We start from the raw sequence: 56935 nt of genomic DNA, 5'->3' as shown, positions 1-56935 counted from the left end.
CTTGCCTTGGCGTAGGGGGCAATGGTTGCTACGCAGCGGGTCCACGGGCTGGTAACTATCCGTTGTGGCTTCCACACTTCCAACAGGCGCTGGACGGCCGCCGCCTGGCGTTGCCCAGTGGCGGCCAGCGGACGCTCCCCCTCAGCCTTGGTCCATGAGGACCTGGGCTTTGCCTTTGCGTGGCGGATCAATACGAGCGGCCACGTATCCAATTCGCCCCGGATGTGGGCCTTCTCAAGGTACTCGAGGGGCTCCACATCGGTGGGGTTGCTGAGGAAGGACGCAGCCCTGTCCGGGCTGCACCACATGACGCTGTCTACTTCCTTGCCGTCGGGCCGCAGCTGTTCGCCGTTGACCCGCATGGCCCAGTAGTGCACAACTTTCAGGCCAGCACTGACATGGTAATGAATGGGTGGCAACGGCACGCCGAGCGAACTGTTGAGGCCGATCTCTTCATGCACTTCACGGACGGCGCACTGCGGAACTGTTTCGCCGTCGTCGAGCTTTCCTTTGGGCCAGGACCAATCATCGTAGCGGGGCCTGTGGATCAGGAGCACCTCAAGGGCGCCCTTCTGAACCCGCCAAGGAATGGCACCGGCCGCAACAACGGCCACCCGTTCACCGGGGTGGTCCGTCTGATCCGCCACGGGGGTATCGCTTTTCAACAGGTTCCCTTACCGCCGGGCCGCTGCACGCTGGCGTGACCGGGATGCAAGGAGCCAGGACTGCATGTCCAACAGAGGCTTTCCGTCCTCGTCAAGGTGGTGCCTGGTCCAATGACCTTGGTTGTCCAAGTGCCAACTCGCGGTTCCGTCGTCCACATAACGGTTCATGAGGTCCACGACCGTGGCGGTGTCTTCCTTGCTGGCCAACTGGACGAGTGCCTCAACACGCCGGTCCAGGTTGCGGTGCATCATGTCTGCGGATCCGATGTAAACCACAGGGTCCCCACCGTTCGCAAAAGCAAAGACGCGGGAGTGTTCCAGGAACCGGCCGAGGATGGAGCGGACCGTGATGTTTTCGCTCAGGCCCGGTACGCCCGGCCGGAGGGAGCAGATGCCACGGACCACCACGTCCACCATCACACCGGCCTGCGAGGCGCGGTAGAGGGCGTCGATGATGGCTTCGTCCACCATGGAATTGACCTTGATCTGGACGCGGGCAGGAACGCCGGCGCGGGCGTTGCGGATTTCCGCTTCGATCCTCTCGATGAGGCCGGCACGCACGGAACGCGGCGCCACGAGCAGCCGTTTGAACGTGGACTTCGGTGCGTATCCGGAGAGCTGGTTGAACAGCTTGGACAGGTCTTCGCCCACTTGCTCGTTCGCCGTGAGCAAGCCGAGGTCCTCGTAGTAGCGGGCGGTCCGAGGGTGGTAGTTGCCGGTACCGATATGGCAATAGCGGCGCAGGCCATCCACTTCCTGCCGGACCACCAAAGACAACTTGCAGTGGGTCTTCAGGCCCACAATGCCGTACACGACGTGTACGCCCGCCTGTTCCAGCTTCCGGGCCCAGGAGATGTTTGCCTGCTCGTCAAAGCGGGCCTTGATCTCCACCAGGGCAAGGACCTGCTTGCCGGCTTCTGCGGCATCGATCAACGCGTCAACGATGGGGGAGTCGCCGGACGTCCTGTACAGGGTCTGTTTGATGGCCTGGACTTTGGGGTCCGCGGCGGCCTGTTCAAGGAATGCCTGAACGGAAGTGGAGAACGAGTCGTACGGGTGGTGGAGCAGGATGTCCCGGCGGCGCATGGCAGCAAACACGTTGGCCGCCTTGGACGTTTCGGATTCATTGAGATACCGGGACGTGTGCGGGACATGCTTGGGGTAGTGGAGGTCGGGGCGGTCAATGGCGCTGATCGCAGAGAGGCCACGGAGGTCCAGGGGCGCCGGAACCGAGTAGACCTCGGACTCTTCAACGCCGAGTTCCCGGATGAGCAGAGCCTTGATGTTCGGGTTGATGTCCGTGGTGACTTCCAGGCGCACAGGAGGGCCGAAGCGGCGGCGAAGGAGTTCCTTCTCCAAGGCCTGGAGGAGGTTCTCGGCGTCGTCTTCCTCTACCTCAAGGTCCTCGTTGCGGGTGACGCGGAAGGTGTGGTGCTCCAGGACTTCCATGCCGGGGAAGAGCTTGTCCAGGTGGACTGCAATGACTTCTTCCAACGCAATGAAGCGGGCAACACGGCCAGGAATGGCACCTGCACGGGGGCCGTCCACGGAGATCAGGCGCGGCAGCTGGTCCGGAACCTTTACACGGGCGAAGAGTTCCTTGTCGCTGATGGGGTTGCTGACAATCACCGCAAGGTTCAGCGAGAGGCCGGAAATGTAGGGGAAGGGGTGTGCGGGATCCACGGCCAGGGGCGTCAGGATCGGGAAGACCTTCTCCTGGAACATGATGCTGATCCGGTGACGGGCATCTTCATCCAATTCATTCCAGTGCATGATGTGGATGTGCTCGTAAGCCAGGGCAGGACGGATCTGTTCGGCGAAGACACGCGCGTGGCGTTCCTGCAGCTTGTGCGCCTCCTGGCCGATCTGCTCCAGCACCTCGATGGGGCTCAGGCCGGCGGGGGAGGGAACAGCAAGTCCGGTGGCGATGCGCCGCTTCAAACCGGCAACGCGGACCATGAAGAACTCGTCGAGGTTGGAGGCAAAGATCGACAGGAAATTCACGCGTTCCAGGAGGAAGAGGTCCGGATCCTCCGCGAGCTCCAAAACGCGGGAGTTGAATGCAAGCCAGCTGAGTTCACGGTCCAGGAAACGGTCCGGCGTGATGTCGCCTTCGGGTTCCAGGCTCGGCGCAAATTCCGGGATGTCAATGCGGTCCTGGGTGGCTCGTGAAGCCGGCACTTCCGATGATCCGAAGCGTGGGGGCAGTGTGGCGCCCTTCGAAGTGGATCCGGCGGTGCCGACGGGGTCCGGCTGCATGGGGGTTCTCCTAAGCTCAGGACTGGGTTTCCTCCCACATTACAAGCAATTCCGGTGCCCGAATCCAAGAAGTCCCGGGCTTTCCTTGCAGCGGGATGCTGAGGTTAATTCTTGGTTAAAGGTCCATACATCACATCGGTGTCCCAACGGATGAAGCCAAGCTTCTGGTATAGGGATACCGCGGCCCGGTTGTCGGCATCGACGTAAAGCATGACGGCGTGCAGGCCCTTGTCCTGCAGGTACCTGATCCCGGCCACGGTGAGTGCCTTGCCCAACCCCAGGCCCTGCGCCCCGGGCGTGACACCCACTACGTACACCTCGCCGATCGCGGGATGGGGCCCCTGCCGCGGGTGAACCTTGGTCCAGTGGAATCCCAGCAGTTCGCCTGCGTCACTAACGGCCAGGAGGAAGCCGGCGGGATCAAACCAATCTTCGGCCTTGCGGGCCTCAAGATCGGCCCGCGTCATGGAGCCCTGCTCGGGATGGTGCGAGAAGGCCGCGCGGTTGGCTGCAAGCCAAGCGTCCTCGTCCTGGCCCGGCACGAAGGGACGTAATGAGACCCCGTCCGGGAGGCCGACGTCGGGCAGTGCGGACGTGGAGGACATCAGCCGCATCTTCCACAGTTCACGCACGGGACCGTAGCCAAAACGGGTGGCCAGCTCCGCCGCGGCCTCGTGGTTGCCGTGGGACCAGGCGCTCAAGCCCTCAAAACCGCGTTTGCCTTCCAGCGCCTCCAGCAGGCGGCCCGCTACACCTTGGTTGCGGTAGGTGGGGTGGACTGCCAATTCGAGGACACCCGTTGTTCCCGATGGGCCGGGCGCTTCAACGACGACGGCGATTCCCGCCAGGTCTTCTCCGGTCGCCGGATCTGAATCCTCATCCGGGGCATAAAGCGCAAGTGACAGGACGGAGTGATCGCCGGCATCGGCGCCACGCAACATGACCAATGTCTGTTCAGACAGGGGAGGGTTGCCGTCGGATTCCTCGGCGGCCGCTGCGAGTGTCCTGAAGTCCGTGAGGAGTTCGGGATCGAGGGCGCCGGTGACGAGCAGTACTGGCCAGTTCTCAGGGTGCGCTTGACTCATGATGCAAGGCTATACGTCCGGGGCAAGCACTGTAATTTGAAGTCCCCTTGAAACGGCTGTAGGCTCGTTATCTCGTTCGGCTTTGCGGCGGCTCTGTAGCCCACCGTGCAGTCAACACAGGGGGGATCCACCAGTGGGGTGGCCTCGATACGTTCGACCCGTATGTCCTCCACGGAAAAGGGAAGAGGCCAGGATTCATGTGAATCCTGGCCTCTTTTCGTTTCACAGTCGACGCGCGGTCTACGCTTCCGAGAGTTCGTCATCCGGGAGCCTGACCAAGGTCAGGCGATAACCGACGTTGCGGACCGTGCTGATGAGATTCTCGTGGTCAACACCGAGCTTGGCGCGGAGGCGTCGGATGTGCACGTCTACCGTCCGGGTGCCACCGTAGTAGTCGTAGCCCCAGACTTCGGTCAACAGCTGCTGGCGGGTAAACACGCGTCCGGGGTGCTGGGCGAGGTACTTGAGGAGCTCGAATTCCTTGAACGTCAGGTTCAGGGGTTGGCCGCTGACCCGGGCGGTGTAGCTCGCTTCATCGATAACGACGCCGGCGGCGCGGATCTCCGTCTGGGTCTCCTCTTCGCCTGGTACAGCACGGGCCATGGCCAGACGGATTCTCGCCTCGACCTCAGCAGGGCCTGCGGAGTCCAGCACGATGTCATCCACTGACCATGCAGAGGAAACGGCTGCCATGCCGCCCTCGGTAAGAATCAGCATGAGCGGGGCGCTGAGTCCGGTGGCCTTCAATAGTTGCGTCAGGGAGCGTGCCCCCACCAGGTCCTTGCGGGCATCCAGGAAGACGATGTCCGTGGGGTCGGTTTCGAGCAGCGCAGTCGGTTCTGCCGGGAGGATGTGAACACGGTGGTTGAGCAGCTCAAGGGCAGGCAGAATGTCCACCGAAGAGCCGGTGCTGTTCGTCAGGAGCAGGATGTGCGACATAGTTCCTCCAATGGGCTGTACGCGCATCATCGGGCGTCGAAACCGGAATTTCACCGGCCGGTCACGGCAGCTGGCAAGCCTTGGCCCGTTGTAACGGAATCAAGGCAAACAGTGTGGGCCGTTGAAGTCCGAGTATACCCACCCGAGCCCCGCCAGTCAGGGATTCGTGACGGGCTGCCACCGGAATTACGACATATTCGCCCGCCATAAGGCAGGATTGTCGGGAGGTCGTAAGGCGCATCGAATTGAGGTCGGGCACACAGTGAAGTCTTGGAGCATCGGGGTATTCGGACTCGTGGCGCTCGCAGCCATCGTGGCCAGCACCTTCGTTTCCCGGGAAGCCATGGTGGGCATTGGCATTGTGGCGTCCGCGGCTGTAGGGCTTGGTTGGCCGCATTTCCTTGCGGTCCCGGCCAAGAAAACCCTGGCCTCGGTCATTGCCCTGGCCGGTGCCGGGTCGGCCTTGACGGCTGCTTACATGCCGGCTCCTGGATTCCTGGATGGTACCCCCGCCTTCATTGCCTTGGGCGTCATGGCGGTGTTCATCATCCAGCTCGTGCGGGGAACGGGGCAGGCGCAGCGCCTGGAGTCCACGCTCGGCTGTTGTGCCGGGGTCCTGTTGAATTGCCTCGGTGCAGGATGGATTGCCGGCGCCCGGTTCAACGGCGTCAAGGAAATGGTCCTGGTGGCCGGGTTGAGCGCCGCAGTGGCACTGCTGGTGGGCGTCATTCGTTGGCCGGACCGGATTGTGGCTCCCCTGGGCATCGTTATGGCCGGACTCATGGGCCCCTTGGCCGGACTTGTTTTTTCCGATATCGCCGTGCTGCCTGCTGCCTTGGTGGGCGTCGTGGTCGGGTCGGTCCTCGTGTGCTTCCGGCGGATGACTACTCTCAGGCGCGGGCGGCTCAATATTCCGGCAGCATTGGGAATGGGCGTCGCACCGGTGTGGGCTGTGGGAGCCTTGGCCTACTTCATAGACAAACTACTCATCTACTAACGGTTAGGATTGCATCATGTCTGTACTCGCATTTGAAATCTTCTTCCTCGTTCTCCTTGGCCTGGCAAGCATTGCCATGGCGTGGTTTGCGGGTTTCGTTGTTTACCGCCTTTTCAAGGGCCAGAAGTAAAGCCTTCTGATCCTGCAGTCCAAAAGAGGTAGTCGTTGTGCCTATTGAGATTCCAACAGACCTGACGCCTGAACTCGTCCCGCTTTCCTGGCTCATTGGTGAGTGGGAAGGCCGCGGCCGGCTTGGCAGTGGTGATGAGGATTCGGAGCATTTCGTCCAACACGTTTCCTTCACCCATAACGGTTTGCCGTACCTGCAGTACAGGGCCGAGACCTGGATCAGCGACGACGCCGGTGCAAAGTTGCGCCCACTGACCGTTGAAACCGGCTTTTGGGCCTTGGAACGCAAGCTCCAGGAAGGCGACGGTGGTCCCGGGCTGATCCCTGCGGACATTGTGCCCGTGCTCAAGACCGCCGATGAGGTCGAAGAACGCCGGAACAAAGAAGGCGGCTTCGATATCTCGGTTTCAATTGCCCACCCTGGCGGAATCACCGAGCTCTACTACGGTCAGATCAAGGGACCACAGATCCAGCTCACCACGGATATGGTGATGCGCGGCAGCCACTCAAAGGAGTACACCGCCGCAACACGGATCTTTGGCCTGGTGGATGGCAATCTCCTCTGGCGCTGGGATGTTGCCGCCAACGGCAAGGCATTGGAACCACACGCCTCGGCGTTCCTTCACAGGGTTTCCTGACGCCCGGCGCGAGGTGTCACTGAACGTTCCACACGCAACCAGCAAAAGGAGCAGCTAGTGAATAACAACCTCAAACCGGGAGGCTACGAGGGACTCAAGGCCGTGTTCTTCAACGGCACGTTGAAACCTTCACCTCAGGTCAGCAACACCGATGGGCTGATCCGCATCAGCCGCGACATCATGGAAAAGCAGGGCGTCACCACCCGCCTCATCCGGACTGTCGACCACGATATCGCCAGCGGTGTCTATCCGGACATGCGGGAGCACGGCTGGAAAACCGATGAATGGCCGGAGATCTATCCGTTGGTCGCTGAGGCCGACATCGTGGTGGTGGCCGGTCCCATCTGGTTGGGCGATAACTCTTCCCAGACGAAGAAGCTCATTGAGCGTCTGTACGCCCACTCCGGCGAACTGACCGACAAGGGCCAGTGGGCGTTCTACCCGAAAGTGGGTGGATGCCTCATCACCGGAAATGAAGATGGCATCAAGCACTGTTCCATGAACGTGCTGTACAGCCTCCAGCACATAGGCTTCACTATTCCTCCGCAAGCTGATGCCGGCTGGATTGGCCCTGTAGGCCCAGGGCCAAGCTATCTGGATGAAGGGTCCGGTGGTCCGGAGAGTGATTTTACCAACAGGAACACCACCTTCATGTCCTGGAACCTGATGCACATGGCCCGCCTGCTCAGGGATGCAGGCGGCATCCCTGCCTATGGCAACCTTCCGGAAGAATGGAAAGCCGGCACGCGATTCGATTTCGAGAACCCGGAATACCGCTGATTCCGGAATACCACTGAGCCGCAAGGACTTCTACTACATATGACTTACAAGAGCCCCCTGTTGTCGCGCCCTGGCGCTGTCGAAGACACTGGTCTGGATGCCGGCGTCGCGGCCCACTATGGCGAGCCGCTGCGGGAGCAACGCGCTCTGGCAACCGGTACCGCCGTCGTGGATCTTTCACACCGGGGCGTGGTGACGGTGTCCGGTCCGGACCGCCTCAGCTGGCTCAACACGCTTTCATCCCAGCAGGTGACCAACCTCCAGCCCCGTGTTGGCAGCGAACTGTTGCTGCTCAGTGTCCAGGGCCGCATCGAGTTCGATGCGCGGGTTATTGACGACGGTGAAACCACCTGGCTGATCGTCGAGGCCGCGGAAGCGGAGCCGTTGGCCGAGTGGTTGAACAAGATGAAGTTCATGCTTCGCGTGGACGTCACGGATGTCTCCGGGGAGTGGGCTGTCCTTGGTTCCACGAAGCCCGTGGAGAAGCTCGGCGATTACTTGGTTTGGGAAGATCCGTGGCCGCATGTAGGCCCGGGCGGCTATTCCTACAGCACTGTCCCGGAGGAGTCGCACCCTGGCCTCGAACGCCCATGGTTCGAATACCTCGTCCCGGCGGCAGACCTGGAATCCGTGGTCGAAGGCCTGTCCCTGGCTGGTGCCATGGCGGCCGACGCCCTCCGGATTGCCGCGTGGCGCCCACGTCTCGGTGCGGAGACCGATGACAGGACCATCCCGCATGAGCTGGACCTCATTCGCACCTCCGTTCACCTGAGCAAGGGCTGCTACAAGGGCCAGGAGACCATCGCACGCGTTCACAATCTCGGCCATCCGCCGCGGCGCCTCGTCTTCCTGCAGCTGGACGGCTCGCAACACACTCTTCCGGCCGTTGGCAGTGTTGTATTTGCGGGGGAGCGCAAGGTGGGTACTCTGACATCTGTGGCGCAGCACTTCGAGATGGGCCCTGTGGCTTTGGCTGTCATCAAGCGCTCCGTTCCGGCGGATGAAACGTTGACAGTCATGGACGGCGAGGAGCCTTATATCGCAGCCCAGGAAGTGATCGTCGCCCCCGACGCCGGCCAGGTGGTCGGGCGCCAAACCGGATTCCTGAAGGGACCCCATCGATGAGCCAACCTAGTCACAGCACCGGATCCGAAGCCGACTCTGCCGCCACCGATACGGGCGCCGACGACGAAGCAGTCGCCTTGGCCCACTCCCTCTTCGATGCCGCCCGCGAAGGCAACACCGAGATGCTTCGGAGCTACCTGAATGCCGGTGCCCCGGCCACGCTCACCAACGCCTCCGGAGATTCGCTGCTGATGCTTGCTGCCTACCATGGGCACGAGGAAACCGTGCAGTTGATCCTGCACCACGGCGCCGATGTGAATACCCCCAATGACCGTGGTCAGACGCCGCTTGCCGGGGCGGTATTCAAGGGATACACGGGCGTCGCCCGGGCGCTGCTGGACGCAGGAGCAGACCCCGACGCCGGAACTCCCACCGCGCGCGAAGCGGCCAGGATGTTTGCCAGGGCCGAAATATTGGCCCTTCTGGGCTAAGGCGCGAGGGGTTTCGGGAAAGCCCGGCAGCTGCGACAACCGTACTGATGGGTGCGGGATCAGAGAACTTTCATACCAGCCGAAGGAATCCCTTGGAAAACGTAGCCAAGCCGTGGCCCGCGCTGTGGTCCCTCGTCATAGGCTTCTTCATGATCCTTATCGACACCACCATCGTGTCGGTCGCGAATCCGCGAATCATGGAAGGCCTCAAGACGGATATCAATGCCGTCATCTGGGTTACCAGCGCCTACCTCCTGGCATATGCGGTACCCCTCCTCATCACGGGCAGGCTGGGTGACCGTTTCGGGCCGAAGAATCTGTACTTGATCGGCCTGGTGGTCTTCACCCTGGCTTCGCTGTGGTGCGGACTCTCCAGTGATATCACCATGCTGATCGCCGCCCGCGCGGTCCAAGGGCTCGGCGCGGCCATGATGACGCCCCAGACCATGGCTGTCATCACGCGTATTTTTCCTCCGGACCGCCGGGGTGCCGCCATGGGGCTTTGGGGAGCGACAGCCGGCATGGCTGTCCTCGTGGGTCCCATTCTGGGCGGGGTCCTGGTGGACGGACTGGGTTGGGAGTGGATCTTCTTCGTCAACGTCCCGATTGGAATTGTCGCCTTCTTTATGGTCACCCGTTTCGTCCCGAAGCTGACGACACACAGCCATTCATTCGACGTCGCGGGCGTGGTGCTTTCCGCCGTCGGCATGTTTCTTTTGGTCTTCGGTCTCCAGGAAGGCCAAACCTATAAGTGGGGAACGGTCACCGGTGCCGTTACCGTGTGGGGCTTGATCATCGCAGGGCTCGTGGTCCTGGTTCTCTTTGTTCTCTGGCAGTGGCTGCTGGGCCGGCGCGGCGGGGAACCGCTGCTGCCGCTCGCTTTGTTCAAGGACCGCAATTTCTCGCTGGGCAACACCACCATCATGGTGGTCGGCTTCACAGTGACGGCGTTCCCGCTGCCCACCATCTTCTACTACCAGGTTGTGAGGGGCTTGACCCCCACCCAATCAGCGTTGCTCATGATTCCCATGGCGGTGATCTCCGGTGGCCTGGCACCCGTCGTGGGTAAGCTGATCGACCGTGCCAACCCGCGCTGGTTCGCATCCTTCGGCCTGGTTTGCCTGGCAGGAGCGCTCTTCTGGACAGCTTCACTTCTACGGCCGGATACTCCCATTTGGATGTTCCTGCTTCCCAGTGCCCTGCAGGGCGTTGCCAATGGCTTCATTTGGGGGCCGGTATCCAATGCGACAACACGGAACCTCGAGCCACGCCAAGCGGGCGCCGGATCGGGCGTGTTCAACACCACCCGCCAGATCGGCGCAGTCCTTGGATCGGCGGCCATTGCCGCGCTGATCCAGGCGCGGCTTGCGGCCGAGCTGCCCGCGGCGCCAGCAGGAGCTCCGGCGAACGAAGCGTCCATGAACGGCGCCCTTCCCGAGGCACTGCATGCAGGATTCTCGACGGCGATGAGCCAGTCGATCGTGCTGCCCGCCTGTGCGATCCTCGTCGGGGCAGTGGTGGCCGTGTTCTTTGCCAAACCGAAGTCCGTTGAAGGCTGGGGAGCTGCTGCTTCAAGTGGGGCTCCTCAGGAATCCGTCCGGAAGTAGCGTGGCAAACGGCGGGGGCCAGCCCACTTTTGGCTGGTCCTGACCCGGACGTAGGGGCAGGACCGGTGCCATCCCAGACCAAGGCTGGGCCGGTTCGGTCCTTGTCAGCCGAGCAGCACGCTCGCATGGAGTCCGCCAGTGGCGAATCCCAAGCTTCGCGCCATCGCGAGTGCGCTGCTGTTGCTGACATCGGCCTTCCACTGGAGCGTCAGACCAGCGGCCAGGGCTTCGTGGGCAGCAATCGATGCAGCGAGCGTTCCCAGGCCACGCCGACGCCAGGGCGGAGCTACCAGGACGCCCATGTTGGCCAGGATTCCCTCCCACTCGGAGTAGGCCCCGCACGCCACGGGGGTGGGCTGTTCTTCTTCGGGATGCATGATGGTGAAGCGGTGCTCAAGGGCTTGCAGGCCCACTTCGTTGACGTCATCCGGGGGGCACAGCCCTTCCAGCGCGATCGCCTCTGGATTGCCCCGTGAGACCGTGAGGTCTTCGGATGGTTGATTGAGTGGGAGGTCGTCGGCAAAGAACAAGGCGGAGGACCCCAGGCCGTGTCCACCGTGGGACCGGGTGAGGGTCAACAGCGTGACATGCTGGGCAAGCTCAGTGTCTGGAATTCCAGCGGCTGCGTCGAGGACCCACTGGGGTCCCACCAGCGCTGAGGCACCAAAAAGGCGGAGGAAAACGACTGCCTGCGCCGATTCGTCGGCGAGGGTGATGCGGTTTGAGGGGTCGCTTGGATCCACCTCCGAAGTGGTGACCCGGGCCGCGGCGGCGGCGAAAGCGTCGTCGTCGAACCCCAAATGCCGAGCCCACGCCAGCTGGATAATGGCAGCGGACGTGGGCTCAAGAGTCATGGATTCAGCCTAGCCGAACAACACACTCGCTTCGTCGTAGCGGTGCTGCGGAACGGTCTTGAGCTTGCCCAGTGCTTCTTCGAAACCAACGTGGGAGATGTCCGTCCCCTTCAGGGCGACCATGGTGCCCCAACGTCCCTCCACCACCGAATCGATAGCTGCCATGCCCAGGCGGGTTGCCAGAACGCGGTCATAGGCCGTTGGTACGCCGCCACGCTGGATGTGGCCAAGAATGGTGGCGCGGGTCTCTATGCCCGTGCGTGCTTCGATTTCCGGGGCGAGCTGGTCCGCGATTCCGCCCAGGCGGGGCCGGCCGAAAGTGTCCAGTCCGCGCTCGGAGTGGGGAGATTCCATGTGGTCCGGAACGAAGCCCTCAGCTACCACCACCAGGGGCGCGCGACCGCGGTCGTGGGCCTCCTGGACCCACTCGGTAATCTGCTCGATGCTGACCGTCTGTTCCGGGATAAGGATGGCGTGTGCACCAGCGGCCATTCCGGCGTGCAGCGCGATCCAGCCTACGTGGCGGCCCATGACCTCGGCGATCATGCAGCGGTGGTGGGACTCACCTGTGGTGCGGAGGCGGTCGATTGCTTCGGTGGCGATTTCAACCGCTGTATCGAAACCGAAGGTGTAGTCAGTCGCGTCGAGGTCATTGTCCACGGTCTTGGGAACACCAACGATTTTCAGTCCGGCGTCGGTGAGCCGTTTTGCCGCCGCCAGCGTGCCTTCTCCACCAATAGCGATGATGGCGTCAATGCCCAGGCGTTCCATGTGGGCCTTGATGACGTCCGGTCCACCACCGTTCTCGAAGGGGTTGGTGCGGGAGGTGCCCAGGATGGTGCCACCCTGCTTGGCGATACCGCGGACCAAGGTGCGGGGGATGTCGATGACATCACCTTCCACAACGCCGCGCCAGCCGTCCTTGAAACCCACGAACTCCTGGCCGTGGATTGCGATCCCCTTCAGGACCGCTCCCCGGATTACTGCGTTGAGTCCGGGGCAGTCGCCACCGCTGGTAAGAATGCCAATTTTCATGTTTGCTCACTCATGGCTTGGAGGAATACGTGTAGAGCGCCACGCTGAGCTCCCAACGATTGTAGACGTGGATGTGGGGTGGGACACAAATGGTTACTTTCGACCCCGGCCGTGCGGTATTGGAAATCTCCCTGAAAACAACGAAAGCGCCCCGCAGCGGCGGGGCGCTTTGTGTCGCTGGCGTCGAAGTCGTTGATCGTTGTGACCCTAACGGGAACGCTGGCTGATGAACGACTCCAGCACGATCCTGTTCTTCTGGTCCGGCAGGATGAGCCAAGCGAGGATATAGAACACTGCAGCCGGCCCGGGCAAGAGGCAGAAGAGCAGGAAAGCGACGCGAACGTATGCCACGTCCACCCTGAGCTTCGCAGCGATCCCACCGCAGACACCACCCAACCAGCGCTGGGGTCCACGCTTCAGGCCGAAGCCCCTGACGATGCTGAAGAACTTGTCCATGGCTACAGACTTCCTTGTTGTGGTTGCTTTGTCACGCTGGTTGCTTGTCACGTTGGTACCTGTCACGTTGGTACCTGTCACGATGGGGTGGCAGTTACCTTGCGGGGCTCTTGGTTTTACCAGCACTCTTGCGGGCGGCGAGGACTCCTCCGATGACCAAGGCTGCGCCTGCGCCGATCATGAGGCCGATCAGCACATACGTGCCGTCCAGCACCACCCAACCAAGGGTGGAGATTGCCAACAAAGCGGCCAGGGCAATCACAATCAATCCCCACACCACGGTGCCGATCCGCGCCTGCTGCGGTTCGTCGTCGTCGATGTTCGGTTCCACCCGATAGCTGGGCTCAAGCGGTGGCGTGAGCGGTATTGGCTGGAGCCGCGGTGCGGGTGCGGGCTCATTGGATTCCGCTGCTTCACGTGCGTTGCTTGACTCGTTCGTGCTCATGTCAGTTTCCTTCCTGGATGGTCACGTTGCTGAAAGTGCCATCGATCTCCACCACGAGGTTGGCTCCGGGCTTATCGGCGTTGTAGACCGAACGCTCGTCCTGGAGGCGGCCGCCGCGGTCCGAGCCGTGTTCGTTGAGGTTGCCGAAGGTCATATCGGCCCTGACCTCAACGGGTACGTCGTCCGGGATGATGACGGTGACGTTGCTGAACGTGGCGTCCACGGGGACCACGATTTCGGTGGTCAGCGGAGCCGTCAGGGCCAGGTCGTCCAGGTTCACTGTTCCCTTGCCGCCAGTGACGTCGACCCCCTGCCGGGCCTGCTCAATGCTCAGTGGTGCCCAGTCCACGTCATGGAAGGTGAAGCGATCGCCATTCCGTGGGACGACGTTGAAGATTCCACCGATGATCAAGGCCACCACCGCCAGGAAACCGAGGAAACCGGAGGTCCGTCCCCGCAACCCCGCAATGAGGATGCCCAAACCCAGGACCGCTGCGCCCGCGGCCCACACCACGGCGTTGGCTGAGTGGCCGAGCTCGATGATGTTGCCGGCGTCCAGCGCTTTCAAGGTACCCCCAACCAGCAGTGCCACACCCGCGGTGACGGCAACTATCGCTGGCCCGGGACCCCTGCGCCGGGCGCGGGGCGGCTTGGGTTCACCGTTGTGCGGCTGGCCGCCAAAAGGCTGTCCGCCCTGGGGCGGAGTGGGGCCGAAGGGCGGCCGGGGGCCTGATGGCTCGTAGGGGCCAGCCCCATAACCCTGCGGTTTGGTGCCTGGCTGGCCTTGGCCGTAGACCGGAACACCGCTGTTGGTGCCGGCAGCTGTGTTCATGCCGGTATCAGTGTTTGTCCCGGTTGCCGTTGGCGTTCCGTATGCCGTGGGCGCTCCGTAGGCAGTAGCCATTCCGTAAGAAGTGCTTGCAAAGTCCTGTTGGTTCATGGGCTGGCCCACCTTCGATCCCTTGTTGCGCTGCACCAGGTAGTAGATGAGGTAGATGACGCCGCCCACCCAGAACAGCGTCCACAACAGGCCGGGAAGGCCGTTCCAGCCCCAGCCCCAGAACCCGCGGCCCAGGCCAGGCAGGCCGATGATCGTGGTGATTAACGCTCCTGTCATGCCACCTGACCAGCGCCCGGCGGCTGCTTCCTGAACGTGGATGCGGCCGTCCGGTTCAGGCAGCAAGGCCCACGCCAGGCCGTAAAGGAGGACGCCAATGCCGGCAAAGAGGGCCAGGACGATGAATATTCCCCGGACAATCAGGGGGTCGATGCCGAACCGGTGCGCCACTCCGCTGGAGACGCCACCGATCCAGCGGTCCGGCCCACGGCGGACGCCCTGGCTGCGGATCCAGTCGAAGAAGTTCTGCTGGGGTGCAGTGCGCGGTTGGGGTTCGGTGCGGGGCTGTGGTGCAGTGCGGGGTGCACCGGGACCGGTTTCGGATGAAGGATAGGCGTGGGGGGACGGTTCCCCCGGGGCGCCGGCGGATGTGCCGGCGTTGGCGCCAGGATCGGGTGTGCCGGCGTCGCCAGGATCGGGTGTGCCGGCGTTGCCAGGCGTTCCGGATTCCTCTGGGTTCATGCTGTTCGCGTTCATACCTCGATCCTCCCGTCCCGGGTACCCTGCCCTCTACTGGGGGATACCCTGAATGATCCCTGAGGGACCCCCGAATCGGGCCGGTTTCAGGTCCGGGCAACCCCGATCCGTGCTTGGATTGGTACATGACAACCGCTGTACAACGCCCGCCGCTGGTCCGCAGCAGCGACCGCATGATCGCCGGCGTCTGCAGCGGACTGGCCGACCATTTGGGCTGGCCCGTGAAGTATGTCCGGCTGGGCATGATCCTTGCCTGCTTCGCCGGGGGAGCGGGGCTGGCCTTCTACGCCTGGCTGTGGACCATGGTTCCCACCGCTGATGAGGCCGCGCGCCGCAATGCCCGCCGCCCGGCGTCGCCTATTGCTCCCGCAGTCAGCCTTCCGCCTGCCACTGAGTCCATACCAAAAGCGCCCGACGCCGGACCCGCACCGCCGGTGGCCGGCTCTCCAGCGGTGGGTGGAAACCTGCCGGGACCCGACGCCGCGGGTGCCTTTGGTCCACAGTTTGCCAGCCCACTGCTCGGTAGCCCACCGCTTGGTAGCCCACCGCTTAGTAGCGCATCGCTTGGTGAACAACTGTCTGGTGGGGCAACCAGCGGCAGCACGGCGGCTCCTGCCGGCGGCTCGGCCGAATCCGGAAGCCCCGCATCACCGGTCTCCCGGTTCAACTTTCGAAGAATCCAGTATGGCAAGGAGATCCTGCTCGGAGCCGGCCTGCTTCTGGTCGCAGTGATCCTGATTGCCCGCCAGTTCGGCGTCGATGTGCCCTTGGGAACACTGATTCCGGCAGCTGCCATCCTGGGCGGCGCTGCGATCGCATGGATGCAACTCGACGAGACCCGCAGGGCCGGTTTGGTGGACAAAACCAAGGCCGACCAGGCTGGCGGGTGGGTCCGCTTGGCCGCCGGCCTTGCATTGGTAGTTGCCGGTGTCCTGGTCATGGTGTCCGGATCGGGATCCTGGGAGCAGACCTGGCTTGCGCTCCTGGCATCCGTTGCTGTGCTGGGCGGGGTTGCACTGGTCCTGCTGCCCTGGGGACTGAAGTTTTGGAAGGACCTCGAGACTGAACGGGCGGGGCGTGTACGGGAAACCGAGCGCGCGGAGATCGCGGCCCACCTCCACGATTCGGTGTTGCAGACCCTTGCCCTGATCCAGCGCAGGGCAAGCTCCGAGCAGGACGTTGTCCGGCTCGCGAGGGCCCAGGAACGTGAACTGCGGTCCTGGCTGTTCACTGATGCCGCCAAGAATGCCGGACTGCTGGCCGAGCGGATCAAAGCCGTAGCCGCCGAAGTGGAGGACGCCCACGGCCAAGCCGTGGAGGTGGTTACCGTAGGCGACGCCGATATGACTGACAGGCACGAAGCCCTGGTCCAGGCAGCCAGGGAAGCCATGCTCAATGCTGCCCGCCACGGCGGGGGAACGGTATCCGTCTACATGGAGAGCACAGCCGGAAACACCGAGGTCTTCATCAAGGACCGCGGTCCGGGATTTGACCTTGAGTCCGTCCCCGATGACAGGCTGGGAGTCAAGGAATCAATCATCGGCCGCATGAAGCGTCACGGAGGCACGGCCACGATCAACAGCAGCAGGGACGGAACCGAAGTCCGGCTGGCCCTCCCCTCGATAAACGCCGATGGTGGCGATACGCGCACTGGAGACGTGCGCACTGGAGACGTGCGCTCCGGAGATGTGCGCTCCGGAGATGTGCACAGCGGCGAAGTACGGAATGGAGAACCACGGTAATGAACAACACCTCCCAAAGCGGTGAGCCGCGCAGTGTACGGGTGGTGATCGTCGATGACCACACGATCTTCCGTTCCGGGCTGAAGGCGGATCTCGATCACCGCATGGACGTCGTGGGCGAGGCAGGCACGGTTGAGGAGGCCATTGCAGTCATTGCGGAAACCCGGCCTGAAGTCGTCCTGCTGGACGTGCACCTTCCCGGTGGCCTTGGCGGCGGAGGGCGCGAGGTCATCGCAGGGTCCGCCGCGCTCCTGGGCACCACCAGCTTCCTGGCACTGAGTGTTTCAGACGCAGCCGAGGACGTCGTGGCAGTGATCAGGGCCGGTGCCCGCGGCTATGTCACCAAGACGATTTCCGGTGCCGGTATTTCCGATGCCGTGATCCGCGTGGCGGACGGCGACGCCGTCTTCTCGCCGCGCCTCGCTGGCTTCGTCCTGGACGCCTTCGGTACGGCACCAGCAGACATCGCGGACGACGAATTGGATCGTCTCTCGGCGCGTGAGCTGGAAGTCATGCGGCTCATCGCGCGCGGATACAGCTACAAGGAAGTGGCCAAGGAGCTGTTCATTTCCATCAAGACCGTGGAGACGCACGTGTCCGCCGTGCTCCGGAAACTGCAGCTCTCCAGCCGCCACGAACTCACCAAGTGGGCCGCCGAGCGCCGCCTCCTCTGATCCTCTCCCACATCCGTCGCCCTTTTGACCGATCCTCTCTCAGATCCGTCGCCCTTTTGACGGATGCTCTCTCAGATCCGTTGCCCTTTTGACGGATGCTCTCTCAGATCCCGCCGCTTAAACGGAAATGCTCCCGCACCAACAAACATTGGTGCGGGAGCATTCAACCGGCAACGTCGAAGCGCTACCGGGCCATAAGCTATTTCGCCTTGCCCAGGAATTCCTGGATCCGGCGGACGCCCTCGGCGAGATCGTCGTCGCCAAGTGCGTAGGACAGGCGAACATAGCCGGACGGGCCGAATGCCTCGCCGGGAACGATGGCTACTTCAACCTCGTCGAGGATCAACGTGGCGAGTTCCGCGGATGTCGTAGGGCGGACCGGACCGTTGGAGGTTTCGAATTCCTTACCCAGCAGACCGCGGACGTCCGCGTACACGTAGAAGGCGCCGGTCGGCGTCGGGCATTCCACGCCGTCAATCGCGTTCAGGCCGGCCACGATCGCCTTGCGGCGGCGATCGAACGCGACCTTCATTTCGTCGACGGCGGTCAACGGACCCGTGAGGGCAGCGGCGGCCGCGACCTGCATGATGTTCGAAACGTTGGATGTCGCGTGCGACTGCAGGTTGGTTGCAGCCTTGATGACGTCGGCCGGGCCGATCATCCAGCCCACGCGCCATCCGGTCATGGCGTAGGTCTTGGCCACACCGTTGAGGATGACGACTTTGTCGCCAAGCTCCGGTGCTGCGGTGGCGATGGAGGTGAACTTCACGCCGTCATAGGTCAGGTGCTCGTAGATTTCGTCGGTGACAACCCACAGGCCCCTGGAAGCCGCCCACTTGCCGATCTCCGCAACCTGCTCCGGGCTGTATACAGCGCCGGTCGGGTTGGACGGGGACACGAACAGCAGGATCTTGGTTTTGTCCGTGACAGCGGCTTCAAGCTGCTCGATGGTCACGAGGTAGCCCTGCTCGGGTCCGGCGAATACCTCCACCGGAACGCCCCCCGCGAGACGGATGGCCTCCGGATAAGTGGTCCAGAAGGGCGTGGGGATGATGACTTCGTCGCCCGGGTCAACCAAGGTGGCGAAGGTGTTGTAGACAGCCTGCTTGCCGCCGTTGGTCACCAGGACCTGCGACGGGTCCACTTTGTAGCCGGAGTCCCGGAGGGTTTTATCGGCGATGGCCTTCTTCAGCTCGGGAAGCCCGGCAGCGGGGGAGTAGCGGTGGAACTTCGGCTGGGCAGCAGCCTCGATTGCTGCCTTGACGATGTAATCCGGGGTGGGGAAATCGGGTTCGCCGGCACCGAAACCGATCACGGGGCGCCCCGCGGCCTTCAGGGCCTTGGCCTTGGCGTCAACGGCAAGGGTGGCGGACTCGGCAATAGCGGAGATTCGTTGTGAAATGCGGGCGGCAGGTGTTCCGGCAGACATCTATGTACCGTTCTTCGCAGGCAGCTCGTGGGCTGGATGATGGGATTCGACGTAAACTACCTTATGCTGTTCTGCGGAGCTCCCGGGCGCCCGCTGGACAATGTGACTGATAATGCTGCTCACATTGATTCATAAGCGGCCGGAAGGCCCGGAATTAGTCCGGTTCGACTATCGCGAATTTCTTGCGTAGACTGGTTCACCGGTGTTGAAAAGCACCACAGGCTGAAGTGCGGCCTGAAACATGGATTCGATCCATAGGGTAGTGGCGCAATTGGTAGCGCAGCGGTCTCCAAAACCGCAGGTTGCAGGTTCGAGTCCTGTCTGCCCTGCGCAAGCTGTTCCGGCGGAAACGCCGGGGCAAGCGCAGCAACCATGGCTCTGATCAGAGCCGGGTCAACGACTTTGCAAGGTGAGTGAGGACCAGGTGACCGAAACGGCTGCTAGCAGCTCAAAGGGCCGTCCTGCCAAGAAAGCCGATGCCGGCTTCTTTGCCCGAATTGCACTCTTCATCCGCCAGGTTATCGGCGAACTGAAGAAGGTCGTTGCCCCGACCCGCAAGGAACTGATCAATTACACGGTCGTGGTGCTGGTGTTCGTAGCCATCATGATGCTCATCGTCACCCTGCTGGACCTTGCGTTCGGCACGGGAGTGAGCTGGGTCTTCGGTGGGTCAGGCGCTACGGACCGCTAAGCGGATCTGTCCGCAAACCGCGCGAAATTCCTTGGTAAGTCAGGAATTTTGTGGGGTTTGCGGAATTGAGCCATTTAAATAGGCATGTTAGGCAATGAGGAAGCAGGAGACCAAGTGTCTGAGCAGGAGCTTGAGGTAAACGAGGCTGAGCTGGATGGGCCCGCTGAAAGCACGGACGACGCCGCGGCTGAGGCTGCGGAAGAGTCGGAGGCTGACTCTGCTGCGCCCGAATCTGCCGACGTCGATGATTCCGAAGAGGATTTCGAGTCTGACGTAGACGCTGAGTCTGATGACGAGTCCGACTCTGACGACGAGTCCGACGTCGACGCTGCGGATGTCTCGCTGGAAGCCGCTGCTGCTGCAGCGCCCGCGGATCCGGCTGAGGAATTCAAGGCCAAGCTTCGCCGCCAGGAGGGTGACTGGTACGTCATCCACTCCTACGCCGGTTACGAAAACCGCGTGAAGGCCAACCTCGAGACCCGCATCCAGACGCTGGACATGGAAGATTACATCTTCGAAATCCAGGTCCCGATGGAAGAAGTCGTCGAGATCAAGAACGCGCAGCGCAAGGTAATCAACCGCGTCCGCATCCCCGGTTACGTCCTGGTCCGCATGGACCTGACCGACGCTTCCTGGGGCGCCGTTCGCCACACCCCCGGCGTCACTGGCTTCGTTGGCAACGCCCACAACCCGGTCCCGCTGCGCCTTGACGAGGTCTTCTCCATGCTCGCCCCGGTCTTCGAAGAAGAGCAGGCCGAGAAGGGCAAGCCGGTCAACAAGCAGAACCAGGCTCCCGTGGCTGTCGACTTCGAGGTCGGCGAGTCCGTCATCGTCAAGGAAGGCCCGTTCGAGACCCTTCCGGCAACGATCTCCGAGATCAAGCCCGAGTCCCAGACCCTCGTGGTCCTGGTCTCGATCTTCGAGCGCGAAACCCCGGTTACGCTCGCATTCAACCAGGTCACCAAGATCTAGCTGATTCCAAGATTTCGCTCCCGTTCCGCCTGCTTTGCGGTTCGGAAGCGGCCGGCCGCCTTGCCATGGCGGCCACAAACCTGGGACGCGCTCCTGTGTCCCAGGAAGCTATTGAGAGAAGGACCCTACATTGGCTCCCAAGAAGAAGGTCACCGGCCTCATCAAGCTGCAGATCCAGGCAGGTGCCGCTAACCCGGCTCCGCCGATCGGTCCTGCGCTTGGCCAGCACGGTGTCAACATCATGGAATTCTGCAAGGCGTACAACGCTGCAACGGAATCCCAGCGCGGAAACGTTATCCCGGTTGAAATCACGGTCTACGAAGACCGTTCCTTCACCTTCATCACCAAGACCCCGCCGGCTGCAGAGCTCATCAAGAAGGCTGCAGGCGTTGCCAAGGGTTCGGCTACCCCGCACACCGTCAAGGTTGCCAAGCTGACCCAGGCCCAGGTCGAAGAGATTGCTTCCACCAAGATGGAAGACCTGAACGCCAACGACATCGCGGCTGCTGCCAAGATCATCGCTGGTACCGCCCGTTCCATGGGTATCACCGTCGAATAGTCGAGGAATGCACGGACGGTGCGGGCTGAGGAACGAAGCACTCGCCGGAAGTGAGTCCCGGAGACTTTCGACAAATAGACGCAGCAGAGGGCTGATTTCAGCCTTCACCCGCCGGGCAACCGGCATCTGAAACATTAAAATGTCGCAGGATCCTTGCCGGATCCACGACTTGTGGCAGGGCCCAGCGCGGTCCGCAGACCACAACTGCACAAGGAGAAATAAGCAGCATGGCAAAGCGCAGCAAAGCATATGAGGCAGCCGTAGCCAAGATCGAGGCAGACAAGGTCTACGCCCCGTTCGAGGCAATCACCCTCGCGAAGGACACCAACCCTTCCAAGTTCGACGCAACCGTTGAGGTCGCTTTCCGTCTGGGCGTTGACCCGCGTAAGGCCGACCAGATGGTCCGTGGCACCGTCAACCTGCCGCACGGCACCGGTAAGACCGCCCGCGTCCTCGTTTTCGCAACCGGCGACAAGGCTGAGGCAGCAATCGCTGCCGGCGCCGACTTCGTTGGTTCCGATGACCTGATCGAAAAGATCGCAGCCGGCTGGACCGACTTCGACGCCGCCGTGGCAACCCCTGACCTCATGGGTAAGGTTGGCCGCCTCGGTAAGGTCCTGGGCCCGCGTAACCTCATGCCGAACCCGAAGACCGGTACGGTTACCCCGGATGTCACCAAGGCTGTCAACGACATCAAGGGCGGCAAGATCGACTTCCGCGTCGACAAGCACTCGAACCTGCACTTCATCATCGGCAAGGTGTCCTTCGACGCCCAGAAGCTGGCTGAGAACTACGCAGCTGCACTGGAAGAGGTGCTTCGTTTGAAGCCGTCCGCTTCCAAGGGCCGCTACATCCAGAAGGCTACGGTTGCAACCACGTTCGGTCCGGGCATCACCGTTGACCCGAACGTCACCAAGGTTCTCACCGAGGCATAAGCTTCGCGAGTTCAAACTCTGAGAGGGACCGTCCGGCATTGCCGGGCGGTCCCTTTTTCATGGGTTCGTGCAGGCTGGCCGCGACTTGTTTGCCACCCCAGGCGGTCGTAGGCTGTGGGGCGTGGCGTCGTCGTCGAACTTTTCTGCCAACCGAGGGCTCACCATAGAAAGGCTTCCTGTTCCGAACGGTCCGGAGGCCACTGCCTCGCCGGACTTCAAAGCCTTCCATGCGTTACGCATCGCCCATGAGCTGGCTTTGTGGGGCAACCTGGACCATTCGGCCACATTGGCCGAGTCGTTCATGTTCTGGCAGGGCAACGAATACGAGGAGCGGCACGTCTACCTGGCCCGTTTGGACGGCATTGTGGTGGGCAGCGGATCGCTGACCCTGCCGTTAAGCGAGAACACGACGACGGCGGGTGTGGACGTCGTCGTTGACACAGCTTTCCGGCGGCGCGGCATTGGGACGATGATCCTTGAAGTTCTCGAAAGGGCGGCAGTGGAGCGGAACCGACCTTCTCTTGACGGCTACTGCGGTGAGCCAATCGGGCCCGTCATTGCGGGCGAGGCGCTGCTGGAGGCAAAGTCCGGCACGGGTGGTGTGCCCCTGAACGCGGCATCGACCCGCTTTGCCCTGCACCATGGCTATTCCCTGGAACAGGTCGAAACCAGCAGCACCCTGACACTGCCGATTGATGAGGCGCACCTGATTGAACTCGAAGTCGAGGCGCTGCGCCGGGCAACGGAGTACGACATCATCGGTTGGATGAACGAATGCCCGGACGAACTCCTGGACAGTTTTGCCGGTCTCAAGAGCCTCATGAGCACGGAGGTGCCCATTGCCGGTCTGGGGTGGGAAGGCGAAGAGTGGGACGCCGTGCGGGTTCGGCGTGAGGAATCCACGTGGCGGGCAAGTGGCATGGACTCGGTTGTGGCTGCTGCCCGGCACCGCCCGAGCGGGGAGCTGGCGGCCTATACGGTCCTGACCCACCGTGAGGCGCTGCCGGCGGTCGTCAGCCAGGAAGACACGCTGGTGGCTCCCGGCCACCGGGGACACGGCCTTGGCATGCTGGTCAAAATCGCCAATCTTCGGAGGGCAGAAAGTCTTTGGCCGGACGCCACAGGCGTCATGACATGGAACGCCAATGAAAACCGGCATATGCTGGCCATAAATATCGCCCTTGGATTCAAGCCTTCCGGTTTTGAAGGCGAATGGCAGAAACGGCTGGGATGACTGTACACGAGGCGAAGACCGTTGTTGTCGAGCAGCTATGGGTGCCGGACAATCTGGACAGCCCCAAGGCAAGGGATTTCCTGGACGCCGTTGAAGTGGCGCGACGGGTCCGGATGCAGACCTGGGGGAGCGATGACCTGGCTTACACGCCCCTGGAGAAGCTGCTTGAGTTCTCTGACCCCTATGAGCGCCAGATCATCCTGGTAGCCAAGGTGGACGGGGTCATCGTGGGAACAGTGGACATTGCGCTGCCGCTCGCGGACAACATGGACCTGGCGGAGTTCACCCTCGATATTCTCCCGGAGTATCAGAGCCAGGGCGTGGGTCGTCAGCTCCTGGAGGCCGCAGAGCAGTTGGCACGTTCTGAGGGCCGCACGATGGTTTTGGTGGACACGAGCCATCCGGCGACCTCGCTCACAGAGGTACCTGAAGATCAATTGATTCCCGGCAGCGGCCCGGGCTTCGTGCCTGTCAGCAGCAGGGAAGTGGACTTTGCCCAGCGGGCCGGTTACACCCTTCAGCACATCGAGCAATTCAGTTCCTGCGTGCTGCCGCTGGATTCCAAGCTGGTTGCGGATCTTCAAGCAGAGGCCGAGGAAGCGAACGCTGGCCGCTACAGGCTGCACCATTGGACTGACCGGTGCCCTGAGGCTTGGTTGGAGGCCGTGGCTGAGCTGGAAAACGCCGCGGGGGAGGTTGTCCACGGTGAGGACGGCGAGGAAGAAGACTCCGCTGTCGAGGTTACCGGCATGGTCTTCGACGCCTCGGTTTTACGCGAAACCGAAGACGCCGCATTGGCGCAGGGCCGGCGCACGGTGGTTACCGCCGTCGAGCATATTGAGAGCGGGCGGCTGGCTGGCCTCACCACGATCAGCGTCCTCGCGCACCGTCAGGACGTCGTTTTCCAAGACGATACTTTGGTCCTGCAGGAACACCGCGGCAACAAGTTGGGCCTGCTGATCAAGGTGGCAAACATGGAAAGGCTCAGCGAGCAATTTCCTGATGCCCGGGTCATTTACACCTGGAACGCACCGGAAAACCGGTACCTCCTGACCGTGAACAAGCAATTGGGATTTACGACGGCGGGAGTCACCGGACTCTGGCAAAAGGAGCTTCCCGATCGGGGACCGAAGGTCACGTCGTCGGAGTAGCCAGCCAGGCATCCCACGGGGGAGCGCGACGTCGATTTGGTTTGCTGATCGCTCTCCCGTAACCTTGAAGTACCAAAGACCGTCGGTTGATGGGAATCCACTCTTTCGAGCGCAGCTCAATTCTGCAGCGACGCCCCTGAGAACAAAGTGCATTCCTTGACGAAGGACCCTGAACATAGGGCGGCCGGCGCAGGTGAACGAAGCAAGTCTCCGCAGTGCAAACTGTGTTGAGCCAAGCCCCGTGCATCTGCGCGGGGCGTTTTTAGTTTTAGCTCTCGTGAGCGGGGACCCGGAAGACCGGCTTTATTCCCCGGAAGGAGGGTTATGACAACGCCTAGCAAGGTCTCCGCAGTTGCAGAGATCACCAACGATTTCAAGGAATCGAACGCGGCTGTCCTGACCGAATACCGCGGGCTCACTGTTGCACAGCTCAAGGAACTGCGTGTTGCACTCGGCCAGGACACCAAGTTCTCGGTCGTCAAGAACACCCTGAGTGCCATTGCGGCCAAGGAAGCCGGAGTTGAAGCATTCAACGACCAGCTTGCAGGCCCCACTGCAATCGCCTTTATCAAGGGTGACGCTGTTGCTGCTGCCAAGAGCCTGACGGACTTTGCCAAGGCCAACAAGCAGCTGGTTATCAAGACCGGTTACTTCGAAGGCAAGGCATTGGATGCACAGGGTGTTGCCGCACTGGCAGCCCTCGAGTCCCGCGAACTGCAGCTTGCACGTGTTGCTGGTGTCCTTAAGGCTCCTGCTTCCGCTGCTGCCCGCATCATTGACGCTCTGCGCCTCAAGCTTGAAGAAGAGGGCGGCGCACCTGCACCGGCCGCTGAAGAAGCCCCGGCTGAAGAGGCTGCTGCTGAAGAGGTTGCGGCTCCGGCCGAAGCCGCTGAAGCCGCAACCGAAGAGAACTAAGTTCTCCCCCCAATCAAACTCAGGTGCATGGATCGGCTTTGCCCGGATCTGCACCAACTAATGGAAGGACGCCACCATGGCGAAGCTCAGCAACGAAGAGCTCATTGAAGCTTTCAAGGAACTGACCATCATCGAGCTCTCCGAGTTCGTCAAGCTCTTCGAAGAGACCTTCGAAGTTACGGCCGCTGCTGTTGCAGTTGCCGGCCCCGCCGCTGGCGGTGCTGCTGAAGCTGCTGAAGAGAAGACTGACTTCGACGTCATCCTCGAAGCTGCTGGCGACAAGAAGATCGCAGTGATCAAGGAAGTTCGCGCCATCACCTCCCTCGGCCTCAAGGAAGCCAAGGACCTGGTTGACAGCGCACCGAAGGCTGTTCTCGAAGGCGCCACCAAGGAAGCCGCAGAGAAGGCAAAGGCTCAGCTCGAAGAAGCTGGCGCAACGGTTACCCTCAAGTAACTCGTCTTGCTTGTGGAAGCCCCGTCCGGTTCGCCGGGCGGGGCTTCCTGCTTTAAACAAGCAACGCGGGGTCACTTACGGCCCATCCCATGGGGAATTACCGGCCGTAAGTGACCCCGCGTTGCCTTAAACGGGTTCGCTGATGTCCGCAACGATGGCATTGAGCGCGGACGTGAGGGCGTCCGCGTCCACGAATGCACTCCTGCCATGGGCTCCGGCACCCATCGAGATGCGGCGTCCGGTGATAGTGGCATCCGCATACACCGGCCAGGGCGTGGTGCTTCCAAGGGGAGTGATGGTCCCGCGCTCATAGCCGGTTGCGGCCAGGGCAACATCGGCGTGCGGCAGCGAGAGCTTGTTGACGCCCACCAATGCCCGCAACTTGGGCCAGGAGATCTGCCGGTCGCCGGGGATCAGCGCGAAGAGGAAGCTGCCGTCGCGATGCTTGACCACGAGCGACTTCACGATGTCCCCGGGACTGATCCCGAGGATGCCTGCGGCCTCCTCAAGGCTTTTGGCGGCAGGGCGCTCGACGACGTCCACGTCCAGTCCGCGCGCGGCGGCGTCGGACAGGAACCGTTCGGCCCCGTTCATGTGAGGTTCCACCACGTCCTGTGCCATTAATCGCGGTACAGCAGGAGAGCTTCGCCCTGGCCACCGCCGCCACAGAGGGATACAGCAGCCTTGCCGGTTCCCCTGCGCTTGAGTTCGTGGGCCGCGTGCAGGGCCAGCCGGGCGCCGGAAGCACCGATCGGGTGGCCGAGCGCGATTGCGCCACCGTGGATGTTGCACTTCTCCAGCGGGTAGCTCAAGTCCTTCAATGATTGGACCGCCACAGAGCCGAAGGCTTCGTTAATCTCGATGAAGTCCAGGTCCTCGGCAGTCCATCCGGCCCGCTTCAATGCTTGCGAAATAGCGTTGGACGGCTGGGAGTGCAGTGAGTTGTCCGGGCCGGCCACCTGGCCGGGTTTGCCTACGACCGCAAGGTATTCCAGCCCGTTGTCCGTGGCGAAGCGGCGACTTGTCAGCACGAGTGCGGAGGCGCCGTCCGACAGGGGAGAGGAGTTGCCGGCGGTAATGGTGCCGTCCGTAGCGAAGGCGGCCTTCAAAGGGGCAAGGGTTTCCAGGGTCGTGTTCGGGCGAACGCCCTCGTCCGAGGTGAGGGTTACCGGATCCCCCTTGCGCTGCTTCACGCTCACGGGAGCGATTTCGACGTCGAAAATTCCCTCAGCGATCGCGGCAGCAGCGCGCTGGTGGGAAGCCGCAGCAACTTCGTCCTGCGCGCGGCGGTCAATGCCGAGCGTTACGTTCTTGGTTTCGGTGGACAAGCCCATGGACTGGCCATCGAACGCATCGGTGAGTCCATCATGGGCGGCAACGTCCAGCGCCTGGATCGCGCCGTAGGTCCAACCCTGCCGGGAACCGGGGAGCAGGTGCGGGGCGCGCGTCATCGATTCCTGGCCGCCGGCGACAACTACGGTGGCGTCCCCGCTGCGGATCATCCGGGCGGCATCAATGACAGCCGTGAGGCCGGAGAGGCAAACCTTGTTGATGGTGACGGCAGGGATGTTCCAGCCAACGCCTGCCGCGATAGCGCTCTGCCGTGCAGGATTCTGGCCAGCGCCCGCTTGCAGCACCTGTCCCATGATGACGGCATCCACTTGTTCGGCTTTTACGCCGCTGGCCGCCAGTGCGGCGCTGATGGCGTGGGCGCCGAGGTCGACGGCGGTGAATCCGGCAAGCTGCCCATTCAGCCGACCCTGTGGGGTACGGGAAGCGGCAAGGATGACAACGTCATTGTCGTCAGCGGAGTTGTTCATGGTCTCTCTTCCGATCCGTGGTGGTGTAGCCAAGGCTATCGCGCTGCGTGCGCCAGCCTATCCTTTTCAACGCTCGTACCTGTCGCTGGATTCCATGCCGGGAGATTCCACAACGGGCCCGGTGCCTTGGTCCGCCAGATGCTCCGGGCAAGGTCCGTGGACCGCGCATAGGTGCCTGCGGCAACAGTGCTTGCATTCACGGACAATCTGGGGTAGACAGGAAGGCTACTTTGCCGTATCGTAGATATTTGCGTCTTCCCTGTTAACCTTCAGCCTTCATATAGCGGTGGGCTTTACCTCTCAGCTGCGACATTGACGTGCCGTTCACAACGTGCACTGCCATGTGCGGACTGGGTCCGGGTCATATAGCGGAACCGGAATAAGTATGCTGCGGAGCACTCTGCATCATGCAAACGGGGGAGATCTGAAAACGCCTGAAGGTCTGTGGAAGGATCCCTCTTGGTCGCCTCGAGCACCTCTAATAACGAAACCGCTAACACGGCAAGCACCGATGGTGCCACTCGCCGCCTCTCATTCGCAAAGATTCACGAACCCCTTGATGTTCCGAATCTTCTCGCCCTGCAGACGGACAGCTTTGACTGGCTCGTCGGAAACGAACGCTGGCAGGCGCGGGTAGCGAAGGCTGTCGAGGAGGGCGACCTCAGCGTCGCCACCACCTCCGGACTTGCCGACATCTTCGAAGAGATCTCCCCCATCGAGGACTTCCAGGGCACTATGTCCCTGAGCTTCTCCGAGCCGGAGTTCGCTGATCCGAAGTACACCATGGCCGAATGCAAAGACCGTGACGCCACTTACTCGGCACCGCTGTATGTCAAGGCCGAGTTCATGAACAACAACACGGGCGAAATCAAGCAGCAGACCGTGTTCATGGGCGACTTCCCCCTCATGACTGAAAAGGGAACGTTCGTCGTGAACGGCACCGAGCGTGTCGTTGTCTCCCAGCTGGTCCGCTCGCCGGGCGCCTACTTCGAGCGCACCGCGGACAAGACCAGTGACAAGGACATCTTCACTGCGAAGATCATCCCGTCCCGCGGTGCATGGTTCGAACTCGAAATCGACAAGCGCGACCAGGTCGGCGTCCGCCTCGACCGCAAGCGCAAGCAGTCGGTCACGGTTCTGCTGAAGGCCCTCGGTTGGACCGAAGGTCAGATCCTGGAAGAGTTCGGCCAGTACGACTCCATGCGTGCAACGCTGGAGAAGGACGCCACCGAAACCCGCGAAGACGCACTTCTGGACATCTACCGCAAGCTGCGTCCGGGCGAGCCGCCCACCGTCGAGGCTGCCCAGTCCCTGCTGGACAACCTGTACTTCAACGCCAAGCGTTATGACCTCGCCAAGGTTGGCCGTTACAAGATCAACCGCAAGCTCGGCATCGACCGCTCCCTTGGTGACAAGGAAGCTTCGGTACTGCACGTCGAAGACATCGTCGCCATGATCAAGTTCCTCGTTGCGCTGCACGCCGGCGAGAAGACCCTCATGGGCAAGCGCGATGGCGAAGACCACGAGCTCCGCGTCGAGATCGATGACATCGACCACTTCGGCAACCGTCGCATCCGCGCCGTTGGCGAACTGATCGAAAACCAGGTCCGCACCGGCCTTTCCCGCATGGAGCGTGTTGTTCGCGAACGCATGACCACGCAGGACGTCGAGGCCATCACGCCGCAGACGCTGATCAACATCCGCCCGGTTGTCGCTGCCATCAAGGAGTTCTTCGGAACCTCCCAGCTGTCGCAGTTCATGGACCAGAACAACCCGCTTTCGGGTCTGACCCACAAGCGCCGCCTGTCGGCTCTTGGCCCGGGTGGTCTTTCCCGTGACCGCGCAGGCATGGAAGTTCGAGACGTTCACCCGTCCCACTACGGACGTATGTGCCCCATCGAAACCCCTGAAGGCCCGAACATTGGTCTGATCGGTTCGCTGGCTTCCTACGGCCGCATCAACCCGTTCGGTTTCATCGAGACGCCTTACCGCCTCGTTTCCAACGGCGTGGTCTCGGACGAGGTCCAGTACCTCACCGCCGACGACGAAGCTGAAGTCCTGATCGCACAGGCCAACGCTCCGCTGGACGCTGACAAGAAGTTCTCGGAAGAGACCGTCCTTGTCCGTGCCCGTGGTGGTGGAGGCGAGCCGGTCCTGGTTCCCGCTGCCGAAGTTCAGTTCATGGACGTTTCCCCGCGCCAGATGGTGTCCGTGGCAACCGCCCTGATCCCGTTCCTCGAGCATGACGATGCCAACCGTGCACTCATGGGTGCCAACATGCAGCGCCAGGCTGTGCCGCTGGTTCGTTCCGAGGCTCCTTTCGTGGGTACCGGCATGGAGCGCGCAGCAGCAGTCGACGCCGGTGACGTTGTCATCGCGAAGAAGGCCGGTGTAGTCACCGAGGTTTCCGCTGAGCTCGTTGTCATGATCAACGACGACGGCACGGAGACCAACTACCGCATCAACAAGTTCGCCCGTTCCAACCAGGGCAACTGCTACAACCACCGTGTCCTGGTCAACGAAGGCCAGCGCCTGGAAGTCGGCGGCATCATCGCCGATGGTCCTGCAACGGACCAGGGTGAACTCGCCCTCGGTAAGAACCTGCTCGTGGCATTCATGTCATGGGAAGGCCACAACTTCGAGGACGCCATCATCCTGTCCCAGCGCATTGTTGCTGAGGACGTTCTTTCCTCCATCCACATCGAGGAGCACGAGATCGATGCCCGCGACACCAAGCTTGGTGCCGAGGAAATCACCCGTGACATCCCCAACGTGTCGGAGGAAGTCCTGGCAGGCCTGGACGAACGCGGCATCATCCACATCGGTGCAGAGGTTGAAGCAGGAGACATCCTGGTCGGAAAGGTCACACCCAAGGGTGAAACCGAACTGACTCCGGAAGAGCGTCTTCTCCGCGCCATCTTCGGTGAGAAGTCCCGCGAAGTCCGCGACACCTCCCTGAAGGTTCCCCACGGCGAGTCCGGTACGGTCATCGGCGTCCGCGTCTTCGACCGCGACAACGACGACGAACTGCCCCCGGGCGTGAACCAGCTGGTCCGCGTCTATGTTGCAGCCAAGCGCAAGATCACCGACGGCGACAAGCTCGCCGGCCGTCACGGCAACAAGGGTGTTATCTCCAAGATCCTTCCGATCGAGGACATGCCCTTCCTTGCAGACGGTACCCCGGTGGACATCGTCCTGAACCCGCTTGGTGTTCCGGGTCGTATGAACGTTGGCCAGGTCCTGGAAACCCACCTCGGTTGGGTTGCCAAGACCGGTTGGAAGATCGAAGGCGAGCCGGAGTGGGTCAAGAACCTGCCCAACCTGCCCCGTGAAACCGGCCAGACCACCGTTGCCACCCCGGTGTTCGATGGCGCCCGCGAAGAAGAAATCACGGGCCTGCTTGACTCCACCAACGTGACCCGCGATGGCGACCGCCTGATCGACTCCTCCGGCAAGACCCGTCTGTTCGATGGCCGCTCCGGCGAGCCGTTCCCGGACCCGATCTCCGTCGGTTACATGTACATCCTGAAGCTCCACCACCTGGTGGACGACAAGATCCACGCGCGTTCCACCGGCCCGTACTCCATGATCACGCAGCAGCCGCTGGGTGGTAAGGCACAGTTCGGTGGCCAGCGCTTCGGTGAAATGGAAGTGTGGGCGCTTGAAGCTTACGGCGCTGCCTACACGCTTCAGGAACTCCTCACGATCAAGTCCGATGACATCCATGGTCGTGTGAAGGTCTACGAAGCCATCGTCAAGGGCGAGAACATCCCTGAGCCTGGCGTTCCCGAGTCCTTCAAGGTCTTGATCAAGGAAATGCAGTCGTTGTGCCTGAACGTGGAAGTTCTTTCCACCGACGGAACCACGATCGAAATGCGTGACTCTGATGACGCAGTCTTCACGGCTGCGGAAGAACTGGGCATCGATCTGTCTCGTGCAGAGCCCAGTTCCGTAGAAGAGGTCTAGTAGCCGTTCCGGTGGGCAGCAGTAAATAGCTGCCCACCGGGACAGCTCCCTCTTCCCGTAACCAAGACTTCAGAATTTAGAGAACAAGAGAGAACAGGGACCATATGTCCAGCGAATCCTCCTTCGGCCTCATGCAGATCGGCCTCGCCACCGCGGAAGACATCCGTGGCTGGTCTTACGGTGAGGTCAAGAAGCCGGAAACCATCAACTACCGCACCCTCAAGCCTGAGAAGGACGGTCTTTTCTGCGAGAAGATCTTCGGTCCTTCCCGCGACTGGGAATGCTACTGCGGCAAGTACAAGCGCGTCCGCTTCAAGGGCATCATCTGTGAGCGTTGTGGCGTTGAAGTCACCCGCGCCAAGGTGCGCCGTGAGCGCATGGGCCACATCGAACTGGCTGCGCCTGTAACCCACATCTGGTACTTCAAGGGCGTTCCCTCGCGCTTGGGCTACCTGTTGGACCTGGCTCCGAAGGACCTTGAGAAGGTCATCTACTTCGCTGCCTACATGATCACCAGCGTTGACACGGAAAACCGCCACGCTGAACTGCCGAACCTCCAGGTCGAGCACGACCTCGAGAAGAAGCAGCTCGTGGACAACCGCGACAGCGACATCGCCACGATCGCCCGCGACCTTGAAGACGAGCTTGCCCGTCTTGAAGGTGAAGGTGCCAAGGCTGCCGACAAGAAGAAGGCCCGCGACTCCGCAGACCGCCAGATGGCGAACGTCCGCAAGCGTGCCGACGCCGATATCGAGCGCCTTGAGCAGGTCTGGGACCGCTTCAAGAACCTCAAGGTCGCTGACCTTGAGGGTGACGAGGGCCTGTACCGCGAACTGCGTGACCGCTACGGCATGTACTTCGAAGGCTCCATGGGTGCCGAGGCCATCAAGAAGCGTCTTGAGACCTTTGACATGCAGGCTGAAGCCGAGTCGCTGCGCGACACCATCCAGAACGGCAAGGGCCAGCGCAAGACGCGTGCCCTGAAGCGCCTGAAGGTTGTCAACGCATTCCTGACCACCAACAACAGCCCCCTCGGCATGGTTCTGGACGCCGTCCCGGTGATCCCGCCGGAACTGCGCCCGATGGTCCAGCTGGATGGTGGCCGCTTCGCGACCTCCGACCTCAACGACCTCTACCGCCGTGTGATCAACCGCAACAACCGACTCAAGCGACTGCTTGACCTCGGCGCTCCGGAGATCATCGTCAACAACGAGAAGCGCATGCTTCAGGAAGCTGTTGACAGCCTCTTCGACAACGGTCGTCGTGGCCGCCCCGTTACGGGTCCGGGCAACCGTCCGCTGAAGTCCCTGAGCGACATGCTCAAGGGCAAGCAGGGTCGTTTCCGCCAGAACCTGCTCGGCAAGCGCGTCGACTACTCCGGCCGTTCGGTCATCGTCGTTGGCCCGCAGCTGAAGCTGCACCAGTGTGGTCTGCCCAAGCAGATGGCGCTGGAGCTCTTCAAGCCGTTCGTGATGAAGCGCCTGGTTGACCTCAACCACGCACAGAACATCAAGTCGGCAAAGCGCATGGTCGAGCGTTACCGTCCGCAGGTTTGGGACGTGCTGGAAGAGATCATCACCGAACACCCGGTGCTGCTCAACCGTGCACCTACCCTTCACCGCCTCGGCATCCAGGCCTTCGAACCGCAGCTTGTGGAAGGCAAGGCAATCCAGCTTCACCCGCTGGTTTGTGGCGCCTTCAACGCTGACTTCGACGGCGACCAGATGGCAGTGCACCTGCCGCTGAGCCCGGAAGCCCAGGCCGAAGCCCGCATCCTGATGCTGTCCTCGAACAACATCCTGAAGCCGTCCGATGGCCGCCCGGTTACCCTGCCTTCGCAGGATATGATCATCGGCCTGTACCACCTGACCACCAAGCGCGTCGGCTCTGCCGGCGAAGGCCGCATCTTCTCCTCGGTTTCGGAAGCCATCATGGCGTACGACGCCCGTGATCTGCACCTGAACTCCCAGGTCAAGATCCGTCTGGACAACTTCGTGCCTTACGCCGGTTGGGAAGCTCCGGAAGGTTGGGAGCCGGGTCAGCCTGCTCTCGTCCAGACCTCCCTGGGCCAGGTCATCTTCAACCAGACGCTGCCTGAGGATTACCCGTGGGTTGAGGCTGTTGCCGACAAGGGCGAACTGTCCCGGATCGTCAACGACCTCGCTGAGCGCTACCCGAAGGTTGTCACGGCTGCCACGCTGGACAACCTGAAGGATGCCGGTTTCTACTGGGCAACCCGCTCGGGCGTTACTGTGGCTATCTCCGACATCGAGGTGCCGACCTCCAAGCCCGCCATCCTGGCTGGTTACGAGAACATGGCTGCCAAGATCCAGGGCCAGTACGACAAGGGCCTGATCGACGACGACGAGCGTCGCCAGGAACTGATCGAGATCTGGAACAAGGCCACCAACGAGATCGCCCAGGCGATGCGTGACAGTCTGTCCCCGATGAACACCATCAACCGCATGGTGTCCTCCGGTGCACGTGGTAACTGGATGCAGGTTCGCCAGATCGCGGGTATCCGTGGTCTTGTGGCCAACCCGAAGGGTGAGATCATCCCTCGCCCGATCAAGTCCTCCTACCGCGAGGGCCTGTCGGTGTTGGAATACTTCATCGCCACGCACGGTGCACGTAAGGGTCTGGCCGATACCGCTCTCCGTACCGCCAACTCGGGTTACCTGACCCGTCGTCTGGTGGACGTTTCGCAGGACGTCATCGTCCGTGAAGAGGACTGCGGTACCGAACGCGGTCTGCTCACGCCGATCGCCGTGCCGGATTCCAACGGTGAGCTCGTCCTGGACGAGAACGTCGAGAACAGCGCCTACGCACGTACGCTGGCCGTCGACGTCGTCGATGCCCAGGGCAACGTCCTGGCTGCCGGTGGAACCGACTGCGGCGACGTCGTTATCGACCAGCTGCTGGCTGCAGGCATCACTGAAGTCAAGGTCCGTTCCGTACTCACCTGTGAGTCCAAGGTCGGCACCTGTGCACTCTGCTACGGCCGTTCGCTGGCAACTGGCAAGACCGTGGACATCGGTGAGGCCGTGGGCATCATTGCCGCACAGTCCATCGGTGAGCCCGGTACCCAGCTGACCATGCGTACGTTCCACACCGGTGGTGCCGTTTCTGCCGGTGGTGGCGACGACATCACCCAGGGTCTGCCCCGTATCCAGGAGCTCTTCGAAGCCCGTACTCCGAAGGGTGTCGCACCGATTGCTGAAGCAGCCGGCCGCATCACCATCGAAGAGTCCGAGCGCCAGATGCGCCTGGTCATCACTCCGGACGATGGTTCCGAAGAGATTGCCTACCCGGTGCTGCGCCGTTCCCGTCTCCTCATCGAGGATGGCGAGCACGTCAGCGTCGGCCAGAAGCTGATCAACGGTCCTGTGGACCCGAAGCAGGTTCTGCGCATCATGGGTCCCCGTGCCGCACAGAAGTTCCTTGTGGACGAGGTTCAGGGCGTTTACCGCAGCCAGGGTATTGGTATCCACGACAAGCACGTCGAGGTTATCGTCCGCCAGATGCTGCGCCGCGTGACCGTCATCGAATCCGGCGACTCCGACCTGCTCCCTGGTGAGCTTGCAGAGCGCTCCCGCTTCGAAGACGAGAACCGCCGCGTCGTGTCCGAGGGCAAGTCCCCGGCTTCGGGTCGTCCGGAACTCATGGGTATCACCAAGGCGTCCCTGGCAACCGAGTCCTGGCTGTCGGCCGCTTCCTTCCAGGAAACCACCCGCGTCCTGACGCAGGCGGCCATGGAAGGCAAGAGCGATCCTCTGCTCGGCCTCAAGGAGAACGTCATCATCGGTAAGCTCATCCCGGCCGGTACGGGCCTGCCCCGTTACACGGAGGTCACGGTTGAGCCGACCGAGGAAGCCAAGGCAAGCCTGTTCACGGGCCCCAGCGCTTTCACGGACTTCTCCTATGACGCCCTGGGCGGCGACGGTGCTCCCGAGTTCCACGCCATCCCGCTGGATGACTACGATCTCGGCAACGACTTCCGCTGAAACCAGCAGTAGTTAATGGCTGAAGGATGGGCCCCGCACTCTTGAGTGCGGGGCCCATCCCGTTAACGGGACGCCATACACCCGATTAAGGCCTCAGATCAAGCCGTGCTAGAATTTTGGTAATTGTTCTGTGTGGCAGTGGATGAAGGCCGCCGCAGCATCATTTTGGTTTTGTTCTCATGGTGCTGGGTGGAGCCTGTTTCCGGGTTGCGGGCAACATGCGCAACGAATGCCGCACTTTTGCACGCCTACCGGATGTTTCGGCCGGCCGCATGAGCAACGCCAAAGTTCCCACGTTTACACTGGCTGGCGCCTATGTGTGGGGGCAGAGATCAAACAACGGAGAACACGAAAGTGCCTACGATTAACCAGCTGGTCCGCAAGGGCCGCACGCCTAAGGTCTCCAAGACCAAGGCTCCCGCGCTGAAGGGCAGCCCGATGCGCCGCGGTGTTTGCACCCGCGTCTACACCACCACCCCCAAGAAGCCGAACTCGGCTCTTCGTAAGGTGGCACGTGTGCGCCTCAACGGTGGCGTTGAAGTTACCGCTTACATCCCCGGCGTTGGCCACAACCTCCAGGAGCACTCCATCGTGCTCGTCCGTGGTGGTCGTGTGAAGGACCTTCCGGGTGTCCGCTACAAGATCGTCCGCGGCGCACTCGACACCCAGGGTGTCAAGAACCGCAAGCAGGCCCGCAGCCGTTACGGCGCAAAGATGGAGAAGAAGTAATATGCCTCGCAAGGGTCCGGCCCCGAAGCGGCCGCTAGTTTCCGATCCCGTTTACGGCTCCCCGTTGGTCACTCAGCTGATCAACAAGGTTCTGGTTGACGGCAAGAAGTCCACCGCAGAGCGCATCGTTTACGGCGCCCTCGAAGGTGCACGTGCCAAGTCCGGCGGCGACCCCGTTGCTGCCCTCAAGAAGGCCATGGACAACGTCAAGCCTTCCCTCGAGGTGCGTTCACGCCGTGTTGGTGGCGCCACCTACCAGGTTCCGGTTGAGGTCAAGCCGGGTCGCTCCACCGCCCTCGCCCTGCGTTGGCTCGTGGGCTACTCCAAGGCCCGCCGCGAGAAGACCATGACCGAGCGTCTCCAGAACGAAATCCTGGATGCCTCGAACGGTCTCGGTGCCGCTGTCAAGCGTCGCGAAGACACCCACAAGATGGCCGAGTCCAACAAGGCCTTCGCACACTACCGCTGGTAAATCCTCCCGGGCGCCGTCGGCTCAACCGAGCCGGCGGCGAACGTGTAGTCCATCCGAAAGGGAGACCCCGTGGCACAGGACGTGCTTACCGACCTTAACAAGGTCCGCAATATCGGCATCATGGCCCACATCGATGCCGGCAAGACCACCACTACCGAGCGCATCCTGTTCTACACGGGTGTGAACCACAAGATCGGCGAGACGCACGACGGCGCCTCGACGACCGACTGGATGGAACAGGAAAAGGAACGCGGCATCACCATCACGTCTGCCGCCGTGACTTGCTTCTGGAACCAGAACCAGATCAACATCATCGACACCCCGGGCCACGTGGACTTCACGGTTGAGGTTGAGCGCTCCCTGCGCGTCCTCGACGGTGCTGTCGCTGTGTTCGACGGCAAGGAAGGCGTGGAGCCGCAGTCCGAGACTGTTTGGCGCCAGGCTGACAAGTACAACGTTCCGCGTATCTGCTTCGTCAACAAGATGGACAAGCTGGGTGCGGACTTCTACTTCACCGTTGACACCATCATTTCCCGCCTTGGTGCCAAGCCGCTGGTCATGCAGCTCCCGATCGGCGCTGAGAACGACTTCATCGGCGTGGTTGACCTCCTCGAAATGCGTGCCCTGGTTTGGCCTGGCGACGCAAAGGGTGACGTCACCATGGGCGCTTCCTACGAAGTGCAGGAAATTCCGGCGGACCTCCAGGCCAAGGCTGAAGAGTACCGTGCACAGCTCGTAGAGACCGTTGCGGAAGCATCCGAAGAGCTCATGGAGAAGTACCTCGAAGGTGAAGAACTCACCCTTGAGGAACTGAAGGCCGGCATCCGCAAGATGACCATCAACTCCGAGCTCTACCCCGTGTTCTGTGGCTCTGCCTTCAAGAACCGCGGCGTACAGCCGATGCTTGACGCTGTTGTCGACTTCCTGCCGAACCCGCTCGACGTCCCCGCGATGATCGGTCACGATCCCCGCGACGAAGAGAAGGAACTCACCCGCAAGCCCTCTGCAGACGAGCCGTTCTCGGCCCTCGCCTTCAAGATTGCGGCGCACCCGTTCTTCGGTCAGCTGACCTTCATCCGCGTGTACTCCGGTCACGTCGAGGCCGGCGCCCAGGTGGTCAACTCCACCAAGGGCAAGAAGGAACGCATCGGCAAGCTGTTCCAGATGCACGCCAACAAGGAAATGCCCGTTGAGGGCGCTACCGCCGGCCACATCTACGCAGCCATCGGTCTGAAGGACACCACAACGGGCGATACCCTGTGTGATGCCAACCAGCAGATCGTCCTCGAGTCCATGAGCTTCCCGGAGCCCGTGATCTCGGTTGCCATCGAGCCCAACACCAAGGGTGACCAGGAGAAGCTCTCCACGGCCATCCAGAAGCTCTCCGCTGAGGACCCGACCTTCCAGGTCTCCCTCAACGAAGACACGGGCCAGACCATCATCGCCGGCATGGGCGAGCTCCACCTGGACATCCTGGTGGACCGCATGCGCCGCGAATTCAAGGTTGAGGCAAACGTTGGCAAGCCGCAGGTTGCTTACCGCGAAACCATCAAGCGCGCCGTAGAGCGTCACGACTACACGCACAAGAAGCAGACCGGTGGTTCGGGTCAGTTCGCAAAGATCCAGATCGCGATCGAGCCGATGGACACCTCTTCCGGCGAGCTGTACGAGTTCGAGAACAAGGTCACCGGTGGCCGCGTTCCGCGCGAATACATCCCGTCCGTTGACGCTGGTATCCAGGATGCACTGAACGACGGCGTCCTGGCCGGCTACCCGGTTGTCGGCATCAAGGCCACGCTGATTGATGGCGCGTCCCACGATGTTGACTCTTCGGAAATGGCGTTCAAGATCGCCGGCCGTATGGCTTTCAAGGAAGCTGCACGCAAGGCGAACCCTGTTCTGCTCGAACCGCTGATGGATGTTGAGGTCCGCACACCTGAGGAATACATGGGTGATGTTATTGGTGACCTGAACGCCCGCCGTGGCCAGATGCAGTCCATGGAGGACGCAGCAGGTGTGAAGGTTATCCGTGCACACGTTCCGCTGTCCGGCATGTTCGGTTACATTGGCGACCTCCGTTCCAAGACGCAGGGTCGTGCCGTGTACTCCATGACGTTCAACAGCTACGCGGAGGTCCCGAAGGCTGTAGCCGACGAGATCATCCAGAAAACCCGCGGAGAGTAATCTCCCGGCAACGGATGCTATTCCGATTCCGGGAGGGCATCTTAGCGTGTGAGGCGGGGCTGCGGCGAAAGCCGTGGCCCGGCCCCTGCGCGAACAGGCTCTAGGAACTAGTATTGGTTCCTGAATCTGCAATTTCACCAAAACCAAGCCCCCAAGTAGACTTGCTAAAGTTTCTGCCGCGAAAAGCGCGGCCGAGGAGCACTTCACTTGAAATCGTTCTAGGAGGAACCTGTGGCAAAGGCAAAGTTCGAGCGGACTAAGCCGCACGTCAACATCGGCACCATTGGTCACGTTGACCACGGTAAGACGACGCTGACTGCCGCCATTTCCAAGGTGCTGTACGACCAGTACCCGGACATCAACGAGCAGCGCGACTTCGCGTCCATCGACTCTGCTCCGGAAGAGCGCCAGCGCGGTATTACCATCAACATCTCCCACGTGGAGTACCAGACCGAGAAGCGTCACTACGCACACGTTGACGCCCCCGGTCACGCTGACTACATCAAGAACATGATCACCGGTGCTGCCCAGATGGACGGCGCAATCCTCGTGGTTGCCGCAACCGATGGTCCGATGGCCCAGACCCGCGAGCACGTTCTGCTCGCCCGCCAGGTTGGTGTTCCCTACCTGCTGGTCGCACTGAACAAGTCGGACATGGTTGATGACGAAGAACTCCTCGACCTCGTCGAAATGGAAGTTCGTGAGCTCCTGAGCTCGCAGGGCTTCGATGGCGATGAAGCTCCGGTTGTTCGCGTTTCCGGTCTGAAGGCTCTGGAAGGCGACCCGGTTTGGGTCAAGTCCGTCCAGGACCTGATGGCAGCTGTCGACGAGTCCGTTCCGGACCCCGTACGTGACCGCGACAAGCCGTTCCTGATGCCGATCGAAGACGTCTTCACCATCACCGGTCGTGGCACCGTTGTTACGGGCCGCGCCGAGCGTGGAACCCTCGCCATCAACTCCGAGGTCGAGATCGTCGGTATCCGCCCGGTCCAGAAGACCACGGTTACCGGTATCGAGATGTTCCACAAGCAGCTCGACGAAGCATGGGCCGGCGAGAACTGTGGCCTCCTGCTCCGCGGTCTCAAGCGCGACGACGTCGAGCGTGGCCAGGTTGTCGTCAAGCCGGGTTCCATCACCCCGCACACCGACTTCGAGGCCAACGTCTACATCCTTTCCAAGGACGAAGGCGGACGTCACAACCCGTTCTACTCGAACTACCGCCCGCAGTTCTACTTCCGTACCACGGACGTAACCGGCGTTATCACCCTGCCGGAAGGCACGGAAATGGTTATGCCTGGCGACAACACTGAGATGACCGTTGAGCTCATCCAGCCGATCGCTATGGAAGAGGGCCTCGGCTTCGCTATCCGCGAAGGCGGCCGCACCGTTGGTTCGGGACGTGTTACCAAGATCATCAAGTAGTTTCTACTTGTAGATCGGCAAACTTCCCGCCTGGTCGGTAGCAAGCCAAAGAAGAACCCCACCGCTTTTGCCGTGGGGTTCTTCTTTGCTATGATTAATCTATCGATTGGATTAATGCCGTGCAGGCCTTGCGCCCGGCTTCACCGTAGGAGCTTCCATGCTGGGATTCTTGACGACGGGCCTTGTACTGCTGCTTTTGGTCGTTATTGGTGTCATTGGTTATGCGCTGGGTTTGGTGCGGGGCCGACGGGAGGCCGCCCGTTCGACGCCGGCTGTCAGAGCCGACGACGCCGCCACTTACCGTGCGGGGTATCTCGCCGGCCATTTGGCAGGTTGGGAGGACGCGCGGGGGCAAAGCCAGCGGCCTGCAGTGCGGGAGCAACCGGCGGCACCGCAGCAACCAGCGACAGTACAGCAGCCGGCGACAGTCCAACAACCGAGGACGGTGCTGCAACCGCCTGCAATATTGCAGCCGACGCCGTTCCAGCCCGTGCTCCTGCCTCCTGCCTTTCAGCAGACCGTGGGAAGTACTGCGCCACCCCGGGTTCCGCTGTCGTACAGTCGCGGGCCTGTGCCCGAGCCAAGTTTTGCTCCTACGCCACAACAGTGGCAATTCCAGCCGACGCTCACCCCGCGTGAGAGCCCGGAAACGGTAGCGGCGAGAAAGGAGAAGCGCGACCGCCAAAACATCAACATCACCCTGTACGTCGCGAGTCTGTTGCTTGTTGCCGCCGGCGCCCTGTTTGTTGGAACCAGTCTTCCTGGGGTTTTTCGGTTTGTGGCTATTTGGGCGATCACCATCTTGTTCTATGCTTCAGGACTCATCATCCAGCGAAGGGTGCCGCGGCTTCGCCCGGCAGCCATGGCCTTTACGGGAACAGGGCTGGCCCTGGTCCCGGTTACAGGTTTGGCCATGTACAACTTTGCCCTCCATGACGGCCCCATGGCATGGCTGATCACTTCATTGCTGGGAACTGCTGCCTACGTTTACGCTGCTCTGCGCCTCGATAACAAGGTGCTGGCGTTGCTGTCACTTACCTTCGTGGTTTCCACGGCGTGGTCCGGAGTATCAGTGCTAGGCGGGGCCCTGGTCTGGTACTTTACGGCGCTCATTGGCGTTGCCATTCTCTTCACACTGGCTGCACTGGTTCACCCCCGTTGGATCCCTCCGCTCTATGTGCGTCCTTTGGTGGTGCTGCATCCCTTTGTAGTGCCGTTCGTGGGGCTCGCGGTAACCATGACGCCCAGCTTCCTGGCCAAGGGGGAGTACCCCATGGTCATGGTGATGTGCGCGCTGTACTTTGCGGTGATGCTGCTTGTGAGGTCAGGCCAGCACCGTTTGCTGAACTTCTATTTCGCCCGCGCCGCCTCCACCTTGGCTGTGTTGGGTTTTGTGTGGGATGTATCTGCGGATTCAAGCCACGTGCTGCTGGCAGGAATCATCTGTCTGGGTCTCCAATCGGTTGGAGTCGCATTCGGCGGAAAACGCCTGGTTCCACGTACGTGGTGGTACGACGCCGTCTGGTGCCTCGGGCTGCAAATTGTTGCCTCGGTTGTGCTCATGGTCATGCTTGGCATGGGAAACTTCCAGCTGCCGGAGTTCCTGCCGCTCTTCATCGCGATATCGACTTCCATGGTGGTGGGGTGGAAGCTGGGCCAGGGGGCAGAGTTCGCACCGGCCGCCGTACTTGTTGTGGCAATACCGTTCGTTGGGTTGCTGGGTGCGTGGCCTGTGACCGTGCTGCTCGCTGTCGCCGGCCTGTACTGGTTCCTTCTGGGAGCCATCAGGCCAGGGCCACTTCGACATGTCTACGTCCTGGCTGGGCGGGTCGCCCTGACGCTGGCTGTAACGGTGTCGGCTGCGGGCGTCTTCACCGACCATCCGGACAGGTCTGCCTACACGTTGTTCGCTTTCGTGGCGGCGTGTGCCGTACAGCAGCTGGTGAGTGCCTTGCTTGAGGGCAACGGTGTCCGCACCGTGGGAGCACAGGCGTCCACGGCGGGGTTCGGCGGTGTGGCGATGGCAGGACTTCTTGCTTTGCCTCTTTTCGATGCCGCACCCGGGCGGCCCATTGTGGCGGTTGCTGTGGGGGTGGTGGTTGCCGCAGGTTTGGTGTCCGGCTGGTTGCTGTTCCCCCAGGGTAAGGGCAGCAGTGGTTCCGGCCCCGCAGGTGGTGGCGTGCTGACCTGGCGTCCGACCATGGGGGAGTTCCTTGCTCCGACCGCCGCTACGGTGGCAGGCATCGTGGCTGTGGTTGCTGTGTCGCGGACTCTGGGTAACGTTGTTCTCTTGGCGGCTGTCACCTACTTCTGCGCCACAGCCCTCCGGCTGCCCGCTTCCTTGCATAGGCAAAGCTACTGGTGGTTGGCGCGCGCTGCAGGAACCCTGTTGGCTGCCTCGGCCTACTACGACACAACGAAGGATGCCGGATTCCGGATTGCCGGTGAAGCGGTTGGCGTCGGACTGACTGTCACAGTCGTTCTCGCCCTACAGCTGATCCTGCCTCTGCGTGCGGGTTATGTTGCGAAGTTCCCACGCCCGGCCATTATTGATGCTGGAGTGGTGCTTGCCGCCATGGTCCTGTGCAGTATGTTCCTCACCATGGATGGGGTTCCGGGGGGTCGCGAGGGCTGGCAACCAGGTGCCGCTGCCACGCTGGCGGCACTGGCGGCCGTGGCCGTGAGTACCGCGCTTCGAGCGCACAAACCGGGATGGTTGTTCGCTCCTGCGGCAATGGTTCTGCTGCTCGCCCTCCGGCTTGGAAATGTCAGGGATCTGGAACTCCTGCTGGGCATCTTTACGGCATATAGCGGCTTCATGGTTGCTGTCACCGGTCAACGCCTCGCCCGTGGTGGCTACCTGTTGGCTGTGCGCATTCTCTCCGGGGCCTTGGTCACACTTGTGGTGGCCGACTTCACGGAGTCGGCTGCGGCTACATCTGTCACCGTCGCGCTGATCCTTATCCTGCAGTTGCCGGTGCAGTTCCTTCTGCAGTCCTTTCTCCAGGGGCGGCACAGCGATGACCCCTTCCAGAAGGCAATGGTTTGGGCCGTTCCAAGTGCACAGCTACTACTCCCACTGGCCTACTTCCTCGCAGAAGACTACGACGGCGGTGGCCGTTGGGTGCTCCTCGCGGAGTTGGCATTCGTTCCGGTAACAGCCGCGATCGCGTGGCGCACCTTTGGTGCCCGGGGAGCGCAGTACTTTGGGATCGCTGCAGTCACGGCAGGAGTGATTGCCGCTGGACCCGCCCTGGGCTTCCCATCCGATACGTGGTTGTATCAGCCGTTGCTGGATAAGTATCAAGTGCCCTGGGTACTGCTTGCGCTGGCTGTGGCTGCCGTGGTTGCCAGGGCAGTTTTCCCGCCCCTGAACGCGGGGTCAGTCAGGACCGGCGAGGGTTCACCCGCCGCTGTGGCCGAACGGTTGCTGTGGTTGATTTCGGCACTCACCTTCACCACTGCCGGCGGATTGTTGGCTCTGGCGACGTCCCTGTCGCTGAGCGGTTTTGCCGTCCTGGTTCTGGCGTCGGTGCTGTTCGCTGCGTCGCACTTTGAGGGCATGCCTTCCCTCTATGCCGCGGCCGCGCCCGCCGCGCTGGTTGGTGCCGTGACCGCCGTCGACGGTTTGCTGGATGGCCGCGAACCGACTCCCTGGGACTCCTTCGTTCCATGGCTGATAGGCGCAATGGGAACCGGGGCGGCCATGTATGTGGTCCGACGACTGGGCGGACCTTCCATCACCTCACAACCCTGGCGGCGGAACGCCCTGGTGATAACTTCGATCACGGGGCTTGGCGCAGCTGCGGCCGCCGGCCTGGCACGGGACCAGACCTCGCTGGTGGGTGCGGGCCTGATCCTGGTTGCCGGAGTGTTGGTGGTCATCGAGGTCCCGAACGGCAAGCGCCTGGCCGGAGAAATCACTGCACTGGCAACCCTTGCAGGGTTCCAACGGGCCGTGCTGTTTGTGGATGGCGGCTCACCTGACTGGTTCTGGGCCGCGCAATGGTACGTCGTCGCGGGCGCGGTTACGGCAGGGGTGCGCTACATGGGCTTCCAGCGTCCAGAGGGACAATTGCGGCTTGCCCTCACAGCAGGGCTGCTGTCCTTGACAGCCGTGGGGACAAGTTTCGTGGGAACATCGTCCCAGCAGATATACGTCCTCGTGGCTCATGTGGTGCTCCTGGTGGCCGGACTCCTCCTGGCTGAGCGAATGTTCGTGTGGTGGGGCGCTGCTGGTGTGGCAGCCAGCATCATGTGGGCGCTGCGCAGTTACGCATTCGCCATGCTGGCACTCGTCGCCTTGGCCCTCATCGTCCTGGCGGTATGGAGGCTGAACCGAAAACCGCCTGCAACCGACGGAAACAATCCAACACCGGAACCCTCACCTGCATCCAGCCGGGATGGAATCCGCTAACGTTGAACCCAATGAGAGGAGCACCATGGAATTCCTGATTTTCCTTGCCATCATCGCGGTGATCGGCGGCGGAGTGCTGTGGGGTCGCAAGTACTTCCGCAATGAAATTGAGCGGGCCAAGCGCATCAACCGCGCCAACAAGAACAAGTAGCCCAATCTGGAGTTAACCCACGTGGGCTAGTGTTCCCGATGGCGTGCACGGCCCAGTGCCCGGTACCAGTAAAACGAGTCTTTGGGTGTGCGCTCCAAGGTGTCGAAGTCCACGTGCACCAAGCCGAAGCGTTGCGAGTACCCTGCCGCCCACTCAAAATTGTCCAGTAGCGTCCACACGTAATAACCGCGGAGTTCGACGTCCTCGGCGATCCCGCCGGGTCCCGTAGCTGTCAGTGCGTGGCCAAGATGCTCCGCCAGGTAACTGATCCGGTTATGGTCCTGTATAGGCCCATCCACGCGCGAAGGCTCGGGGAAACTGGCCCCTCCTTCGGTGATGTAGACCGGTGGAAGGGCGTCGCCGTAGCGGTCCTTCATCTCGCGGAGCAGTACTGCCAAATGCTCCGGCGCCACCGGCCAGCCGAATCCAGTCGTTTCGTACTCCTGGTAGGCGGCCAGGTGAAATGGCACTTTCGTCATTTCGACAGCCGTGCCCGTGGGGATCTCCGCCGGTCCCCGCCCCGCAGCAACCTTGACCGGGTAGTAGTAGTTGAGCCCATAGAAGTCCAACGGCTGGCTGATCAGGTCAAGGTCACCATCCCTGATGGTTCCCAAGGACCGGAACCAGGGTTTCATGGGCAAGGGTGGCCTGGGGTACTGCCCCAGCAGGACGGCGTCAGCATAGATGCGGTTGAGGAGCAGATCGAAGGACTGGGCCATCAAACGGTCCGAGAGGCTGTTGCTCGCTGGGCGGACGGGGGAGTGCATGTTGGAGATGCCGATCTGCCCCTTCACCCCGGCGTCACGCAGGGCGCGCACTGCCAACCCATGGCCCAGCAGCTGATGGTGGGCGGCCGGCAAGGCGTCGAACAACAACTGGCGGCCGGGCGCGTGGACGCCCAAAGCATAGCCCTGGAGGGTGACGGAAACTGGTTCGTTCATGGTGACCCAGTGCTCCACGCGGTCCCCGAAGCGCTCCGCTGCAGCACTGCAATAGACGGCAAAGCGTTCCGCTGTATCCCGATTGATCCAGCCGCCGGAGTGTTCAAGTTCCAGGGGAGTATCCCAGTGGAACAGAGTGACCATGGGGGAAATGCCGGCAGCAAGGAGTTTGTCGATCAGGCGATCGTAGAAGTCCAGCCCACGCTGGTTGATTGTGCCCGTGCCGCCGGGCTGGATCCTGGGCCAGGAAAGGGAGAAACGGTACGAATCGATGCCGAGTTCCTGCATCAGGCTGATATCTTCGTCGGCGCGGTTGTAGTGATCGCAGGCTATGGTGGGCGAGTCGGCGTCGACGATTGCTCCCGGCTTCTGCGCGAACGCATCCCAGCCCGAAGGTCCCCGCCCATCAGCGGTTACGGAACCTTCAATCTGGAAGGCGGCGGCCGCGACCCCCAGCGTGAACCCGGGACGTAGGCGCGCGGCCAGATCTTCCACGGAACCCATATCCTGGGCGGTCATTCCACTATCATCCCTATCGGGTGGCGGCTGTGGCAATGCCCGCCCGGGCCCCGATTGGCCTTTGGCCTTTATTTCCGGCATACTGGATGAGTTGTTCAAGCGCTTCTTCGTGTCCCGATCCGGATAATGCCGGGTGTCAGGGTCCAGGCTGAAGCCCAAACATAACCCTGAACCCCATGGAATGCGGTCGAGTTTGCGTGAAAATCGCGACACGCCCGACCGCGGGGGTCGGTGCGCCGGCAGGTTGAGGAACCCGGAATGATCCGGATTCAGCTTGTGCGGCGTGTGGTGGTAAAACCTCAAACGCTTCGGCGGCCACGCCAACAGGTAAGTAAACAGAGCAGCCCTAACTAGAGCAGCACTAGCTGAAAGAGAGTCAGGCGACATGGCGGGACAAAAAATCCGCATCCGGCTGAAGTCATATGACCACGAGGTCATTGATGTTTCAGCGCGGAAGATCGTTGAGACGGTCACGCGCGCAGGCGCAACGGTAGTCGGCCCGGTGCCGCTTCCGACGGAGAAGAACGTGTACTGCGTTATCCGCTCTCCGCACAAGTACAAGGACAGCCGTGAGCACTTCGAAATGCGTACTCACAAGCGTCTGATCGACATCATCGACCCCACGCCGAAGGCTGTTGACTCGCTTATGCGTCTCGACCTGCCTGCAGACGTGAACATCGAAATCAAGCTCTAGGGAGGTGCTGAGAGACTATGACCGCAACCCGTAACGTAAAGGGCCTGCTGGGCACGAAGCTCGGCATGACCCAGGTCTGGGACGAGAACAACAAGCTCATCCCGGTAACTGTCGTCCAGGCTGACTCCAACGTCATCACCCAGCTGCGCAACGCAGAGGTAGATGGCTACGTCGCCGTCCAGATCGGCTACGGCCAGATCGACCCCCGCAAGGTCACCAAGCCGCTGGCTGGTCACTTTGAAAAGGCAGGCGTAACTCCTCGCCGCCACGTTGTCGAACTGCGTACCGCAGACGCCGCATCCTACGAGCTGGGCCAGGAGCTCTCTGTCGAGATCTTCGAAGCCGGCCAGAAGATCGACGTCGTTGGAACCTCCAAGGGTAAGGGCTTTGCCGGTGTTATGAAGCGTCACGGCTTCCACGGCGTTGGCGCTTCCCACGGTGCCCACAAGAACCACCGTAAGCCTGGCTCCATCGGTGGCGCATCCACCCCGAGCCGCGTCTTCAAGGGCCTGAAAATGGCCGGCCGCATGGGCGCCGAGCGTCACACGACGCTGAACCTCACGGTTCACGCTGTTGACGTTGAGAAGTCGCTGCTCCTTATCAAGGGTGCCGTCCCCGGTGCCCGCGGCCAGGTCGTACTCGTACGCACCGCCGTGAAGGGAGCCTAGTTAGATGACTAGCACTGTCAAGGTAGACCTGCCTGCAGAGATCTTCGACGTCCAGACCAACGTGCCGCTGCTGCACCAGGTCGTCGTCGCACAGCTCGCTGCTGCCCGCCAGGGTACCCACAAGACGAAGACCCGCGCCGAGGTTTCCGGTGCAGGTCGCAAGCCGTTCAAGCAGAAGGGCACCGGCCGCGCCCGTCAGGGTTCCATCCGTGCTCCTCACATGACCGGCGGTGGCGTTGTCCACGGTCCGACCCCTCGTGACTACAGCCAGCGCACCCCCAAGAAGATGAAGGCTGCTGCTCTCCGCGGCGCCCTGTCTGACCGCGCCCGCAACGGTCGCATCCACGTCATCGCTGAACTGGTAGCCGGCACCAAGCCGTCCGCCAAGGAAGCACTGGCTTCGCTGCGTGCAGTCTCCGAGCGCAAGAACCTGCTCGTTGTCATCGAGCGCGCCAACGACGTCGCTGCACTCTCCGTGCGCAACCTCGCAGATGTTCACGTTCTGTACGCAGACCAGCTGAACACCTACGACGTTCTCATCTCCGACGACGTGGTCTTCACCAAGGCTGCTTTCGAGGCGTTCGTCGCTGACAAGGCCAAGAACGAGGAGGCCTCCAAGTGAGCGTAACCACCATCAAGGACCCGCGCGACGTCGTGCTTGCACCCGTCGTATCGGAAAAGAGCTACGGTCTGATCGACGAAGGCAAGTACACCTTCCTGGTGGACCCTCGCTCGAACAAGACCGAGATCAAATTGGCCGTAGAGAAGATCTTCTCGGTCAAAGTTGACTCGATCAACACCATCAACCGTGCCGGTAAGCGTAAGCGCACCAAATTCGGCTGGGGACAGCGCAAGAGCACCAAGCGTGCAATTGTCACCCTCAAAGAAGGCACAATCGACATCTTCGGCGGTCCGCTCGCGTAGCGGAGACCACTTTAACGAGGAAATAAATTATGGGAATCCGTAAATACAAGCCGACTACCCCGGGCCGTCGTGGCTCGAGCGTAGCCGACTTTGCTGAAATCACGCGATCGACTCCGGAAAAGTCGTTGCTGCGTCCGCTGCACAAGACTGGCGGCCGTAACAACTCCGGTAAGATCACCACCCGTCACAAGGGTGGTGGGCACAAGCGCCAGTACCGTCTGATCGACTTCCGTCGTCACGACAAGGACGGCATCAACGCCCGCGTTGCCGAAATCGAGTACGACCCGAACCGCACGGCTCGCATCGCACTCCTGCACTACGTTGATGGCACCAAGCGTTACATCATCGCTCCCAACAAGCTGTCCCAGGGTGACTTCGTCGAGGCTGGTCCCGACGCTGACATCAAGCCGGGCAACAACCTGCCGCTGCGCAACATCCCGGTTGGTACCGTAATCCACGCAGTTGAACTGCGTCCGGGTGGCGGCGCCAAGATGGCACGTTCCGCAGGTGCTTCGGTACAGCTCGTTGCCAAGGAAGGCCGTTTCGCCCAGCTGCGTCTGCCCTCCGGCGAAATCCGCAACGTTGACGTGCGCTGCCGCGCAACCGTCGGCGAGGTCGGCAACGCCGAGCAGTCGAACATCAACTGGGGCAAGGCCGGCCGTATGCGCTGGAAGGGCGTTCGCCCGACCGTCCGTGGTGTAGCCATGAACCCGGTTGACCACCCGCACGGTGGTGGTGAAGGTAAGACTTCCGGTGGACGTCACCCGGTTAACCCGAACGGCAAGCCCGAGGGCCGTACCCGCCGTCCGAACAAAGAGAGCGACAAGCTTATTGTTCGTCGCCGCCGTACTGGCAAGAACAAGCGATAGGAGCCTGGACACATGCCACGCAGCCTGAAAAAAGGTCCTTTCGTTGACCAGCACCTCTTTGTGAAGGTCGCACGGGAAAACGATAAGGGCACCAAGAACGTCATCAAGACCTGGTCCCGCCGTTCGATGATCATCCCCGACATGCTCGGGCACACGATCGCCGTACACGACGGACGCAAGCACATCCCGGTGTTTGTCACTGAGTCGATGGTCGGGCACAAGCTCGGCGAATTCGCTCCCACGCGGACATTCCGCGGCCATGTTAAGGACGACCGTAAGGGCAAGCGCCGCTAGGCGCCTGACTTTACGTCTTAGACGAGAGAAGGAAAGCAATGGAAGCCAAGGCTATTGCGCGTCACATCCGCGTAACGCCTATGAAGGCCCGGCGCGTCGTCAACCTTGTTCGTGGTAAGCAAGCGAATGAGGCTCTGGCAATTCTGAAGTTTGCCCCCCAGGCAGCTTCGGAGCCGGTATTCAAGGTACTTCAGTCGGCAATGGCCAACGCACGTGTCCTCGCGGACCGTGACGGCGTTGCATTCGACGACAGCGACCTGTTCATCAGCGAAGCATTCGTTGATGAAGGCCCGACCATGAAGCGGTTCCAGCCGCGTGCCCAAGGCCGCGCCTACCGCATTAGGAAGCGGACCAGCCACATCACCGTGGTCGTCGCAACCCCGGAGAAAGAGGAGGCTCGCTAAGTGGGACAGAAAGTAAACCCGCACGGGTTCCGACTCGGCATCACCACCGACCACGTTTCGCACTGGTTTGCTGACAGCAACAAGGCCGGACAGCGCTACAAGGACTTCGTCCGCGAGGACATCAAGATCCGTCAGCTCATGTCCACGGGCATGGAGCGCGCCGGCATCGCCAAGGTTGAGATCGAGCGCACCCGTGACCGTGTCCGCGTGGATATCCACACGGCACGCCCGGGTATCGTCATCGGTCGCCGTGGCGCCGAGGCAGACCGCATCCGCGGCGAGCTCGAAAAGCTCACTGGCAAGCAGGTTCAGCTGAACATCCTCGAGGTCAAGAACCCCGAGATGGAAGCACAGCTTGTTGCCCAGGGCATCGCTGAGCAGCTGACTTCCCGCGTGGCTTTCCGCCGTGCGATGAAGAAGGCCATGCAGTCCGCACAGCGTGCGGGTGCCAAGGGTATCCGTGTTGCTTGCTCGGGTCGTCTGGGTGGCGCAGAAATGTCCCGCTCGGAGTTCTACCGCGAAGGCCGTGTGCCCCTGCACACCCTCCGCGCGAACATCGACTACGGCTTCTACGAAGCCAAGACCACCTTCGGCCGCATCGGTGTGAAGGTTTGGATCTACAAGGGTGACGTAACCGCCAAGGAACTGGCTCAGCAGGCAGCTGCTGCTCCGTCCCGTGGCCGCGCAGGAGACCGTCCGGGCCGCCCGGGTGGCGACCGCCGTCGTCGTAACGACCGTCCGGCAGCTGAGGCAGCACCCGCTGCCGTTGAAGCACCGGCCGCTGAAGCTGCTGCTCCTGCAGCAGAAGGAGGAGAGGCTTAAATGCTTATCCCACGTCGAGTCAAGCACCGTAAGCAGCACCACCCGGGTCGTTCCGGCGCTGCAACGGGTGGCACCAAGGTCAGCTTCGGTGAGTACGGTATCCAGGCCCTGAGCCCGGCATACGTGACGAACCGTCAGATCGAGTCCGCCCGTATCGCGATGACCCGCCACATCAAGCGTGGCGGTAAGGTCTGGATCAACATCTACCCGGACCGTCCGCTGACGAAGAAGCCTGCTGAAACCCGCATGGGTTCCGGTAAGGGTTCTCCGGAATGGTGGGTCGCAAACGTCAAGCCGGGCCGGGTTCTCTTTGAACTCTCCGGTGTCAATGAAGAGGTAGCTCGCGAGGCCCTGCGCCTGGCAATCCACAAGCTCCCGTTGAAGGCACGCATTGTGCGTCGCGAAGGTGGTGAATAGAAATGGCAGTAGGGTCGAAGGATCTCGCACCCGCACAGCTGGACGGTTTCGACAACGAGCGTCTCGTTGAAGAACTCCGCAAGTCCAAGGAAGAGCTGTTCAACCTGCGTTTCCAGTCCGCCACCGGTCAGCTGGAGAACCACGGTCGCCTGCGCGCGGTAAAGAAGGACATCGCACGCATCTACACCGTTCTGCGTGAGCGCGAGCTGGGCATTCGTGCCGAGGTTGCCGCACCGGTTGTGGAAGCCAAGGAAGAAAAGAAGTCCAAGAAGGCTGCCAAGGCTGAAACTGCCGAAGCTGAAGCTGGAGAGGACGCCAAGTGAGCGAGAAGGAAACTGTGACGGAAGCAGCAGCCAGCGCTGAACAGCGCGGTTACCGTAAGACGCGTCGCGGCTACGTTGTCTCTGACAAGATGGAAAAGACCATCGTTGTTCAGGTTGAAGACCGCGTGAAGCACGCTCTGTACGGCAAGGTTATTCGCCGCACTTCGAAGGTCAAGGCTCACGACGAAGAGAACACCGCCGGCATCGGCGACCTCGTTCTCATCTCTGAGACCCGCCCGCTGTCCGCTACCAAGCGGTGGCGCCTGGTGGAGATCCTCGAAAAGGCCAAGTAAATCCGACGCCGGGCTTGCCCGGTTTGGATTCGCTGGAAGGGTCCGCGTTCTGCATGGAACGCGGGCCCTTCCGCGTTCCCGGCACGTTTCGGAAAGACCAGCGAAACATGCTAGGATATTGAGTTTGTATGGCGCCATTTGTGCGTCATCGACTACCTCGTAAACAATCGTGCCGCTGCATACTGCCCCGCGCAGAGTTTTCTGCAAGGGAAGCTGATGCTCGTGGCACGGGCGTTTAGGCCTGTTCTGGCAAAATCCAGGCAGGTCAAGAGACACCCCGATCAACCGTTCCGCAAGGCTCATTCCGTATGCATGATTTCGGTCTGAGAACCGGCGCGACGCAAGGAGTAAAAATTGATTCAGCAGGAGTCGCGACTCAAGGTCGCCGACAACACGGGTGCTAAGGAAATCCTTACCATTCGCGTTCTCGGTGGATCCGGTCGTCGCTACGCAGGCATTGGCGACGTCATCGTCGCTACCGTCAAGGACGCTATTCCCGGCGGAAACGTAAAGAAGGGCGACGTCGTCAAGGCGGTCATCGTCCGTACCAAGAAGGAACGCCGCCGTGCGGATGGTTCCTACATCAAGTTTGACGAAAACGCAGCTGTGATCCTGAAGAACGACGGTGACCCCCGCGGTACCCGTATCTTCGGCCCGGTTGGTCGTGAACTTCGCGACAAGAAGTTCATGAAGATCGTTTCGCTGGCCCCGGAGGTGCTTTAGTCCATGGCTAAGATCAAAAAGGGTGACCTCGTTCAGGTCATCACCGGCGCCAAGCAGGAACGTGGCGGCGACCGCGGCAAGCAGGGCAAGGTCCTGCGCGTATTCCCGGACACCAACCGCGTGCTGGTAGAGGGAATCAACCGCGTCACCAAGCACACCAAGGTCGGTCAGTCGCAGCGCGGCACCAAGACCGGTGGCATCGAGGTTGTTGAGGCCCCGATCCACGTTTCCAACGTTGCTCTGGTTGACCCGTCGACCAAGAAGCCGACCCGTGTTGGTTTCCGTCTCGACACCGTTGAGAAGGATGGCGCTACCAAGACCGTCCGGATCCGCGTGTCCAAGGCCACCGGGAAGGACATCTGATGAGTGAGACACTGTCTGAGACCACCGTCGAAACGAAGATCGTTCCTCGTCTGAAGACGAAGTATGCAGAGACCATCAAGAAGTCCCTGCAGGACGAGTTCAGCTACGCGAACGTGAACCAGGTTCCCCGCCTGGTGAAGGTTGTTGTGAACATGGGTGTTGGAGATGCCGCCAAGGACTCCAAGCTGATCGACGGCGCTGTCCGCGACCTCACCCTGATCACCGGCCAGAAGCCGCAGGTAACCAAGGCCCGCAAGTCGATCGCACAGTTCAAGCTGCGCGAAGGCATGCCGATCGGTGCACACGCAACCCTGCGTGGAGACCGCATGTGGGAATTCGTGGACCGTCTGGTATCGCTGGCTCTGCCGCGTATCCGTGACTTCCGCGGCCTCAACGGCAAGCAGTTCGATGGCAACGGCAACTACACCTTCGGTCTGACCGAGCAGGTTATGTTCCACGAAATCGACCAGGACTCCATCGACCGCGTTCGCGGTATGGACATCACGGTCGTCACCACTGCCAAGACCGACGACGAAGGCCGCGCGCTGCTCAAGGCGCTTGGTTTCCCGTTCAAGACCGAAAACTAACTACGTAACAGGTCCGGCAGCGTGGCTCGCAAGAGCGGGCGCTGCGGAAACCGTTATGAGGAAGGGCTATAGCCCAAATGACTATGACAGATCCTGTCGCAGACATGCTCACGCGTCTGCGCAATGCAAACTCGGCATACCACGACACCGTGACCATGCCGTACAGCAAGCTGAAGGCACGCGTTGCTGACATCCTGAAGGCAGAAGGCTACATTGCCGGCTGGAAGGAAGAAGACGCCGAGGTTGGCAAGAAGCTGACCATCGACCTGAAGTTCGGTCCGAACCGCGAGCGTTCCATCGCTGGCGTCCGCCGCATCTCCAAGCCCGGCCTCCGCGTATACGCGAAGTCCACCAACCTGCCTCACGTGCTGGGTGGCCTGGGTATCGCTATCCTGTCCACCTCTTCCGGCCTCCTGACTGACAAGCAGGCCGGCAAGAAGGGCGTGGGCGGCGAAGTCCTCGCGTACGTCTGGTAACGGGAAAGGAAGAGAATAATGTCACGTATTGGACGTCTCCCCATCACCGTTCCTGCCGGAGTTGAGGTCAAGCTCGATGGCTCCGTCATCAGCGTCAAGGGTTCCAAGGGAGAGCTGAGCCACACTGTAGCCAGCCCGATCGAGGTTTCCCTGGAAGAGAACACTCTCACGGTCACCCGCCCGAACGACGAGCGCAACTCGCGTTCGCTGCACGGCCTGACCCGCACCCTGATCGCCAACATGATCCAGGGCGTTACCGAGGGCTACGAGAAGAAGCTTGAAATCGTTGGTACTGGTTACCGCGTTCAGGCAAAGGGTTCTGACCTGGAGTTCGCTCTTGGCTTCAGCCACCCGGTTAATGTCTCGGCACCCGAAGGCATCACCTTCGTAGTAGAGGGTCCGACCAAGCTCTCTGTTGCGGGTATCAACAAGCAGCAGGTCGGCGAGGTTGCTGCCAACATTCGCAAGCTGCGCAAGCCTGACCCCTACAAGGGCAAGGGTGTCCGTTACGCCGGCGAAGTCATCCGCCGCAAGGTCGGAAAGGCTGGTAAGTAAACCATGGCCATCGCAATTAACAAGAAGCGTACGAACAAGAGCAAGTCTGCTGCACGCAGCCGTCGCCAGCTTCGTATCCGCAAGCGCATCACCGGCACGGCTGTACGTCCTCGTCTGGTCGTCAACCGTTCGGCCCGCCACATCTTCGTCCAGGTTGTCGATGACAGCAAGGGTGTAACCGTGGCTTACGCTTCCACCCTGGAAGCTGACCTTCGCGCACTCGACGGAGACAAGACTGCCAAGGCCAAGCGCGTGGGTGAGCTCGTTGCCGAGCGTGCCAAGGCTGCAGGCGTCGAAGCTGTTGTCTTCGACCGTGGCGGTAACAAGTACCACGGCCGCATCGCCGCCGTCGCTGACGGTGCTCGCGAAGGTGGGCTGGCACTGTGACCGTTGAAAATAACGAAAAGGACATTCAGGTGACTGAAGCTGTAGCTGCTGAAGCAACTGAGACCGCACCCGCTACCGACGACCGCCGCGGCGGACGTCGTGGCGAGCGCGGCGAGCGTGGCCAGGGCCGCGGCGACCGTGGTGGCCGTGGTGGCCGCGACGGCGGTCGCGAAGCCGAGAAGAGCCAGTTCGTAGAGCGCGTTGTAACCATCAACCGCGTTGCCAAGGTCGTCAAGGGTGGTCGTCGCTTCAGCTTCACCGCACTCGTCGTCGTCGGTGACGGCAACGGCATGGTCGGCGTCGGCTACGGCAAGGCCAAGGAAGTTCCCGCTGCTATCGCAAAGGGCGTCGAAGAGGCCAAGAAGTCCTTCTTCCGCGTTCCCCGCGTTGGCAACACCATCCCGCACCGTGTGCAGGGTGAGGCTGCTGCAGGCGTTGTCCTGCTGCGTCCGGCTTCCGCCGGTACCGGTGTTATCGCCGGTGGTCCGGTCCGCGCGGTACTGGAGTGCGTGGGTATCCACGACATCCTCTCCAAGTCGCTCGGTTCCTCCAACGCGATCAACATCGTTCACGCGACCGTTGACGCTCTGAAGCAGCTCGAAGAGCCCGCTTCGGTGGCTGCCCGCCGTGGCCTGCCGCTGGACGAGGTTGCTCCTGCTGCTCTGGTGCGCGCGCTCCAGAACCAGAAGGCAGGTGTTTAGTCATGGCTAAGAACCTGACTCCCTCCGACGCCAAGTTGGAGATCACCCAGATCAAGGGCGTCATCGGCGCCAAGCAGAACCAGAAGGCTACCCTCCGGTCCCTCGGCCTGAAGCGCATCGGACACACTGTTGTCCGTGACGCCGACGCCGTGACCGTTGGAATGCTCAACACGGTTCCGCACCTCGTGAATGTAGAGGAGGCGAAGTAATGGCCGAGAACAAGACCGCTGCAGAGGCTGCTGAGAAGCAGAACGCTCTGAAGGTCCACCACCTGCGTCCCGCCCCGGGTGCCAAGACCACCAAGACCCGTGTTGGTCGTGGTGAAGGCTCCAAGGGTAAGACCGCTGGTCGCGGTACCAAGGGTACGAAGGCCCGCTACCAGGTAAAGGCTGGCTTTGCCGGCGGCCAGCTGCCGCTGCACATGCGCCTGCCGAAGCTGCGCGGCTTCAAGAACCCGTTCCGGGTTGAGTTCCAGGTTGTGAACCTGGACAAGCTCAACGAGCTGTTCCCGGAAGGTGGTGCTGTCACCGTTGAGTCCCTGGTTGAGAAGGGTGCCGTTCGCAAGAACCAGCCCGTCAAGGTCCTGGGCACCGGCGACATCACCGTCAAGGTTGACGTCACCGCCCACGCTTTCTCTTCCAGCGCTGCTGAAAAGATTGCTGCAGCAGGTGGAAGCACCACTGCTCTCTAAGAGCCAGTGGGGCTGATGCCCGTTGTAAAAAAGATCCCGGTATGCGGGGCTTCGGCCCCGTATGCCGGGATTTTTTGCGTGAAAGTGGACTCTCGATTATTACGACGGCGTCACAAGCAGCTAGACTCGGTTGTTGGGTTTCATTGAGCCCATCCACATCCTTGTACTTTCTACTCAGGAGGACGCTTGCTAAGCGCATTCGGCCGGGCGTTTCGGACGCCTGATTTGCGACGCAAGTTGTTGTTCACGCTGGGAATCATCACAATCTTCCGCTTGGGAGCTTTCATCCCCTCGCCTGGTGTGAACTACCAGAATGTCCAGCAA

General features: G+C 61.6%; 58 protein-coding genes and 1 tRNA gene (2 of these 59 cut by a window edge). 46 read left to right on the top strand and 13 right to left on the bottom strand.

Going from position 1 to position 56935, the window contains the following annotated elements:
• The 4 genes from LDN82_RS16210 to LDN82_RS16195 form a co-directional block, all read right to left on the bottom strand.
• Window positions 1-665: the 5' portion of an NUDIX hydrolase gene (locus LDN82_RS16210; RefSeq protein ID WP_224165014.1), read on the bottom strand. 304 nt of this gene lie to the left of the window's left edge; only the first 665 of its 969 coding nucleotides appear in the window; the start codon lies at window positions 663-665; the stop codon falls past the left edge of the window.
• 9 nt (window positions 666-674) lie between these two features.
• Window positions 675-2924 carry an RNA degradosome polyphosphate kinase gene (locus tag LDN82_RS16205; RefSeq protein WP_224088354.1) on the bottom strand — a complete coding sequence of 750 codons (2250 nt, stop codon included), beginning with the start codon at window positions 2922-2924 and terminating at the stop codon, window positions 675-677.
• A gap of 104 nt (window positions 2925-3028) precedes the next feature.
• The gene (gene mshD / locus LDN82_RS16200) at window positions 3029-4009 is read right to left on the bottom strand and encodes a mycothiol synthase (protein WP_224165013.1); all 981 of its coding nucleotides are present in this window, start codon (window positions 4007-4009) and stop codon (window positions 3029-3031) included.
• A gap of 240 nt (window positions 4010-4249) precedes the next feature.
• Window positions 4250-4948 carry a response regulator transcription factor gene (locus LDN82_RS16195; RefSeq protein WP_216925061.1) on the bottom strand — a complete coding sequence of 233 codons (699 nt, stop codon included), beginning with the start codon at window positions 4946-4948 and terminating at the stop codon, window positions 4250-4252.
• Window positions 4949-5210: 262 nt separating this feature from the next.
• Between LDN82_RS16195 and LDN82_RS16190 the strand changes: the two genes are divergently transcribed.
• The 6 genes from LDN82_RS16190 (at window position 5211) to LDN82_RS16165 (ending at window position 10655) form a co-directional block, all read left to right on the top strand.
• Window positions 5211-5945 (top strand): permease, encoded by a 735-nt coding sequence (locus LDN82_RS16190; protein ID WP_224088350.1) that lies wholly within the window; start codon window positions 5211-5213, stop codon window positions 5943-5945.
• 167 nt (window positions 5946-6112) lie between these two features.
• The gene (locus tag LDN82_RS16185; RefSeq protein WP_224088348.1) at window positions 6113-6712 is read left to right on the top strand and encodes an FABP family protein; all 600 of its coding nucleotides are present in this window, start codon (window positions 6113-6115) and stop codon (window positions 6710-6712) included.
• A gap of 57 nt (window positions 6713-6769) precedes the next feature.
• Window positions 6770-7492 carry a flavodoxin family protein gene (locus tag LDN82_RS16180; protein WP_224088346.1) on the top strand — a complete coding sequence of 241 codons (723 nt, stop codon included), beginning with the start codon at window positions 6770-6772 and terminating at the stop codon, window positions 7490-7492.
• Window positions 7493-7531: 39 nt separating this feature from the next.
• The gene (locus LDN82_RS16175) at window positions 7532-8617 is read left to right on the top strand and encodes a folate-binding protein (protein ID WP_224165012.1); all 1086 of its coding nucleotides are present in this window, start codon (window positions 7532-7534) and stop codon (window positions 8615-8617) included.
• Entirely contained in the window at window positions 8614-9048 is a 435-nt protein-coding gene (locus LDN82_RS16170) for an ankyrin repeat domain-containing protein (protein WP_224165011.1), read from the top strand. The genes LDN82_RS16175 and LDN82_RS16170 overlap by 4 nt, the downstream gene beginning before the upstream one ends.
• Window positions 9049-9140: 92 nt before the next feature.
• On the top strand, window positions 9141-10655 hold the full coding sequence (locus LDN82_RS16165) for a DHA2 family efflux MFS transporter permease subunit (protein WP_224165010.1): 1515 nt from the start codon (window positions 9141-9143) through the stop codon (window positions 10653-10655).
• 104 nt (window positions 10656-10759) lie between these two features.
• Here the strand turns inward: LDN82_RS16165 and LDN82_RS16160 are convergent, their stop codons facing one another.
• From LDN82_RS16160 to LDN82_RS16140, 5 genes are all read right to left on the bottom strand, one after another.
• Window positions 10760-11509, bottom strand: coding sequence for a GNAT family N-acetyltransferase (locus tag LDN82_RS16160; RefSeq protein ID WP_224165009.1), 750 nt, complete (start codon window positions 11507-11509; stop codon window positions 10760-10762).
• Between the two features lie 9 nt (window positions 11510-11518).
• The gene (locus LDN82_RS16155; RefSeq protein WP_223934019.1) at window positions 11519-12544 is read right to left on the bottom strand and encodes an ATP-dependent 6-phosphofructokinase; all 1026 of its coding nucleotides are present in this window, start codon (window positions 12542-12544) and stop codon (window positions 11519-11521) included.
• Between the two features lie 207 nt (window positions 12545-12751).
• Window positions 12752-13000, bottom strand: coding sequence for a PspC domain-containing protein (locus LDN82_RS16150; RefSeq protein ID WP_224088338.1), 249 nt, complete (start codon window positions 12998-13000; stop codon window positions 12752-12754).
• Between the two features lie 94 nt (window positions 13001-13094).
• A complete protein-coding gene (locus LDN82_RS16145; RefSeq protein WP_224165008.1) occupies window positions 13095-13445 on the bottom strand; it encodes a hypothetical protein in 351 nt (116 codons plus the stop codon).
• 1 nt (window position 13446) lies between these two features.
• Window positions 13447-15039, bottom strand: coding sequence for a PspC domain-containing protein (locus LDN82_RS16140; RefSeq protein ID WP_224165007.1), 1593 nt, complete (start codon window positions 15037-15039; stop codon window positions 13447-13449).
• A 125-nt stretch (window positions 15040-15164) separates the two neighbouring features.
• Here LDN82_RS16140 and LDN82_RS16135 point away from each other — a divergent pair, with 125 nt between their 5' ends.
• Window positions 15165-16781 carry an ATP-binding protein gene (locus tag LDN82_RS16135; protein ID WP_224165006.1) on the top strand — a complete coding sequence of 539 codons (1617 nt, stop codon included), beginning with the start codon at window positions 15165-15167 and terminating at the stop codon, window positions 16779-16781.
• On the top strand, window positions 16781-17455 hold the full coding sequence (locus LDN82_RS16130) for a response regulator transcription factor (RefSeq protein WP_224088332.1): 675 nt from the start codon (window positions 16781-16783) through the stop codon (window positions 17453-17455). The genes LDN82_RS16135 and LDN82_RS16130 overlap by 1 nt, the downstream gene beginning before the upstream one ends.
• Before the next feature lie 199 nt (window positions 17456-17654).
• On the opposite strand, the gene LDN82_RS16125 is transcribed toward LDN82_RS16130, so the two are convergent.
• A complete protein-coding gene (locus tag LDN82_RS16125) occupies window positions 17655-18884 on the bottom strand; it encodes a pyridoxal phosphate-dependent aminotransferase (RefSeq protein ID WP_224165005.1) in 1230 nt (409 codons plus the stop codon).
• Between the two features lie 256 nt (window positions 18885-19140).
• On the opposite strand from LDN82_RS16125, the gene LDN82_RS16120 reads away from it, so the two are divergent.
• The 9 genes from LDN82_RS16120 to rplL all read left to right on the top strand — a co-directional run bounded on the left by LDN82_RS16120 (window position 19141) and on the right by rplL (window position 25795).
• Window positions 19141-19213 (top strand) — tRNA-Trp (locus tag LDN82_RS16120).
• An 80-nt stretch (window positions 19214-19293) separates the two neighbouring features.
• Window positions 19294-19575, top strand: coding sequence for a preprotein translocase subunit SecE (gene secE / locus LDN82_RS16115; RefSeq protein WP_216925074.1), 282 nt, complete (start codon window positions 19294-19296; stop codon window positions 19573-19575).
• Window positions 19576-19689: 114 nt separating this feature from the next.
• On the top strand, window positions 19690-20547 hold the full coding sequence (gene nusG / locus LDN82_RS16110; RefSeq protein ID WP_224165004.1) for a transcription termination/antitermination protein NusG: 858 nt from the start codon (window positions 19690-19692) through the stop codon (window positions 20545-20547).
• Window positions 20548-20677: 130 nt separating this feature from the next.
• The gene (gene rplK / locus LDN82_RS16105) at window positions 20678-21106 is read left to right on the top strand and encodes a 50S ribosomal protein L11 (RefSeq protein WP_021474784.1); all 429 of its coding nucleotides are present in this window, start codon (window positions 20678-20680) and stop codon (window positions 21104-21106) included.
• A 227-nt stretch (window positions 21107-21333) separates the two neighbouring features.
• On the top strand, window positions 21334-22041 hold the full coding sequence (gene rplA, locus LDN82_RS16100) for a 50S ribosomal protein L1 (protein ID WP_216925076.1): 708 nt from the start codon (window positions 21334-21336) through the stop codon (window positions 22039-22041).
• A 121-nt stretch (window positions 22042-22162) separates the two neighbouring features.
• Entirely contained in the window at window positions 22163-23275 is a 1113-nt protein-coding gene (locus LDN82_RS16095; RefSeq protein ID WP_224165003.1) for a GNAT family N-acetyltransferase, read from the top strand.
• Window positions 23254-24426 (top strand): GNAT family N-acetyltransferase, encoded by a 1173-nt coding sequence (locus LDN82_RS16090; RefSeq protein WP_224165002.1) that lies wholly within the window; start codon window positions 23254-23256, stop codon window positions 24424-24426. Before LDN82_RS16095 ends, LDN82_RS16090 begins: the two co-directional genes overlap by 22 nt.
• 324 nt (window positions 24427-24750) lie before the next feature.
• On the top strand, window positions 24751-25341 hold the full coding sequence (gene rplJ, locus LDN82_RS16085; protein WP_223933997.1) for a 50S ribosomal protein L10: 591 nt from the start codon (window positions 24751-24753) through the stop codon (window positions 25339-25341).
• Between the two features lie 76 nt (window positions 25342-25417).
• Window positions 25418-25795: a 50S ribosomal protein L7/L12 gene (gene rplL / locus LDN82_RS16080; RefSeq protein ID WP_223933995.1), complete on the top strand. Its 378-nt coding sequence runs from the start codon at window positions 25418-25420 to the stop codon at window positions 25793-25795.
• Window positions 25796-25921: 126 nt separating this feature from the next.
• On the opposite strand, the gene LDN82_RS16075 is transcribed toward rplL, so the two are convergent.
• A complete protein-coding gene (locus LDN82_RS16075; protein ID WP_224165001.1) occupies window positions 25922-26416 on the bottom strand; it encodes a YbaK/EbsC family protein in 495 nt (164 codons plus the stop codon).
• Window positions 26416-27615 (bottom strand): acetyl-CoA C-acetyltransferase, encoded by a 1200-nt coding sequence (locus LDN82_RS16070; RefSeq protein WP_224088322.1) that lies wholly within the window; start codon window positions 27613-27615, stop codon window positions 26416-26418. The genes LDN82_RS16075 and LDN82_RS16070 overlap by 1 nt, the downstream gene beginning before the upstream one ends.
• 459 nt (window positions 27616-28074) lie before the next feature.
• Here LDN82_RS16070 and rpoB point away from each other — a divergent pair, with 459 nt between their 5' ends.
• The 8 genes from rpoB to LDN82_RS22595 all read left to right on the top strand — a co-directional run bounded on the left by rpoB (window position 28075) and on the right by LDN82_RS22595 (window position 44960).
• On the top strand, window positions 28075-31581 hold the full coding sequence (gene rpoB / locus LDN82_RS16065; protein WP_223933989.1) for a DNA-directed RNA polymerase subunit beta: 3507 nt from the start codon (window positions 28075-28077) through the stop codon (window positions 31579-31581).
• A gap of 104 nt (window positions 31582-31685) precedes the next feature.
• The gene (locus LDN82_RS16060; RefSeq protein ID WP_224165000.1) at window positions 31686-35585 is read left to right on the top strand and encodes a DNA-directed RNA polymerase subunit beta'; all 3900 of its coding nucleotides are present in this window, start codon (window positions 31686-31688) and stop codon (window positions 35583-35585) included.
• Window positions 35586-35939: 354 nt separating this feature from the next.
• The gene (rpsL, locus tag LDN82_RS16055) at window positions 35940-36314 is read left to right on the top strand and encodes a 30S ribosomal protein S12 (RefSeq protein WP_009358312.1); all 375 of its coding nucleotides are present in this window, start codon (window positions 35940-35942) and stop codon (window positions 36312-36314) included.
• A 1-nt stretch (window position 36315) separates the two neighbouring features.
• The gene (gene rpsG / locus LDN82_RS16050) at window positions 36316-36786 is read left to right on the top strand and encodes a 30S ribosomal protein S7 (protein WP_003803829.1); all 471 of its coding nucleotides are present in this window, start codon (window positions 36316-36318) and stop codon (window positions 36784-36786) included.
• A 69-nt stretch (window positions 36787-36855) separates the two neighbouring features.
• On the top strand, window positions 36856-38970 hold the full coding sequence (gene fusA / locus LDN82_RS16045; RefSeq protein ID WP_224088320.1) for an elongation factor G: 2115 nt from the start codon (window positions 36856-36858) through the stop codon (window positions 38968-38970).
• A 231-nt stretch (window positions 38971-39201) separates the two neighbouring features.
• Window positions 39202-40392, top strand: coding sequence for an elongation factor Tu (gene tuf / locus LDN82_RS16040; RefSeq protein WP_224088318.1), 1191 nt, complete (start codon window positions 39202-39204; stop codon window positions 40390-40392).
• A 157-nt stretch (window positions 40393-40549) separates the two neighbouring features.
• Window positions 40550-44809, top strand: coding sequence for a hypothetical protein (locus LDN82_RS16035; RefSeq protein WP_224164999.1), 4260 nt, complete (start codon window positions 40550-40552; stop codon window positions 44807-44809).
• Between the two features lie 25 nt (window positions 44810-44834).
• Window positions 44835-44960: a hypothetical protein gene (locus tag LDN82_RS22595; protein WP_263422265.1), complete on the top strand. Its 126-nt coding sequence runs from the start codon at window positions 44835-44837 to the stop codon at window positions 44958-44960.
• A gap of 26 nt (window positions 44961-44986) precedes the next feature.
• Here LDN82_RS22595 and LDN82_RS16030 read toward each other — a convergent pair whose 3' ends face one another.
• Window positions 44987-46420: a GH1 family beta-glucosidase gene (locus LDN82_RS16030; protein WP_224164998.1), complete on the bottom strand. Its 1434-nt coding sequence runs from the start codon at window positions 46418-46420 to the stop codon at window positions 44987-44989.
• A gap of 385 nt (window positions 46421-46805) precedes the next feature.
• Here LDN82_RS16030 and rpsJ point away from each other — a divergent pair, with 385 nt between their 5' ends.
• The 21 genes from rpsJ to secY form a co-directional block, all read left to right on the top strand.
• Window positions 46806-47114, top strand: a complete 309-nt coding sequence (rpsJ, locus tag LDN82_RS16025; RefSeq protein ID WP_003803825.1) for a 30S ribosomal protein S10 — start codon at window positions 46806-46808, stop codon at window positions 47112-47114.
• A 17-nt stretch (window positions 47115-47131) separates the two neighbouring features.
• Window positions 47132-47782 carry a 50S ribosomal protein L3 gene (rplC, locus tag LDN82_RS16020; RefSeq protein ID WP_026539807.1) on the top strand — a complete coding sequence of 217 codons (651 nt, stop codon included), beginning with the start codon at window positions 47132-47134 and terminating at the stop codon, window positions 47780-47782.
• Between the two features lie 4 nt (window positions 47783-47786).
• Window positions 47787-48404 (top strand): 50S ribosomal protein L4, encoded by a 618-nt coding sequence (gene rplD / locus LDN82_RS16015; protein WP_223933977.1) that lies wholly within the window; start codon window positions 47787-47789, stop codon window positions 48402-48404.
• A complete protein-coding gene (gene rplW, locus LDN82_RS16010) occupies window positions 48401-48706 on the top strand; it encodes a 50S ribosomal protein L23 (protein WP_011775593.1) in 306 nt (101 codons plus the stop codon). Before rplD ends, rplW begins: the two co-directional genes overlap by 4 nt.
• A 29-nt stretch (window positions 48707-48735) precedes the next feature.
• Window positions 48736-49575 carry a 50S ribosomal protein L2 gene (rplB, locus tag LDN82_RS16005; RefSeq protein ID WP_011775592.1) on the top strand — a complete coding sequence of 280 codons (840 nt, stop codon included), beginning with the start codon at window positions 48736-48738 and terminating at the stop codon, window positions 49573-49575.
• 12 nt (window positions 49576-49587) lie between these two features.
• Window positions 49588-49869 carry a 30S ribosomal protein S19 gene (gene rpsS / locus LDN82_RS16000; protein WP_011775591.1) on the top strand — a complete coding sequence of 94 codons (282 nt, stop codon included), beginning with the start codon at window positions 49588-49590 and terminating at the stop codon, window positions 49867-49869.
• Between the two features lie 38 nt (window positions 49870-49907).
• On the top strand, window positions 49908-50273 hold the full coding sequence (gene rplV, locus LDN82_RS15995) for a 50S ribosomal protein L22 (RefSeq protein WP_090817766.1): 366 nt from the start codon (window positions 49908-49910) through the stop codon (window positions 50271-50273).
• The gene (gene rpsC / locus LDN82_RS15990; RefSeq protein WP_224088313.1) at window positions 50274-51095 is read left to right on the top strand and encodes a 30S ribosomal protein S3; all 822 of its coding nucleotides are present in this window, start codon (window positions 50274-50276) and stop codon (window positions 51093-51095) included.
• Entirely contained in the window at window positions 51096-51512 is a 417-nt protein-coding gene (gene rplP / locus LDN82_RS15985; RefSeq protein ID WP_003803795.1) for a 50S ribosomal protein L16, read from the top strand.
• Between the two features lie 2 nt (window positions 51513-51514).
• Complete coding sequence (gene rpmC, locus LDN82_RS22625; RefSeq protein WP_275959788.1) at window positions 51515-51835, top strand: 50S ribosomal protein L29; 321 nt, start codon at window positions 51515-51517, stop codon at window positions 51833-51835.
• A complete protein-coding gene (gene rpsQ / locus LDN82_RS15975) occupies window positions 51832-52128 on the top strand; it encodes a 30S ribosomal protein S17 (RefSeq protein WP_142938371.1) in 297 nt (98 codons plus the stop codon). Before rpmC ends, rpsQ begins: the two co-directional genes overlap by 4 nt.
• A 354-nt stretch (window positions 52129-52482) precedes the next feature.
• A complete protein-coding gene (rplN, locus tag LDN82_RS15970; protein WP_003803789.1) occupies window positions 52483-52851 on the top strand; it encodes a 50S ribosomal protein L14 in 369 nt (122 codons plus the stop codon).
• Between the two features lie 3 nt (window positions 52852-52854).
• Window positions 52855-53214, top strand: coding sequence for a 50S ribosomal protein L24 (gene rplX, locus LDN82_RS15965; RefSeq protein WP_062073171.1), 360 nt, complete (start codon window positions 52855-52857; stop codon window positions 53212-53214).
• Window positions 53214-53801 (top strand): 50S ribosomal protein L5, encoded by a 588-nt coding sequence (gene rplE, locus LDN82_RS15960; protein WP_223933975.1) that lies wholly within the window; start codon window positions 53214-53216, stop codon window positions 53799-53801. Before rplX ends, rplE begins: the two co-directional genes overlap by 1 nt.
• A gap of 77 nt (window positions 53802-53878) precedes the next feature.
• Entirely contained in the window at window positions 53879-54277 is a 399-nt protein-coding gene (gene rpsH, locus LDN82_RS15955) for a 30S ribosomal protein S8 (protein ID WP_216925090.1), read from the top strand.
• Between the two features lie 18 nt (window positions 54278-54295).
• Window positions 54296-54832 (top strand): 50S ribosomal protein L6, encoded by a 537-nt coding sequence (gene rplF / locus LDN82_RS15950; protein WP_144659422.1) that lies wholly within the window; start codon window positions 54296-54298, stop codon window positions 54830-54832.
• Window positions 54833-54835: 3 nt separating this feature from the next.
• Complete coding sequence (rplR, locus tag LDN82_RS15945; protein WP_223933973.1) at window positions 54836-55219, top strand: 50S ribosomal protein L18; 384 nt, start codon at window positions 54836-54838, stop codon at window positions 55217-55219.
• Window positions 55220-55248: 29 nt separating this feature from the next.
• The gene (rpsE, locus tag LDN82_RS15940; protein ID WP_216925200.1) at window positions 55249-55920 is read left to right on the top strand and encodes a 30S ribosomal protein S5; all 672 of its coding nucleotides are present in this window, start codon (window positions 55249-55251) and stop codon (window positions 55918-55920) included.
• A gap of 2 nt (window positions 55921-55922) precedes the next feature.
• Entirely contained in the window at window positions 55923-56129 is a 207-nt protein-coding gene (gene rpmD / locus LDN82_RS15935; RefSeq protein WP_216925092.1) for a 50S ribosomal protein L30, read from the top strand.
• A complete protein-coding gene (rplO, locus tag LDN82_RS15930) occupies window positions 56129-56611 on the top strand; it encodes a 50S ribosomal protein L15 (RefSeq protein WP_224164997.1) in 483 nt (160 codons plus the stop codon). Before rpmD ends, rplO begins: the two co-directional genes overlap by 1 nt.
• Window positions 56612-56797: 186 nt before the next feature.
• Window positions 56798-56935, top strand: partial view of a preprotein translocase subunit SecY gene (gene secY / locus LDN82_RS15925; RefSeq protein WP_224164996.1) — the 5' end (the start) only. Its footprint extends 1173 nt past the window's final position; only the first 138 of its 1311 coding nucleotides appear in the window; its start codon is at window positions 56798-56800; its stop codon lies beyond the right edge, outside the window.

The organism is Arthrobacter sp. StoSoilA2 (genome assembly GCF_019977195.1).
In the GTDB taxonomy this organism is placed as follows: domain Bacteria; phylum Actinomycetota; class Actinomycetes; order Actinomycetales; family Micrococcaceae; genus Arthrobacter.
The sequence above is the reverse complement of the archived record's forward strand: the minus strand, read 5'-3'. Positions and strand labels throughout refer to the sequence as shown.

Excerpts from the sequence above, each read along its gene's own strand:
- LDN82_RS16205 (WP_224088354.1), bottom strand. The coding sequence starts at position 2,924 with ATGCAGCCGGACCCCGTCGGCACCGCCGGATCCACTTCGAAGGGCGCC.
- mshD (WP_224165013.1), bottom strand. The coding sequence starts at position 4,009 with ATGAGTCAAGCGCACCCTGAGAACTGGCCAGTACTGCTCGTCACCGGC.
- LDN82_RS16195 (WP_216925061.1), bottom strand. The coding sequence starts at position 4,948 with ATGTCGCACATCCTGCTCCTGACGAACAGCACCGGCTCTTCGGTGGAC.
- LDN82_RS16175 (WP_224165012.1), top strand. The coding sequence starts at position 7,532 with ATGACTTACAAGAGCCCCCTGTTGTCGCGCCCTGGCGCTGTCGAAGAC.
- LDN82_RS16170 (WP_224165011.1), top strand. The coding sequence starts at position 8,614 with ATGAGCCAACCTAGTCACAGCACCGGATCCGAAGCCGACTCTGCCGCC.
- LDN82_RS16160 (WP_224165009.1), bottom strand. The coding sequence starts at position 11,509 with ATGACTCTTGAGCCCACGTCCGCTGCCATTATCCAGCTGGCGTGGGCT.
- LDN82_RS16155 (WP_223934019.1), bottom strand. The coding sequence starts at position 12,544 with ATGAAAATTGGCATTCTTACCAGCGGTGGCGACTGCCCCGGACTCAAC.
- LDN82_RS16150 (WP_224088338.1), bottom strand. The coding sequence starts at position 13,000 with ATGGACAAGTTCTTCAGCATCGTCAGGGGCTTCGGCCTGAAGCGTGGA.
- LDN82_RS16145 (WP_224165008.1), bottom strand. The coding sequence starts at position 13,445 with ATGAGCACGAACGAGTCAAGCAACGCACGTGAAGCAGCGGAATCCAAT.
- LDN82_RS16140 (WP_224165007.1), bottom strand. The coding sequence starts at position 15,039 with ATGAACGCGAACAGCATGAACCCAGAGGAATCCGGAACGCCTGGCAAC.
- LDN82_RS16135 (WP_224165006.1), top strand. The coding sequence starts at position 15,165 with ATGACAACCGCTGTACAACGCCCGCCGCTGGTCCGCAGCAGCGACCGC.
- LDN82_RS16130 (WP_224088332.1), top strand. The coding sequence starts at position 16,781 with ATGAACAACACCTCCCAAAGCGGTGAGCCGCGCAGTGTACGGGTGGTG.
- LDN82_RS16125 (WP_224165005.1), bottom strand. The coding sequence starts at position 18,884 with ATGTCTGCCGGAACACCTGCCGCCCGCATTTCACAACGAATCTCCGCT.
- rplA (WP_216925076.1), top strand. The coding sequence starts at position 21,334 with ATGGCAAAGCGCAGCAAAGCATATGAGGCAGCCGTAGCCAAGATCGAG.
- LDN82_RS16090 (WP_224165002.1), top strand. The coding sequence starts at position 23,254 with ATGGCAGAAACGGCTGGGATGACTGTACACGAGGCGAAGACCGTTGTT.
- rplJ (WP_223933997.1), top strand. The coding sequence starts at position 24,751 with ATGACAACGCCTAGCAAGGTCTCCGCAGTTGCAGAGATCACCAACGAT.
- rplL (WP_223933995.1), top strand. The coding sequence starts at position 25,418 with ATGGCGAAGCTCAGCAACGAAGAGCTCATTGAAGCTTTCAAGGAACTG.
- LDN82_RS16075 (WP_224165001.1), bottom strand. The coding sequence starts at position 26,416 with ATGGCACAGGACGTGGTGGAACCTCACATGAACGGGGCCGAACGGTTC.
- LDN82_RS16070 (WP_224088322.1), bottom strand. The coding sequence starts at position 27,615 with ATGAACAACTCCGCTGACGACAATGACGTTGTCATCCTTGCCGCTTCC.
- LDN82_RS16060 (WP_224165000.1), top strand. The coding sequence starts at position 31,686 with ATGTCCAGCGAATCCTCCTTCGGCCTCATGCAGATCGGCCTCGCCACC.
- rpsG (WP_003803829.1), top strand. The coding sequence starts at position 36,316 with ATGCCTCGCAAGGGTCCGGCCCCGAAGCGGCCGCTAGTTTCCGATCCC.
- LDN82_RS16035 (WP_224164999.1), top strand. The coding sequence starts at position 40,550 with ATGCTGGGATTCTTGACGACGGGCCTTGTACTGCTGCTTTTGGTCGTT.
- LDN82_RS22595 (WP_263422265.1), top strand. The coding sequence starts at position 44,835 with ATGGAATTCCTGATTTTCCTTGCCATCATCGCGGTGATCGGCGGCGGA.
- LDN82_RS16030 (WP_224164998.1), bottom strand. The coding sequence starts at position 46,420 with ATGACCGCCCAGGATATGGGTTCCGTGGAAGATCTGGCCGCGCGCCTA.
- rpsJ (WP_003803825.1), top strand. The coding sequence starts at position 46,806 with ATGGCGGGACAAAAAATCCGCATCCGGCTGAAGTCATATGACCACGAG.
- rplC (WP_026539807.1), top strand. The coding sequence starts at position 47,132 with ATGACCGCAACCCGTAACGTAAAGGGCCTGCTGGGCACGAAGCTCGGC.
- rplD (WP_223933977.1), top strand. The coding sequence starts at position 47,787 with ATGACTAGCACTGTCAAGGTAGACCTGCCTGCAGAGATCTTCGACGTC.
- rplB (WP_011775592.1), top strand. The coding sequence starts at position 48,736 with ATGGGAATCCGTAAATACAAGCCGACTACCCCGGGCCGTCGTGGCTCG.
- rpsS (WP_011775591.1), top strand. The coding sequence starts at position 49,588 with ATGCCACGCAGCCTGAAAAAAGGTCCTTTCGTTGACCAGCACCTCTTT.
- rplV (WP_090817766.1), top strand. The coding sequence starts at position 49,908 with ATGGAAGCCAAGGCTATTGCGCGTCACATCCGCGTAACGCCTATGAAG.
- rplP (WP_003803795.1), top strand. The coding sequence starts at position 51,096 with ATGCTTATCCCACGTCGAGTCAAGCACCGTAAGCAGCACCACCCGGGT.
- rpmC (WP_275959788.1), top strand. The coding sequence starts at position 51,515 with ATGGCAGTAGGGTCGAAGGATCTCGCACCCGCACAGCTGGACGGTTTC.
- rplX (WP_062073171.1), top strand. The coding sequence starts at position 52,855 with ATGGCTAAGATCAAAAAGGGTGACCTCGTTCAGGTCATCACCGGCGCC.
- rplE (WP_223933975.1), top strand. The coding sequence starts at position 53,214 with ATGAGTGAGACACTGTCTGAGACCACCGTCGAAACGAAGATCGTTCCT.
- rpsH (WP_216925090.1), top strand. The coding sequence starts at position 53,879 with ATGACTATGACAGATCCTGTCGCAGACATGCTCACGCGTCTGCGCAAT.
- rplF (WP_144659422.1), top strand. The coding sequence starts at position 54,296 with ATGTCACGTATTGGACGTCTCCCCATCACCGTTCCTGCCGGAGTTGAG.
- rplR (WP_223933973.1), top strand. The coding sequence starts at position 54,836 with ATGGCCATCGCAATTAACAAGAAGCGTACGAACAAGAGCAAGTCTGCT.
- rpmD (WP_216925092.1), top strand. The coding sequence starts at position 55,923 with ATGGCTAAGAACCTGACTCCCTCCGACGCCAAGTTGGAGATCACCCAG.
- rplO (WP_224164997.1), top strand. The coding sequence starts at position 56,129 with ATGGCCGAGAACAAGACCGCTGCAGAGGCTGCTGAGAAGCAGAACGCT.